The following is a 55,940-nucleotide window of genomic DNA, read 5'->3' as shown; positions in this document are numbered from 1 at the left end:
CCGAACAGTTGACGGTGGCCCAAACGCTCGGCTCGCTTTCGGTCGCGCTGCGCTCAATCGCCGACAATAACGCCGAACTCGAAGAAGCGATTGCGTCGGGCTCAGTCTCGGTTCCCGATGGCAATGATCCCAATGCCGAAAAGGCGATGATCATGAAGATCGCCTCACGTCCCACAGCAGGTGCCTCCACCTTTGCCACTGGCGCCGATGTCTCGCGCTTCCAGCGCAGCACGGTGCCCGGCAAGCCTGCTAGCGAAACAACGGGCCCGAATGGCGTTGCCTTTCCGGGCGGTGCCGCAACTGGCCCAATCGTCCGCATCGCACGCGGCAATGCTGTGACCGACGTTTCGGTCGGAGGGAAGAAATAGGATGCGTAGTTCAGCAAAACTGATCGGATGGCCAATCGTGGCTGCGGTCGCCGCCAGCGCGATCTGCAGTACCGCGCCAACCGACGCGCAGACCGTGGCCGCATCGCCGACGACGACCGTCGATGTCGCGATCGGTCGCGGCAGGCTGATCAATCTGGCCCGGCCAATGACTGATCTGTTCGTCGCCGACGACAAGATTGCCGATGTTCAGGTGCGTTCGCCCACCCAGCTCTATGTCTTCGGTAAGGGCGCCGGGGAAACCACGATTTATGCCACCAGCAAGGGCGGCGCGGTCGTCTATGCTGCCAGCGTCCGGGTTGGCGCCAATATCGATTCGGTCGGCCAAATGCTGTCCCTGGCGATGCCCGATGCCCATATCGTTGCAACGCCGATGAATGGCCTGATCCTGCTGACCGGCACGGTGCTGCAGCCAGACGATGCCGCCGAAGCCGAGCGGCTGGTGCAGGCCTATGTCGGCGATGCGACCAAGGTGCTGGTGCGCCTGAAAACCGCGACGCCACTGCAAGTGAATTTGCAGGTAAAATTTGCTGAGGTCAGCCGCTCTTTCATCAAGAATATCGGCGTCAACATCCAGAACCGCGCCAGCGGCAATCCGTTGTTCAACATTGCGCAGGGCCGCCAGGGGGGGATTTCGACCGTTCCGGGTGACACCACCCCAACGACGACGGTCGATCAAAATGGTTTGACGCCCGGCGCTACCTTGTTCCAATTCCCGAACAGCCCCGCTTTTGGCACCGCATTGGGCCTTGCCGGGCGCTATTTTGGCGCGGATCTGCTCGCCTCACTCGATCTGGGTGAACGCAAAGGGCTGGTCTCCACGCTCGCCAATCCAAACCTCACCGCGCTTTCGGGCGAAACGGGGACATTCCTGGCGGGTGGCGAAATTCCGATCCCGATCAGCCAGGGCCTGGGCGCTGTCTCAGTCGAGTATAAGCAATATGGCATCAGCCTGGTCTATACCCCAACGGTGCTATCAGACGGCCGCATCTCGCTGCGCGTCCGCCCGGAAGTATCGCAGCTGACTTCGGCTGGCGCGGTTCAGATCAATGGCACCACCATCCCCGCGCTCACAACCCGCCGGGCAGAGACGACGGTCGAGCTCGGCTCGGGCCAGAGCCTGATGATCGGTGGGCTGCTGCAGAACAACCACAACAACTCAATCTCGCAGGCGCCCGGGATTGGCGATGTGCCGGTGCTTGGTGCGCTGTTCCGCTCTAACTCGTTCCAGCGTGACGAAACCGAGCTGGTAATCGTGATCACCCCGTATCTGGTGAAGCCAGTCAACGCGAATGAGATTGTGCTGCCGACCGACGGCTATAAGTCACCCAGCGACCTTGATCGGGTGTTTATGGGCTCGCTATCGCGCGGCTCGGAGACCGAAGATCGGCCCAAGCCCAGCGTCGCGCCGGCATCGAGCCAACCCGCCATTGGCGCGGTCAGCCCATTGCCGCTCGGCCCCAGCCCCACGCAGCCCATTCGTGAGGACGCCAAGGTCATCGTCCCCAACCCGCGCAAGGCCGGCAGCAGTGCCGCCCCAGGGTTCAGCCTCAAATGACCGCGTATCGCCGCAGGGAGAAGATCATGTTCCACCGTCTCTCGATTATCGTGCTGGCTGCTCCGGCCCTGTTAATGGCCGGATGCGCTGGGTCGATGCAGGACAATCGCGGCCTGGAATCGGTTCACCAGCCGGTTGTCACCCGCACCGATTATGTTTTTGATATGACGACCGATTATGGCCGCCCATCCGCTGGCGAACTCCAGCGGCTATCGGGCTGGCTGGGCACGCTGCGGCTTGGCTATGGCGACAAGATCGCGCTTGATGATCCGGCCGGAATCAACAGCATGGCACGCGCCGATATTGCCGCAGTGATCGGGCGTTACGGCCTGTTCCTGGCCGATGCGGTGCCGATTTCAGCGACGCCGCCCGGCCCTGGCGCGATCCGCATCATCCTCACCCGGACAACGGCATCTGTGCCGAGTTGCCCGGACAATCACGATGCGGGGACGTTCAACTTCAACGCCCATACCTCCTCAAACCATGGCTGTGCGATCAATTCCAATCTGGCGTCGATGGTCGCCCAACCAGAAGACCTCGTCCGTGGTCAGCCTGGTGGCGCGACCTCTGATCCCGCGACCGGGTCGCGCGCGATCAGGGCGCTCCGGTCCGGCACCGGATCGGGCGGTACCAGTACAACCAGCGGCGCTGCTGGCGGCGCCAGCGCGGGTGGCAGCGGCGGCGCATCGTCGAGCGGCGGGGGTGAAGGCTGATGAACGCCCCCTTCAATCCGGGCCGCCTTGGCACGCGTGAACCCTTTGTTGCCTTTGTTTGCGATGAGACGACGGCTGAATCGCTGCGACCGATCGCCGTGGAACTCGGCTGGGCACCCGAAAAGGTCAATAAAGGTGGCTTGCGCAATGCCGTCCAGACCCTGTCGGTGTCGGCCAGCCCCCATATCCTGTTCGTCGATCTATCGGAAAGCGGCGATCCGCTGAACGATATCAACGCGCTGGCGGAAGTTTGCGAACCCGGCACGGTGGTTATCGCCGCCGGGCAGGTCAACGATGTCCGCCTCTATCGCGATCTCGTCGCAAGCGGCATTCAGGATTACCTGCTCAAGCCGTTCAATCCAGATATGCTGCGCGATGCCTTTGCAACCGCGCAGGCGCTGCTCAACGCGCCAAAGGTTGTCGATATGTCGGCTGAACGGCCGCATTGTTCGGCAGCAGTGATCGGCACGCGCGGCGGCGTCGGCGCGTCCTCGGTCGCGACCTCGCTTGCCTGGTTGATCAGCGAAAAAATGGGCCGGACAACGGCTTTGCTCGACCTGGACGTTCATTTCGGCACCGGCGCCCTGGCGCTAGATCTGGAACCCGGTCGCGGCCTTACCGATGCGATTGAAAATCCGAGCCGCATTGATGGCCTATTCATCGAACGCGCGATGGTGAAATCGAGCGAAAGGCTGTCGATCCTGTCCGCCGAGGCCCCGATCAATTCGCCGGTGATCAGCGATGGATCGGCCTTTTATCAGCTGCAGGAAGAAATGCGTGCAGCGTTTGAATGCACGATCACGGATTTGCCGCGCGCCATGCTCGTCAATCATCCGCATTTGATCAGCGATGTGCAGTTGGCGGTCGTCGTCACTGAATTAACGCTGGCGGCGGCGCGCGATTCGATCCGCATCCTGTCGTGGCTGAAATCCAATGCCCCGCAAACGCATGTCTTCGTTGTCGCCAACAAGGTCCATGTTGGTGGCCAGCTCGAAATTTCCCGCAAGGATTTTGAAGGGTCGATTGAACGCAAGATCGATTTCGCGATCGGCTTTGACCAGAAAACGGCGGCGCAGGCAGCCAAGCTGGGCAAGGCCATTGCTGAAACCGGCAAGGGATCAAAGGCAATCGCGCCACTGCATGAACTGGCGACCAAATTGCTGGTCGTCGCCGATGGGTCCCATGACCAGAATAGCGGCAAGCCTGGCAAGGCGGCTAAATCCGGATCTGGTCAAAGCTCGCTGATGGGCAAATTTGGCACGCTGCGCGGGCTGATCACGAAACGGGCGGCAAAGACGAAATCATGAATGATTGCCCGTGGGCAAACGGTGAATAAAAAGGCGCGTTGAATGAATTTGCTCCCCTTCATGCTGCTGTGCTTCGGCGCGCTGGTCGTGCTGGGGTTGATCGCGTTTGCATTTGCCGGGCCATCACCAGAGCGCGCCAAAGTGCGGCGGCTACGCACCCTTACCAATCGCCATAATGGCGCAAGCGGCGCGGTAGCAGAGGCGCATTTGCGCCGGATTACCCAGCATCGTTCAACCCGGATGGATGCAGCGGCAATGCGCTTCCTGCCCAATCCGGCGCTGCTCAAGAAGCGGTTGATGATGACGGGCAAGACCTGGACCGTCGGCCAATATGGCACGGCGACGATGAGCATCATCGTCGTCGTTACAGCATTGCTGGCGCTTCGCGGCGTGCCGGTCCTGTTGGCCTTGCTGGTGGGCATCATCATCGGCGCGGGCTTGCCCCATATGGTGGTGGGCTTTTTCATCAAGCGGCGCATCGCCAAGTTTACCGCCAAATTCCCCGATGCGATCGAGCTGCTGGTGCGTGGCTTGCGATCCGGGCTGCCCATCGGCGAGACCATGGCTGTTGTCGGCGCCGAAGTGGATGGCCCCGTAGGCGTGGAATTCCGGTCGATCACGGACAAGATGAAGATCGGCAGGACCATGGACGTGGCGCTGCAGGAAACCGCTGACAGGCTGGGCACGCCGGAATTTCAATTCTTTGTGATCACGATCGCGATCCAGCGCGAGACGGGTGGCAATCTTGCCGAAACGCTTGCCAATCTGGCGACCGTGCTGCGCATGCGCGGACAGATGAAGCTGAAGATCAAGGCGATGTCGTCGGAATCCAAGGCATCGGCCTATATCGTCGGGTCGCTGCCGTTCATCGTGTTCAGCATGATCTGGATGATCAACAGCAGCTATATGCAGAATTTTTTCGTCGACCCGCGGCTGATGGTCGCTGGCGGCGGTGGGCTGCTGTGGATGGGGATCGGGGCGTTCATCATGGCCAAAATGGTCAATTTCGAAATCTAGCGACGGGAAAAACTGCGCGTGCAATTCCAGGGTGCCTCTGCCGGACCGACGATCCTCGGGGTCGATGTGACCAGCGTCGCGACGCTGCTCGCTGGCGTCTGCGCCTTCATGGTGCTCGTCGCGATCTATGCGGTGATGACGGTCAACGATCCGATGACGAAGCGGGTCAAGGCGCTCAACGATCGCCGTGAGCAGTTGAAAGCGGGCATTACCGCTTCGACCGCGAAACGCCGGGCCAAGCTGGTTCGGCAGAACCGCACGACCGATCGCATGCGCAATTTTCTTCAGTCGCTGCAGGTGCTGCAAGACAGCCAGGTGAAGGCCGCCCAGATCAAGCTGATGCAGGCCGGTATCCGATCAAAAGAATATGCCGTCGCGGTCATTTTCGCGCGCATGGTGATGCCCGTCATATTGGGCGGGACGATGCTCTATTTGGTCTATGGGACAGAGATGTTTGCCGATTGGTCGCCGCTCAAGGCCTATGGCCTCGTCGCGGGCAGCTTTATCCTCTCCTACAAGGCACCCGATCTCTATCTGAACAACAAAATCACCAAACGATCGGATGCGATCCGCAAGGGATTGCCCGATGCGCTCGATTTGCTGGTGATTTGCGCTGAAGCCGGTCTGACGGTGGATGCCGCGTTCAATCGCGTAGCGCGCGAACTTGGCCGCGCTTATCCTGAACTCGGCGATGAATTCACGCTTACCGCAATCGAACTGGGCTTTCTGTCGGAACGTCGGCAGGCCTTTGAAAACCTCGCTTTGCGGGTCAAGCTCGATGCGCTGAAGGGAGTGGTGACGACCATGGTGCAGACCGAGAAATACGGCACACCGCTCGCTTCTGCGCTGCGCGTGTTGTCGGCGGAATTTCGGAATGAACGGATGATGCGTGCCGAGGAGAAAGCGGCGCGGCTGCCCGCGATCATGACGATTCCGCTGATTCTCTTCATTTTGCCGACGCTTTTCGTCGTCATTTTGGGGCCAGCGGCGTGTTCGATCTCGGATGCCTTTTCGGGCGGCATCTGATCGGCGCTGAGCGCTTGCTTGCGGAGAAGTGAAAGGGCAAACTGGGTAACGACAATCCATGTCGTGAGGCCAAGCCATGCTGCCCCAATTGCCCAATTCGCCAGCCCAGATCGCTGTCCTGGCCGCATTGCTCGTGGTGGCCTGGGCGCTGGGCTATTTCGCATCGACCTTTGAAGGCAAATGGCGGCGGCGCTTCAATGACGAGCGGCGATTTTACGCGCAGTATCGCGACGAAACCGATCGACTGAATATCGAAAAAACCCAGCGCATCGCCGAACTTGAGACGCAGAAAAACGTTCTTTCTCAAGAAATTGTTCGCTTGCGTAACGATATCACAACGTTGACCGAGCAAGCCCGCACGCCAGTGCTGCCCCCAACCCCTGTGCCTGAGCGGATCGCCGACGCGGCACCGATGGCGGCCGAACCTGCGCCCGAACATCCCGCTGAACCCGAACCAGAGGCACCGGTCCCAACCGCAACGGTCGAGCCCGAAGCTGCGCCAACACCGCAGCCGGTTGCCATGGACTCGGCTGAAGAGCCCGCCCCCATGGCGCTGCCCATCGCCGCAGCGATTGCCGCACCGTTGGCCAGCGCGATGGCAAGCGGCCATGAAAATCTGCCCCATCTCGAGACAAACCACGCAGACGATGTGACGAGCGCGCCAGCACCCGAGGCGCCTGCAGCGGTTCTGGTCGATGGTCCCGCCGATAGCCCGGCGCATGACGTCGCCGAGCAGGTGGCCGCTGATCCTGTGCCCGGGGAAGAGCATGACGAGCCCGTCGCAATCGACGCCGAAACCGCCGAGCTGACCCGGATCAAGGGGATTGACCCCGTGCTTGCTGCCGGGCTTGCCTCGCTTGGGATCCGCAGAATCGAAGACATCGAAAAGCTGAGCGCTGAGGATGAGAAATCGATCGAAATTCACCTCGCGATGAAGCCCGGCCAAATCGCCAATGATCAGTGGCGCTTGCAGGCCGCGTTAATCGGGTCAGGCGAAGATGGTGACGCTGAACCCGAGATGGCGACAGCCGAACACGCCTAATTCGAAACGCGGCACCGCGATTGGCGGCGCGCTGCATCGATTGCGTCGATGGGGGCATTGCGATCGATCAGGATACGGATCAGAGCCACCCCGCGCGTGCCGTGCGGCATCACCGCTTGATAGCCCGCCGGGACTTTCTGGCCTGCGCGAACGAGCGCGACATGCACCGGTGCATTGGCGCTTTGTGTATTGTTGCGAACAAACGCCACATTGGTGAGATCATCGAACACCGACAGCGACCAATAGGGGGCGGCGACCGGCATCACATCGATGAGCACCGGGCCGACACCAATGTCATAAGGGCAGCTAGAATAGAGCAGATCGGGGCTGGGGCGCACAATCGCGCGCGATTTGGCGGTCACGATCGGCGCGTGCGTCATCTTGTTGATGCCCCCCGCCGTCGCGACCCGGCGCACCGCTAACGCCATCAGCGCACGCGGGATCACGGCCAGCGTCGCATGCCAGGCCAATAGGCCGCAAAAAATGCCCAGCAAGAGGGGCGCTAGCCAATGCCGGATCACGCGCAAGCCTCCCGAACGATCTGCGGCAATTGGCTGCGCGTAAAATCACCCTTGCCGCCATCAGCGGGCAAATAGGCGCGCAGCGTGAGTTGAAACGCCCCTGCCCCGCCGGTCGGCAACCAGCGCCCCGGCTGCTGACCAGGGGCGACGATGATGGTCCAGCGTGATGCCTCGGCAGGCGGCAGGCTTGCGCTGCCGACCGAATAAATATTGGCGGCGTTCGGCACCAGATAACCGGCCGGATCGTAGAAGGTCAGGCTCCACCATTTCGCGGGCAGCGCGCCGCCGGTGATGCGATAGCGGCACGCGCCATCAAGCGTCCGACCGGCATCGTCGGTTGCGGCGGTGTAATAGCGCGCTTCGGTGGCCGGCAGCGCCAGCAAGCCGCGCAGCGCAACCACCGCGCGGGTATAGCCGCTGGCCGATGCCGTGCCGAAATCGCTGCCCGTCATCCAGGGGCCGATTGCATTTTGCGCGCCAAGTGACCCGGCCCGGACGGTGCCAATCGCCGCCGCCCCACCGATCAAGACACCCGCTACGCCGCCAATCAGCAGGCGTGCCCAGCTTTTCATTCAACCATCCTCATCCCAATTGGATGACTGGTTGCCGATTATCGCCGGTTTTTCAATGCGGCTTGTGCAGCGGCGAGTCTTGCGATGGGAACGCGGTAGGGCGAGGCGGAGACATAATCGAGCCCAGTGGTCTCGCAAAAGGCGATGCTGGCGGGATCACCGCCATGTTCGCCGCAGATTCCTAGCTTGATATCGGGCCGCGTTTTGCGACCCCGTTCCACGGCGATCTCGATCAGTTCACCGACTCCCTCGACATCAAGGCTGACGAACGGATCGGTCGCGTAAATCCCCTTATCGACATAGGTCGTCAGGAAGCGCCCGGCATCGTCGCGGCTGACGCCAAGCGTCGTCTGGGTGAGATCATTGGTGCCGAACGAGAAGAATTCGCCGACTTCAGCAATCTCCGCCGCCTTGAGCGCGGCGCGCGGCAGTTCGATCATCGTGCCGACCAGATAGTCAAGCGTGCGGCCCTTTTCGGCGAACACCGCCACGGCCTGCGCATCGACCACCGCCTTCATCAGTTCGAGTTCCTTGCGGGTGCCGACCAGCGGGATCATCACTTCCGGGATAGGCGCAGCGCCGGTTTTGTCAGCGACATCGATCGCCGCTTCGAAAATCGCGCGCGCCTGCATCTCGTAGATTTCGGGATAGGTCACGCCCAACCGGCAGCCGCGATGGCCGAGCATCGGGTTGAATTCATGCAATTCCCCGGCGCGACGGCGCAGCGCTTCGATGCCGATGCCGGTCGCCTTCGCCACGTCAGCGAATTCGCTTTCCTCATGCGGCAAAAATTCGTGGAGCGGCGGATCGAGCAGCCGGATCGTCACGGGCAGCCCGGCCATCACTTCAAAAATCTGGGTGAAATCGCCGCGCTGTTCGGGCAGCAATTTGTCGAGCGCGGCGCGGCGGCCCGCTTCGCTGTCGGCGAGGATCATCTGGCGGACCAGGGTGATCCGCTTGGCATCGAAGAACATATGTTCGGTGCGGCACAGGCCGATCCCTTCTGCGCCAAAATCGCGCGCGGTGCGGCAATCGAGCGGGGTTTCGGCATTGGCGCGGACGCGCAGGCGGCGGACCTTGTCGGCCCAGCCCATCAGCACGCCGAAATCGCCGGCCAGCACCGGCTGCACGGTCGGCACTTCGCCCAGCATCACTTCGCCCGATGCGCCATCAATCGTGATGATGTCGCCTTCCTTCACTTCGCGCCCGGCGACGCGCATCATCCGCGCCTTGGCATCGATTGAAACGGTGCCCGCGCCCGATACGCAGGGCCGCCCCATGCCACGCGCAACCACCGCTGCGTGGCTGGTCATGCCGCCGCGCGCGGTGAGGATGCCCTTGGCCGCGTGCATGCCGTGAATGTCTTCCGGGCTGGTTTCAGTGCGCACCAGGATCACCGATTCGCCCAGCTCTGCCCGGTTCTGCGCGGTTTCGCTGTCGAACACCGCCGCGCCTGACGCAGCGCCCGGCGATGCGGGCAGCCCGCGCGTCAGCACGTCGCGCACGGCCTTTGGATCAAGCGTGGGATGCAGCAATTGATCGAGCGCCGCCGGATCGACCCGCGCGACGGCTTCCTCCTCAGTGATCAGCCCTTCATTGGCCATATCGACCGCGATCTTCAGGGCAGCAGACGCGGTGCGCTTGCCCGATCGCGTCTGGAGCATCCACAATTTGCCGCGTTCGACGGTGAATTCAATGTCCTGCATGTCGCGGTAATGCACCTCGAGCAGGTCAAAAACCTCGGCCAGTTCGACATAGGTTTCGGGCATCGCCTCTTCCATGCTGAGCGGCTTGGCCCCGGCTGCCTCGCGCGCGGCGCGCGTCAGATATTGCGGCGTGCGGATGCCAGCGACGACGTCCTCGCCCTGCGCATTGATCAGGAATTCGCCGTAATACGCGCGGTCGCCCTTGGCGGGATCGCGGGTGAAGGCCACGCCCGTCGCCGATGTTTCGCCCATATTGCCGAACACCATCGCCTGCACATTAACGGCCGTGCCCCAGTGATGCGGGATGCTGTTGAGCCGGCGATAAACCTTGGCGCGTTCCGACTGCCATGAGCCGAATACCGCGCCAATCGCGCCCCACAGCTGGTCATGCACGTCCTGCGGGAACGGCTTGCCCCAGAGCCGCTCGACGATTTTCTTATATTCCGCGACCAGCGCCTGCCAGTCTTCGGCGGACATGTCGGTATCGAGGAAATAGCCATTATCTTCCTTGGCAACCTCCAGCGCTTCCTCAAACCCGTCATGATCGAGCTCAAGCACGACATCCGAATACATCTGGATGAAGCGGCGATAGCTGTCCCACGCAAATCGCGCATCGCCGCTGGTGGTGGCGAGCCCGGCGACGGTCGCGTCGTTCAGCCCCAGGTTGAGCACGGTATCCATCATCCCCGGCATCGACACCCGCGCGCCCGAGCGCACCGAGACGAGCAACGGGTTGGCAGGATCGCCGAAGGATTTGCCGGTAATGCCCTCAATATGGGCAAGGCCAGTGGCGACTTCGGCGCGCAGGCTGTCAGGGAAGGCCTGGCCTTCTTCATAATAGCGCGTGCACATTTCGGTGCTGATCGTGAAGCCGGGGGGCACGGGCAAGCCGATCGAGGCCATCCCATCCAGATTCGCGCCCTTACCACCGAGCAGTTCCTTGCTCAGCCCATGGCCATCAGAAACACCGCCGCCGAAGCGGTAGACATACTTTGTCACTTCTTTGCTCCTTAAAGCCCCTCCCCTTTAGGGGAGGGGTTGGGGTGGGGGCTATCCCCTTGGCGCTGCATTTGTGGACAGCCCCCACCCCCGTCCCCTCCCCTGAAGGGGAGGGGTGATAATTGTCATCCCTCGATCTTCGAAAAATCAGCAACACCGTGCACTGCACCCCGGACGCGCGCCAACAAGCCGAGCCGCGCGGTGCGTTTGGCGGGGATGGGATCATTGACGATCACGGTTTCAAAAAAAGCATCGATCGGCGCGCGGAGGCTGGCGAGCGCGGCCATGGCGCCTTCGAAATCCTCTGCCGCGACGGCGGCCGTGGCGGCGGGTTCCGCCACGTCGAGCGCCGCGATAAGCGCGGCTTCGGCGGGTTCGGGGGTGTAAGATGACGACTTAGCATCTCCACCGTCGCCCCGGCCCCCGAGCCGGGGCCCCGCTTCTTCTTCTGCCGTCGACAAGCGGGACCCCGGATCAAGTCCGGGGTGACAATCGCCTGGGGCGGGGGCTTCGTACCCCTCCTTCTTCAAAATATTCGCCGCGCGCTTATACCCCGCGAGCAGGTTCGCGCCGTCAGCGGTGCCGATAAACGCCTGCAACGCGTGGACGCGCGCGAGCAGGCGGATGAGGTCGTCCTCGCCACCAAGCGCGAACACCGCATCGATCAGGTCGTGGCGGACACCGGCTTCGCGTTGCTGGACTTTGAGGCGGTCGGCTAGGAACGACAGTAATTGGATACCGGGAGGCCAACCATCGAGTCCCTGAGCACTCGGAAGAAGTGCTTGGCTGATCGCGGACGCGAGCGACAGTCGGAGCTGATTGTCGATAATCAGCGATAAGCAACCGATCGCTGCCCTGCGTAAAGCAAATGGATCCCGAGAGCCTGTCGGCCCCTCGTTGATTCCAAAAAACTTGGCCAGCGTATCCAGCTTATCCGCCAAACTCACCGCCACCGTCACGGGATCAGTCGGCACATCATCGCCCTGCCCGACCGGCTTGTAATGATCGCGGATCGCGGCGGCGACGCGGGGGTCTTCGCCCTGCGCGGCGGCGTAATAGCCGCCCATCACGCCCTGCAGCTCGGGGAATTCGCCGACCATCAAGGTGACGAGATCGGCCTTGCACAGGCGCGCGGCGCGTTCGGCGAGGGTGGCGAGTTCCTCTAAATCCTCCCCTGCAAGGGGAGGGGGACCGCCGGCCGCAGGCTGGTGGTGGAGGGGGTTCTCCGCTGGCGAGGCCGTCGTTTGTGGCGCGCCCCCTCCACCAGCTTCGCTGGTCCCCCTCCCCGCGAGCGGGGAGGATTTGACGATGCCCTCCTCAACCAGCCACCGGGCCAGTTTGGCGACGCGATCGACCTTGTCGGCCACGCTGCCCAGTTTTTCATGAAACACGATCCGGTCGAGCTTCGTCGCCTGATCCGCCAGCTTCACCTTCAAATCAGTGTCGTAGAAGAATTTCGCGTCACTCAGCCGCGCGGCGAGCACTTTGCGGTTGCCGTCGACGATCTTCGCGCCGCCATCCGCCGCATCGATATTGGCGGTGCAGATGAAGGCGTTCGCCAAATTCCCATCCGCATCCGCGCACACGAAATATTTCTGGTTCGCGCGCGCGGTCAGCTGGATCACCTCGGGCGGGACGCTGAGAAACGCGTCGTCGAAGCGACCGAGCAGCGGCACCGGCCATTCAGTGAGCCCGGCATTTTCAATGAGCAGCCCTTCGTCCTTGATCAGCTCTAACCCCGCCTTGCGCGCGGCCATCGTCGCGCCGAGCGCGATGATCTGGGCGCGTTCGGCTTGATCGACGATGACATGCGCGTCGCGGAGCTGATCGGCATAGGTCGCGGCGCTTGCGATGCTGATCGCGCCCGAGGAATGGAAGCGATGCCCCATCGTCTCGCGCCCGCTGGTGATACCGGCGATCGCGCAGGAGACGACATCCCCGCCGAGGAGCGCGACGATGCCCTGTAACGGGCGCACCCATTTCAGGCTCTCGGTCGATGCCGACGCATCGCCCCAGCGCATCGATTTGGGCCAGGGAAAGGCGCGGATGATGTTGGGGATCGCTTCGGCCAGCACATCGGCGGTGGCGCGGCCGGGCTTGTCGATCACCGCGAAAAGGACGCCGTCGCGCTCGACGAGTTGGTCGCGGGTAAGCCCGGTTTTGCGGAGGAACCCGTCGAGCGCCTGTGGAGGGGCGGCGGTTTTGGGGCCCTTAATCTCCTCCGACACCGCTGCGGTTTCAAGCGGCAGATCGCGCGCGATAAGGGTCAGGCGGCGGGGGGTGGAGAAGGTGGTGATGGCAGGCGCGGCTAGCCCAGCGGCGGCGAGCTCGGCGGTGAACAGGCGCGCCAGATCCTCGCGTGCCTTCGCCTGCATCCGCGCGGGGATTTCTTCGGATCGCAGTTCGAGCAGGAAGTCAGTCACTCTTCAATCCTCCCCGCCAGCGGGGAGGGGGACCGCCAGCCTTCTTCAGGCTGGTGGTGGAGGGGGGCCGCCGCAAACGCAACGATCGCTTGAGCCGCCTCGTCAGCGTTCTTCAAAACGTCAGCCGCCATAATCCGCAAAACGCGGTAACCCGCCGCTTCCAACCACATTGTCCGCTGGATGTCCCGCTCCGGTCGATCGCCCATATCGTGCGCGATGCCATCGACCTCGATAACGAGCTTGGCAACGGCACAGTAAAAATCGGCTCGATAGGCTCCAATCGGGTACTGCTTGCGGAAGGCGATGCCTTGCGGCGACCCTTTGAGCCGCTGCCACAGCAATACCTCCGGCAAGCTCATTTCCCGGCGTGCGCGGCGGGCTTGGTATACTTCCGGCCGTCGGAGCGTGCGCGGCCTTCCCCCTCCGGTGCTGCGCACCACCTCCCCGTCCCGGGGAGGATTTTCGGTTGCGTTCACGCCGCCCACCCGTTTTTTGCCATCCACGCGCCGCATGCGCCCTTCGCCAGATCGCGGACGCGGCCCATATAGGCCTGGCGCTCGGCGACCGAGATGACGCCGCGCGCTTGCAACAGGTTGAAGACGTGGCTGGCCTTGATCGCCTGCTCATAAGCGGGGATCGGCAGTTTTGCTTCAAGGCAGTTCTCACACTCGGCGGTGTGCTTCTTGAACTGGTCGACCAGCGAATCGGTGTCGGCCACCTCGAAATTCCACGCACTCATCTGGCGTTCATTTTCCAGGAACACGTCGCCATAGCTCACCCCGGCATCGTTATAGGCCAGGTCGTAGATGCTGTCCTTGTTCTGGATATACATCGCGAGGCGTTCGAGCCCATAGGTCAGCTCGCCCGCGACGGGCTTGCAGTCGAAACCGCCCATCTGCTGGAAATAGGTGAACTGCGTCACCTCCATGCCGTCGCACCAGACCTCCCAGCCGAGCCCCCACGCACCCAGCGTCGGGCTTTCCCAATCATCCTCAACGAAGCGGATGTCGTGGGCGAGCATGTCGATGCCGATCGCCTTCAATGAGCCGAGATACAGCTCCTGCAGGTTCGGCGGGCTTGGCTTCAGGATCACCTGATATTGGTAATAATGCTGCAGCCGATTGGGGTTCTCGCCATAACGGCCATCGGTCGGGCGGCGGCAGGGCTGGACGAACGCCGCGTTCCAGGCATCGGGCCCGAGCGCGCGCAAAGTGGTGGCGGTGTGGAAGGTGCCCGCGCCCATTTCCATGTCGTAAGGCTGGAGAATCAGGCAGCCATGATCGCTCCAATAGCGGTGGAGAGTCAGGATCATGGCCTGAAAGCTTAACGGAGAACGGGTCGGCTGGCTGGCCAATGAACGAACCTTCGCACCTGCAATATTGAACGCGCGCACCTTTGGCGTGGGCATTGGGGCGGGTCAATGGCGCAGCGTTGCGGGTGCGCCCTGCTGATCGGCTTGCGCACGACGCGTTAACCCTTATCTATCGACGCAGATGGTCCCGATCAGGGTCGCCTTTTCGCCGCTGGGCGGCAGCTGGGCACGGCATGCGGCAATGCTGATGGCGGCGTTGCTGTTTTCAGCCCCGGTGGCAGCACGCGAGCCGCCACCGATCAGCTATCGCGCTGTAGCAGACGATGACGCGGCCTCGCGCTATGGCCAGCCACAATTGCGCTATCCGCGCCTCTCGGCCGATGACCGCGTCGCGCCCGATGATTTCGATGTGCGTTGGCTGGAGGGTGCCGATTGGCCGAACGATAGCGAACAATTGGCGCAGCTATCGCAAAACTATCGACCGCGCCCGGCGATCTGGCGGATTAGTGATCGCGATACGACGATCTATCTGTTCGGGACGATCCATGTCCTGCCACCGGGCTTTGCCTGGCGGACGGCCGCGCTTGACCGCATTATCGCGCGATCGAGCGAACTGATCCTGGAATCGGTGGAGCGCAACGGCTTGCGGGACCAAGCGCCACCCGCCACTACGCTGCCCCCGCTGTCCGCGCGGGTCGGGGCCGATCATCGCGCCAAGCTGGCCGCCTTTACCGCCAGCCTGCCCCCCGAAGCGGCGACATTGTTCGATCAGATGCCAAGCTGGATCGCCTCCGTCGCAATCTCGCTGGTGCGTGAGTTACGCAGCGGTGAAGTGCCCGGACCCGGCGCCGATGATTGGCTGGAAGCGCAGTTCACCGCCCAGAAGAAGCGGGTGCGCGCGATTGAAAATAGCGATCAGGTGATCGCCAGCGTCAACGCCGTGCCTGAGGTGGAGCAGCAACGCATGGTGCATGCCGCGCTTGATGCGCCCATCCGCAGCCGGGCTGATCTGCGCGCCGCCACCCATGCCTGGGCCAAGGGGGAGGTTGGCCCCGATTCGGCGCTGACGATCGATCTTGCCGCCGCCACCGGCTCTGCCGCGCTCGCAGCGCCGTTGCTCACCAACCGCAATGCCGCTTGGGCCGCCACCTTGATCGCCCGGATGCGCCGTCCGGGCACGTGCCTGTTCGCCGCCGGTGCCGGGCATTTCATTGGCGATGGATCGCTGATCGCGCAACTTGAGATGCGCGGCGTGCGGGTGGACCGGGTTCAGTGAAGGGGTGTTTAGATCAGGGTCGGATGACTATTTGTCAGCGACACTTGACATGATCACGAATCAGGGGCATTTAGTCAGTGTACCTTGACATCGGGTCAGGGACGATTGACTAGGGTTCACGCGGATGTGGACAGGGCTGATGAAGAACAGATTGAAGGTGCTGCGCGCCGAACGCGACTGGAGCCAAGCGGAGCTTGGTGGCCGGCTGGGCGTGTCGCGTCAGGCCGTCAACGCGATCGAAACGGGGAAATATGATCCTTCCCTGCCGCTCGCCTTCAAGATCGGCCGACTGTTCGACATGGCTATCGAGGAGGTTTTCGATGATGGCGAGGAGCGCTCCGATGGCAACGCGTGAGATGGGCCCAGGCGAATTGGCGACACTGGCGCGCAAGCGGTACCAGCGCCGACTGTACATCGGACTAATTATCTTCGGCGCAGTCATCGGGTCGTTGATCGGCGCATTCGATACGCATCCGCATGAGGGCGGACCATCACTGTGGCACATCACAGGGCTCCAACTATCGCCTGCCATCGCGATCATCGGCGCGATCGGCCTGCTGATCGGGCTGATTGGGCTGCCGCTCTACATGTTCCGCACGATCGACGAGCTGGCGGCGCGGCGCAATCTGCGCGGGCTGGCGGCAGGCTGGCTGGCGGTGCTGGGCGGTTACCCGGCGTGGTTCGTGCTTTCGGCGGGCGGCCTGGCACCCGCGCCGACTGCGCTTGGACTGTTCCTGCTCGGCTATGGGGTGACGCTGGTCACCTTCATCATCCTGAAGTGGCGCGACTAAGAAACCGGTCAAGGATTGAGCAATGAGCAAAGGCACATCCGACACTGACTGGCAGGCCAGTGCCCGCAGCCAGTTGCGCAACCAGCGTGCGGCGTGGATCGGCTCCATTGCGGCAGGCGCCATTGCCGGTGTGCTGATGGGGATCGGCGTGAACATCGATCCAGGGCTGATGCGCACGGCTTTGCTTGGCGGTGGCGTGTTGGCGATGGTCGTCTGCCTGGTCTGGGGCACGCTGATTTATATGCGTGTCATCGACGAGCAGGAACGCGATGCCAATCTGTGGAGCTGTTACGTCGGGATGGTCGTCTATCTGACGCTGTTCGTGGCGAAGGACATTGGCCAGAAGCTGGACCTAAACCTGCCGATCAGTGAATTCGGGATTTTTACAGCGACAATGGCCATCGTCCTGGCCGTGTTCGTCAAGCGACGTTTTATGTGACTTATTGGCGTTAAACCCCAAAACTACCCCTGAGAAGAGAGACATGATGTTGATCACACGCAAACGCCTGCTCGGCGCAATGAGCCCGATTGCCCTGATGCTCGCTGGCCCGGCCATTGCCCAGACGGCGGCGACGCCTCCTGCGGCTGCTCCCGTCGCCACGGTCGATGCCGACCCCGCCTTGTGGGTGGTGAAGGACGACGACACGACGATTTATCTGTTCGGCACGGTCCATGTCCTGAAGCCCGGCCTGAGCTGGTTCGACGAAGGCGTGAAAAAGGCTTTCGACGCCAGCAAGGAAGTCGTGCTCGAAATCCCGTTGCCCAGCGATGCGGAAGCCCAGAAGATATTGCTGCCGCTGGTCGTCGATCCCGACGGCCCACCGCTGACCGAAAAGCTCCACCCGGAAAAGCGCGCTGCCTATGCAGCCGTGCTCGCCAAGCTGGGCTTTCCGCCGACGGCATTCGACAAGCTTTATCCCTGGTTTGCTGCCGTAACGATGAGCAACATCTTGCTGCAGAAATCCGGCTATGATCCGAATTCGGGTGCTGAGCGCGCTATCGATGTCGCCGCGAAAGCGGCGGGGAAGCCTGTAACGGGTCTTGAAACGCTGGAACAGCAGCTCGGTTATTTCGCCACGCTGCCCGAAGCCGATCAGATTGCGTTTCTGGAACTGGGTGTCGATGATTTCGACGACGGGATTAAAACCATCGACGAGATGGTTGCCAATTGGACCAAGGGCGATCCCGAAGCGCTGGGCGCCGTCATGAACAGGGACATCGACAGGCTGCCCAAGCTTTACAAGATCCTGCTCGCCGATCGCAATGTCCGCTGGGCGAATTGGATCGATGAACGGATGAAGAAGCCCGGCACGGTGTTTATCGCGGTTGGCGCGGGCCATCTGGCCGGCAAGGACAGCGTCCAGGTGCAGCTGGGCACCCACCATCTGGCCGCCACCCGGGTCAACTATTGAAGGGTTCGGGCACATGCGATGGCGGCTGATCACGCCCCTATGGATCGCCGCCTTCATCGCCCTGCCCGGCTGCGACCGGCCGCGCCCTGCCCCGGCGCGGCCGGCGCTTTTTTTAGTCCGCGACGCCGACACCAGAATCTGGCTGTTCGGGACGATCCACGCGCTGCCCCCGTCCGTCGATTGGGAAACACCGGCGGTGACGCGCGCGATTGCTTCGTCGGACCAATTGGTGACGGAAATCGCAAAGCCCAATCCGGCGGTGATTTCCGCGTTGTTTGTCAAGCTCGCCCGGCGCGGCGGCCTGCCCCCGATCGCTGCACGGCTGCCCGCTGATCATCGCGACGCGCTTGACCACGCTATTGCCAACGCTGGTGAATCCGCCGCGACACTCGACCGGTTGGAGACATGGGCCGCCGCCGTCACCATTGACAGCGGACGCGCCCGCGCGGCCGGGGCGACCCCTGCTGACGGCGTCGAAACGGTGCTGGCGGCGCGCTTTGCCGGCAAGCCACAACGCGCGTTCGAAAGCGCAGGCAGCCAGCTGGGGTTTTTCGACACGCTGAGCGAGCGCGACCAGCGGCTGTTGCTTGCCCGAACAGTGGAAGACAGCAGCGGCTATCCGGCAATGCTGGCCGCCTGGTCGGCTGGCAATGTCGCTGCGCTGGCGCGCAGCAACGACCGACTTTTTGCGGGTGCGCCAGGGCTGGAAGCAGCCCTGCTGACCAATCGCAATGCGCGCTGGAGCCGCTGGATCGCCCTGCGGATGAAGCAGCCCGGCACGATCATGATCGCGGTGGGCGCGGGGCATCTGGTCGGGCCGAAATCGCTCGTGGCGATGCTGCGCGCACGCGGGCTTCGCGTCGCGCGCGTGCAGTAAGCTGCCCCCGTGCCCACGGCTTGCCCTTTTGCGTCCTCTCGCCTATAGCGCCGCGCTTCCGGTCAGGGTCATCCCTGGAGGCTTGGCCGGATGATGACACCAAACACACTCGGAGACTGACATGAGCGAACAATTGACGCTCGCAGCCGAGACGCGTGGACAGGTTGGCAAGGGAGCCTCCCGTTCGCTGCGTCGCGAAGGCCGCGTACCCGCCGTGATTTACGGCAACAAGCAAGACCCCGTCTCGATTCACCTCGAGGAAAAGGCGCTGATGCGCGCTTTGATGACCGGGCATTTCATGAATTCCACCGTGATCCTGGACGTTGCCGGCACGGCCGCGCTGACGCTGCCCAAGGATGTCGCGTTCGATCCGGTTACCGACCGGCCCGTGCATGTCGATTTCCTGCGCATCGGCGAACATTCGACCGTCACCGTGCAGGTACCGGTTCGCTTCATCGATGAAGAAACCTCGCCCGGCATCAAGCGTGGCGGCGTGCTCAACATTGTTCGCCACGAGCTTGAGCTGGTGTGCGACGCCTCGGTCATCCCTGATGATGTCGAGATTTCGCTCGCTGGGTTCGATGTGGGCGATTCGATCCATATTTCGAGCGTGACCCTGCCCAAGGGCAGCAAGGTGACCATCGAAGACCGCGATTTCACCATCGCGACGATCGTTGCCCCATCAGCGCTCAAGTCGAGCGAAGGCGAAGCTGCCGACGCCGCTGGCGCGTAATAGTGAGGGCCAAAGCCCCTCCCCTTCAGGGGAGGGGTTGGGGTGGGGCCTGTCATGAAGCACAGCGCTCGTTGACAGGCCCCACCCCGGCCAGTGCAGGGTGAACAGCACCCCGTGCTGTTCAGGCCATGCCGGGGGCATGGCCGACCCTCCGCTCCTGAAGGGGAGGGAGAAAGAGCAATGCAACTCTGGGCAGGCCTCGGCAATCCGGGCGCACAATATGCGTTTCACCGGCACAATGCCGGCTTCATGGCATTGGACGCCATTGCCGATTTCCATGATTTCGACGCGCCCAAAAAGCGTTTCCTGGGCTGGGCGATCGAGGCGCGGCTGGGCACTGAAAAGCTGCTGCTGCTGAAACCCGCCACCTTCATGAACGACAGCGGCCAATCGATTGGCGAGGCGATGCGTTTCTACAAGCTCGCGCCCGAAGACGTTACTGTCTTCTATGACGAGCTGGATCTCGCCCCGTTCAAGGTGAAGGTGCGGCAGGGCGGCGGCACCGCTGGCCATAACGGCATCCGATCGACCGTGGCGCATATCGGCGAGAATTTCCGCCGCGTCCGGTTGGGCATCGGCCATCCCGGCCACAAGGACAAAGTGACCGGCCATGTGCTGGGCAATTTCGCCAAGGCCGAGATGGACGATCTGGCAACGATGCTCGGCGCGGTCGCTGCCGAAGCGAAATGGCTGACCGAGGGGGACGATGTGCGTTTCATGAACGACGTCGCGCTCAGGCAGCAGCCATGAGCGTCCGCTCGCTCTTCGCCACGCGGCTGTACGAGGGCGCGTTGAAGAACCCGGCGCTAGTCGAGGATCTTGCCCGGTCGTGCCTGATGCTCGCTGAAGAAGACCGGGCGGGCGCTGCGTGGAGCAAGGACAAGGGCTATCGCGGCTATACCAGCTATGCGTCGCTCAACGACCTGCCGCGGCGCGATCCGGTGATTGGCGATCTGGTGAAGCTGCTCGACAAGCATGTCGCCGTCTTTGCCGAGGACTGCGCGTTCGATCTGGCCGGGCGCAAGCTGAAGCTCGACAGCCTGTGGGTGAATGTGATGAAGCCGGGCGCCGCGCATTCCGGGCACATCCACCCGCATTCGGTGGTGTCGGGCACGGTCTATGTCGCGGTGCCGCCGGGCGCGGGCGCGATCCGCTTCGAAGACCCCCGCCTCGCCCAAATGATGGCCGCCCCCACCCGCCGCGACGACGCGCCCGAGGATTTGCGGACGTTTATGTATGTCGAGCCGGTGCCGGGCGCAGTGCTGCTATGGGAAAGCTGGCTCAGGCATGAGGTGATGCCGCATGAGGGGACCAGCAAGTCCGGGGGCGAACGGATCAGCGTGAGTTTTAACTATCGTTGGTAGCGGCGCCCCGCGCGATCAGGCAGCGACCTCAGTGAACGACCGGATTTCGCGGTTCGCCTTGCGCAGCCGCTGCGACAGCTCTCGACCGATATTGCGGAGCAAGGCGGCGTGGACCGCCGGTGCGGTGAGCGACAGCGCATCAAGCCGATCAAGCGACAGGACATAGACCGACACATCGGTGTCGGCGATGATGTCTGCCGAGCGCGGGGCGCCATCGACCAGCGCCATCTCGCCAAAGGCAACGCCGGGATCAAGCGTCGTCAGCCGCACGCGGTGGCCATCGGCGGTGTTTAGGCTGACCGTCACGGTGCCACGCGCGAGGAAATAGAGATCGCTCGCCGGATCGCCTTCGCGCACAATATGGCTGCCGGCTGGCAGATCATGCTTTTCCAGCGCCGTCGCCAGCGCATCGAGCAGGCTATCGTCGAGCCCGCGCAACAGGTTCATCTCCGCAAGCGTCGCCTGTGGCTCGCCATCGGCTTGCGCATCCACTTTGGCGAGCACATCGTTTTCGGCCCATTCCAAAGCCTCATCGGCGTCGGCAAACACTGTCGTGAAATCCACACCCGCGCGCGCCATCGCTTCACCACAAGCCGAATCGCGCCACATCGCCAGCCGCACGATGCGACCGGCCTTGGCCTGCCCGGCCATGAGCTGGACGATCAGCAAGGCCGCCTGTGGCTCGACCATGTCCGCCCGCGACAGATCGAGGATCAGGTGGGATACGCTGTCCGGCAGTGCCGCCGACAGGCGACTAATCTGCTCGATCGCGGCAAAGTGAATCCGCCCGCGAAGCTCGACCACCTTGATGGCGGCGCCGTGGCGATCAAGCGCCCCGCGTTCGGTTTGCGACCGGGTCCGCTTCGAGCTGACCGTCGCCGCATCATAGCTGCGACGGATCGACGAGATGGCCCCTTCGGCGACATCGAACATGTTGAGCCCGAAGCGCTGCGACAGCGTTTCGCACACCTTGATGCCGCGATAGGAATTGCCGCGCTCGTCTAGCGGTGGCGAAAAGACGCCGATGCCCATCACCCCGGGCAGCACCGCGATGACGCCGCCGGCCACACCGCTCTTGGCCGGCAAACCGATGCGATATCCCCATTCGCCCGAATAATCATACATCCCGCAGAAGTTCATCACCGAGATGACGTTCTTCACATAGCCCGGATCAATCGCCTGCACGCCGGTCGCCGGGTTGAGCCCACCATTGGCGAGCGTTGCCGCCATGCGCGCCAGATCGCGCGCGGTGACGAGCATCGAACATTGCTGGAAATACAGATCGAGATGTTCGTCGATCGGCTCGACAAGCATGCCAAAATTGAGCTCAAGATGGGCAATGGCGCGATTGCGATGGCCGGTTGCCTTTTCGGAACCGAACACCGCTTCGTCCACCTCGACCGGGTGACCGATATAGCGTTCGAACATATCGCGCACCCGCTGCACGCGTGGCGCCAGCGACGGACCGGTAACGAGGCTGGAGGTGACGATGGCGCCTGCATTGACCATCGGGTTGAAGGGGCGATTGGCGCGCTGATCGAACACGATCGAGTTGAAGGCGTCGCCGCTTGGTTCGACGCCGACCCGGCGCAGCACTTCGTCCATGCCGTGATCTTCAAGCGCGAGCCCGAAGGCAAATGGCTTCGAAATCGACTGGATCGTGAAGGGCACATCCGAATCGCCGACCGCGTAGATCGATCCATCGACGGTGGCGATGACGATGCCGAACTGATCGGGATCGGCCTTGGCAAGTTCAGGGATGTAATCGGGAAGGTGGCCGCCTTTTTCCTTCTTGATCGAGGCATATAGCTCGGCGAGCACATCGTCGATCAGGCTGGCGCTGATCCCCTTTTTCGTCGGTGTGCGCCGCTTCTTGCGATCAGCCATATTCCCCTCCCCCCAAAGGATCGTACCACCGTGATAACGATGAGACGTTTCCGAAATAACGCCCTGTTGGCGCATTGCCTATGGGGCATTTCATCGGATGGCCGCCCATGGACTGGCATTTCGCCGCCCAACCGCCTATCGGGCCATCCACAGATTGGCTGACACCGGCCACCACCACCAAGGATCGTTCATGGGATTTCGTTGCGGTATCGTCGGGCTGCCTAATGTCGGCAAGTCCACCCTGTTCAACGCGCTGACCGAGACGGCGGCGGCGCAGGCGGCGAATTATCCTTTCTGCACGATCGAGCCCAATGTCGGCAATGTCGCGGTGCCCGATCCCCGGCTTGATCAGCTTGCGGCGATTGCCGGGTCGGCCAAGATCATCGAGACGCAATTGGGCTTTGTCGACATTGCCGGGCTGGTCCGCGGGGCGAGCAAGGGCGAGGGGCTGGGCAACCAATTCCTGGGCAATATCCGCGAAGTCGACGCGATCGTGCATGTCCTGCGCTGTTTCGAAAATGGCGATGTGACGCATGTCGAGGGCAAGGTTGATCCGATTGCCGACGCCGAAACGGTCGAAACCGAGCTGATGCTCTCTGACCTCGAATCCCTGGAAAAACGCGTCCCTGCCGCGCAGAAAAAGGCGATGCAGGGCGACAAGGAAGCCAAGGTTGCCGCCTCGGTGCTCGGCCAGGCGCTTGACCTGCTGCGCGAAGGCAAGCCCGCGCGGTTGACGGTGCCCAGGGACGAGGACGAGGCACGCGTGTTCGCGCAGGCGCAATTGCTGACGTCGAAGCCCGTGCTTTATGTCTGCAACGTCGATGAGGGCGATGCCGCGAACGGCAACGCGCTGTCCGCGCGCGTCTTCGAAAAGGCCAAGGCAGAGGGCGCGGAAGCCGTTGTCGTGTCAGCGGCGATTGAGGCCGAAATTGCGACGATGCCACCCGAGGATCGCGGCGAATTTCTGGCCGAGCTTGGCTTGCAGGAAACCGGCCTCGCCCGCGTCATCACCGCTGGCTACAAATTGCTCCATTTGCTGACCTTCTTCACCGTCGGCCCCAAAGAAGCCCGCGCCTGGACCGTAGAAGCGGGCGCCAAGGCCCCCAAGGCGGCAGGCGAAATCCACACCGATTTCGAAAAAGGCTTCATCCGCGCCGAGACAATCGCCTTTGCCGATTATGTCGCGCTGAAGGGCGAAAGCGGCGCGCGCGACGCGGGCAAGCTGCGGTCAGAGGGCAAGGAGTATGTGGTGCATGACGGCGACGTGATGCTGTTTCGGTTTAACGTCTGATCACGCCGCCGCCCGGGATCGTGCGCTAGGCAGCCTTGGCAGGCTCGGCCGGGAAGCGCTGGTCGAGCCAGCTTAGCCAGTCGGCCTGCAACGCCTTCAGATCGCGCGGCAGCTTGCCCTTGGGCTCCTTGTTGGCGAGCCACTCCGCCATTGTCTCGCCGCGCGCGAAAGCCTCGGCAATGCGGGCAAAGATTTGGCGGTTCCCCGTCCGATCAATCAGATATTGCGAGGCCACCGCTGATTGCAGGTAGAAACGGGCACCGCCCTCGGCGATCTTGCGTGCTTCCTCGCCCGTGAACACCATTGCCTTGAAACTGTCCTTCTTCAGGTCGCCACTAACCTGTTGCGATAGCAATTTGACCTGTTGATGCGCCGGATGCGTTTCGGAAAGGAAGTTGACAAGATCGACCGTCAATCTGGTGTTCTCATCAGCCTTTTGCGGGTCGGCGCGATAGGTGGCGTAACGCTGCCCGAACTGTTTCACCCGGTCGTTGAAGCTGACCGGTGCCTCCATCAGCACCGCTGACATCTCGTCGAGCCAGTCCGGGCTTGGTCCGCCATAATGCTTCTCTTCGCTCAGCGTCGATTTGGGCCAATAGCCCTGCCAGAACCAGTAATGGCCCAGCTCGTGTGAAACCGTTGCCAGCTCTGTCCGGGCAAGCCGCTCAGGGTTGGTTTGCTGCTCGACGGTTTTTTGCACAGCCGCATCGATTTCCTCTTGCGGGCGGCCGGTCATCCGGGCCGTCAGCCCGCGACGGATCGACTGCTCAACCTGCTCGCGGTACACTTTCGGTGAAATCCATGGCAGCACGACCGGGAACCCGGCCCTGCGCAGCGCGCCAACGCTTTCTGACGGCACGAGGGCATCGGGCCCCTCGGCAATGGCATAGCGTAGCGCCTGACGACCGAAATATTCCTTGAACCGGACGACGCCGGCGTCGGCCAGCTCGATTAGCCGCTGCGCCCGCGCGGTGTCACCCGCCAAGGCCACGCCGTTTGCGCTCTCGGCGCAGGCAAGCTGCGGCAATACCGTTTTGGCCTGCTGGCAGAGATTGGGGGATGGCGCATTGCCCCCCAGCGCCAGGGCGACGCTGCCCATCAACACGACAAACAGGCTTTTCGACATCGTCTTGCTTCTCCAAAATGCGGTGGCTTTACGCCGGATCTGACAGGGTGACGCGATGGTGCAGAGGAGATGTCCGGCGCCAGCGCGGCTCGCGACTACGGACGTAAACACGACTATGGTTGTGGTCAACATCATGGACGACGGGGGCTGGCAGCCGCCTACTATCTGGAGTATCGTCTCGTTGATGCTTCTTCGCCTAATTTTTATCCTGATTGCTCTTATACTTACGGCACCTGACTATGCGCGCGGCTGTCATTCACCCGTGGCGAAGCCCGCGGCGGTGGCGATGACTGGGCACCATTCAGCGCCGAAGCAGCACCATGACGCCCCCAACGCTGCATCGGAAATGTGCCTTGGCTGCATTCCGCCATCATCCTGGCGTGGGCCCAGCGTGGTGGCTTCGATTGCCCTACCGCAAATGCCGCGCGCGATCCTGATCCAGCCTTTCGTTGCCGGGCTGTCCGCGCCGCCCGCCTTGCCGCCGCCGCGACGGGGATGATCGACCGGGCATTTTTGCCCCGCTGCGATTACCCCTTTTTCGAAAGCGTTTCGACATGATCAGATCGAGTTTGCTCGCGGCAATCGCCGTGGGCGCGTTGCTGCCGTCGCTGGCGGCGGCGCAGACGATGCCGGCGATGCCCGGCCACGACCACAGCAACATGCATTCGCCGGCCAAGCCCGAACCGGCGAGCCCGGCTCCCGCCCGAACGGCAGAAGACCATTCTACGATGGGCCATGGTGCCATGGACCATGGCGCGATGGACCATGGCGCGATGGACCAAAGCAATATGAACCACGGGGCGATGTCTCACGACATGATGGCCCCCGACGGCTACGTCACCGGCTCCGGCACGTCGCGGTTGCCGGGGAATGAGGGAATGCACGGGTTGCATTTCAGTGCGGGCGACTGGGCGCTGATGGCGCATGGGTTTGCCTGGGGTGCCTATACCGATCAGGGCGGCCCACGTGGAGACAGTTCGGGGTTCGTGACGTCGATGGCGATGCTGACTGCAACACGGCCACTGGGCGACGGCGCACGACTTTCCTTGCGATCGATGCTCAGCCTTGAGCCGCTTTTGGGTCGGCGCGGCTACCCGAATCTGTTCGCGACCGGGGAAACCGCCGACGGCATTACCCCCTTGATCGATCGCCAGCACCCTCATGACCTGTTCATGGAACTCGCCGCGCGGATCGACGTCGATGCCGGGCCGGGCAGCGTTTTTCTTTATGCGGCGCCCGTTGGCGAACCGGCGATCGGACCGTCAGCCTTCATGATGCGCGCATCGGCACGGTACCAGTCATTGTCGCCGATCACACATCACTGGTTCGACAGTACCCACATCAGCTATGGCGTCGTCACCGCGGGCTATGCCGCACCCCGCTTCCAGATCGAGGCGTCGGCGTTTCGCGGGCGCGAGCCCGACCAGTTTCGCTGGGATTTTGAGGCCCCCCGGCTCGATTCATGGAGCGTGCGCGCAAGCTGGTCGCCGTCCCCGGCCTGGGCGATGCAAGTCAGCCACGGCTTTCTGAAAAGCCCTGAACAACTTGAGGCCGATCTGAACGAACGCCGGACCACGGCCAGCCTCCATTATGGTCGCGGCGGGCTGGCGACGACGCTCGCCTTCTCCGCCAAAGACAAGGGCCCTGGCCGGACGCTGACCGCCTGGCTGGCGGAGGCAAACTGGGACATTAGCCGCCACCATAGCATCTTTGGCCGTGTCGAAAATGTCGCCAATGACGAGCTATTCCCCGATCATAGCCATCCGCTCCATGACCAGCGATTTCGCGTGACCAAGGCGGAGGGCGGCTATGCCTATCGATTGAAGCTGACCGATGTCGTCAATCTGGCGCTGGGTGGATCGGTGGCGGGCTATGCCTATCCGGCGGCGCTGGTGGGCGACTATGGCAATGCACCGATCAGCTATACTTTGTTTGCCAAGCTGTCGCTTGGACAGTGACGGGGAAGGCGATGGGGAGAGTGTCACATGAATGACCCGGTAATGGGCCATGGCCGCATCATGCGTTTTACCACCCGCCTTTTCGCACTGTTCCTCGCCGCCGGGCTGCAGGCGTGCGTTACGCCGCCCGTGCAGGGGCCAAGGCCTGCGGCGACAGCTGCTGTCGAGGCCAAGGCGCCGGTCACCATCCTGGTATCGATCGACGGCTTCAAGCCCGATTATCTGACGCGCGGGGTGACGCCGAACCTGAATGCGCTGGCCGATGCCGGGATCAGCGCGGCGATGCGGCCGTCCTTTCCCAGCATCACCTTCCCCAATCACTATACGCTGGTTACCGGGCTGCGGCCTGATCGCAGCGGGGTGGTGGGGAACCGGATGGAGGATGGCGCCCGCCCGGGCCAGGTCTTCACCATGGCGACCGACGATCCGTTCTGGTGGACACAAGCCGAGCCGATCTGGGTGACGGCGGAGAAGGCAGGCATTCGCACCGCGACGATGTTCTGGCCCGGCTCCAATGTTGATTTTGGCGGGGTACGGCCCAGCGATTGGCAGCAATTTGCGCAGGCGGTGAGCAGTGGCCAGCGCGTGGATGGCATCATCGATTGGCTGCGGCGGCCAGCGGCGACCCGGCCCAAGTTTTTGACGCTCTATTTCGATGTGGTCGATTCGGCGGGGCATAAATATGGCCCGGACGACGCCAACACGACCAAGGTCGTGGGCGAGGTGGATCACCAAATCGGTCGGCTGCGCACTGAACTCGCCGCGCTTGGCCAGCCTGCCAATCTGGTGATTGTCGCCGATCACGGCATGGCGGCGATCAGTGCCGATCGGGTGATCCGGCTCGATCGCCTGCTGCCGGCGGGGAGCTTCACCTCGATCAGCGACGGCCCCTATGCCGGCATCACGCCCGTCGCGGGTCATGAGGACGCAGTCGCGAAACTGCTGCTCGCCCCCCGCGAGCATGTCAGCTGCTGGCGCAAAAGCGAGATCCCGGCACGGCTGCATTATGGCAGCAACCCGCGGGTGCCGCCCTTCATTTGCCTCGCCGAAACGGGCTGGCTGGCGCTGACCCGCGATCCGCCGGCGGATCATCCCCCCTCCGGCGGCGCGCATGGCTTTGATGTCGACGCGCCCGAGATGGCCGCGCTGTTCATCGCTAGCGGCCCCGCAGTCAAGCCGATGGGCAGGCTGGCGAGTTTCGACAATGTCGCCGTGGCGCCGCTGCTGCGTGACCTGATCCGCTTGCCGCCTGCGAGTGGTGGCGATGGCGACGATGCACCGTTTCGCGCGGCGCTGAAGCGCTAACCTCTTCGCTGGGCACGAACGGGCTTCGTTAAGCCGGGAAGAAAGTTGTTCGCGCGGAGACGCAGAGACGCAGAGGGGGTGGGCGCTGCCCATTGTCGCTTGGCAAAGCCAGGCCGGGATTCAGGTTGCCGCCGCGCGGGAGATCGCCAGATGATGCTCCTCCTCTGCGCCTCCGCGCCTCTGCGCGAACACCCATCTAGGACTGACCAGGCAGCTTCCCGCTGATCGCGGCGCCGCGCTTTCAAATCACTTGCCAAGCGGTTCCTGACGCAGGAAGCTGTCGCCATGATCTATTTTGAAGACATTGAGCCCGGCACCAAGACCAGCTTTGGCAGCTATCACGTCACCCATGAGGAGGTCGTCGAGTTCGCGTCCAAATATGATCCGCAGCCCTTCCACTTGTCAGACGAGGCGGCGGCGCAAACCCATTTCGGGCGATTATCGGCGAGTGGCTGGCACACTTGTGCGATGATGATGGCGATGCTGGTCGAAAATATGAAGAACACGCGACAGGCGGGGTTAGGATCGCCGGGGCAGGAGGAACTGCGCTGGCTGAAGCCCGTCTATCCCGGCGACACGCTGAGCGTGGAAACCGAGATTCTCGATAAGCGCCCCTCGCAGAGCCGACCAGAGATGGGGAGTTATCGCAGCCGGATCACCGTGCGCAATCAGCATGGCGACGCCGTCATGACGACGATTGCCATCGGGCTGATCAGAACCCGGACCGGCACCTGGGGATAAAAGCCGGTTTCAGTGCCCGCCAAAAGCGACGAGCGCGCTGACGTCAATCCCATCCGACCGCAGCGCATCGGCGCCGCCCAGATCGGGCAAATCAACAACGAATTGCGCCTGCGTCACCGATGCACCAGCCTTTTTGAGCAGCCGGATCGCCGCGCGTGCCGTGCCGCCGGTGGCGATCAGATCATCGACCAGCAACACACGCTGGCCGGGCACCAGCGCGTCTTCATGCATGGCGATCCGATCGGTGCCATATTCAAGCGCGTAATCCTCGGCAATCGTGGCACCGGGCAGCTTGCCGTCCTTGCGGATCAGCAGCACGCCAGCATTCAGCGGCACCGCCATTGCTGCGGCAAACAGGAACCCGCGCGCCTCAATGCCCGCCACCAGATCAACCGGACCATCGACCGCCGCGACCATACGCTCCACCGTCATCGCCAGGCCCTTGGGGTCAAGCAGCAGGGTGGTAATGTCGCGGAACATGATCCCCGGCTTTGGGAAGTCGGGGATCGTGCGGATCAACGCCGCCAGATCGTCGTTCACGGCAGCGGTGTCGCTCAATGCTTCACATTCCGCCAGACGGTGCGATACGACCCATAAGCCAGCAATGTCCCGATCAGCAGGAAGCCAAGCACGGCGAAGCCGGTTGAATGGCGCTGTTCGAGCTCAGGCTCTGCCGTCCAGACCAGGAATGCGGAAACATCCTTCGACATCTGGTCGAGCGTGTTCTTGGTCCCATCGGCATAGGTAACGGAACCATCGGCCAGCGGCGCCGGCATCGCGATGTTGAGGTTCGCGAAATACGGGTTGTAATACAGGCCATCGGGCGTCTTCGCGTCGGGGAAATGCTTCAGCAAGGCCGCAGGCTGCTCGCTATAGCCGGTCAGCAGCGAGTAGATATAGGCCGCGCCGCCATGACGCGCCTTGGTGATCAGCGAAAGATCGGGCGGCACACCCTGGCCAGGGTAATACACCGTCGGAAACTTATCAGCGGGCACGTTGTCGCGCTCAGTCCGGTCGCCGGTCTTGGGGTCCAGAACCTGTTGCTTTGCGCCCCAATCGGCAGCGAATTTCTTCACCTGCGCTTCGCTATAGCCCAGCTTGGTCAGATCGCGGAACGCGACCCGGCCGAGCGAGTGACAGGCCGAGCAAACTTCCTTGTAGACCTGAAGGCCGCGCTGCAGCTGGGCGCGATCAAACTTGCCCATCGGACCATCGCTGGCAAAGGCGACTTCCTTGTGCGGCCGGAGAAACTCTTCGGTCACGGTCGGCTTGGCCGGATCGGTGATCAGGCTGTTGACGCTACCGAACAGCCCCAGCAGCAAAACGCCGACAAAGCCAAGGCCAACGATGAAGGAGATGATGCGAACCATTGGTTTGGATGCCCTTTATTCGGCCGGAACTGCGGTGCCGAAGCTGCCGCCCGTAGCTTTAGCGTGCTTGCCCAACACCGATTCAGTGATCGAATTCGGCAGCGGGCGCGGACGCTCCGTCGCGGAAATGATCGGTAGGATGATCAGGAAATGCGCGAAATAATAGGCAGCCGCGACCTGGCCGATCACGATGTTGCGACCGTTCGCTTCGGCGCCGCCGATATAGCCCAGCACCAGCACGTCGATCAGCAAGATGACGAGGAAGAAGCGATAGGTCGGACGGTAATTTGCCGAGCGCACTGGCGACGAATCCAGCCAGGGCAGGAAAAACAGCAGCAGGATGGAACCGAACATCGCGAGCACGCCCCACAGCTTGGCTGGCAGGATAAGATCAACGGTGAACGATTTCAGGATCGCGTAGAAAGGCAGGAAATACCATTCCGGCACGATGTGCGCTGGCGTCGACAGCGGATTGGCCGGGATATAGTTATCCGGATGGCCAAGCGCGTTGGGCATGAAGAAAATGAACGCAGCGAAGATCGTCAGGAAAACGCCCAGCCCGAAACCATCCTTGGCGGTATAATAAGGATGGAAAGGCACGGTATCCTGCTCGCCCTTCACGTCCACACCAGTCGGGTTGTTCGAGCCCGGAATGTGCAGCGCCCAGACGTGCAGGATGATGACACCCAGCGTCACGAACGGCAGCAGATAGTGAAGCGAGAAGAAACGGTTCAGCGTGGCATCGTCCGGGGTGTATCCCCCCAACAGCCAGATGCGGATCGATTCACCCACCACCGGGATTGCCGAGAAGAAGCCAGTGATCACCTGCGCGCCCCAGAAGCTCATCTGGCCCCAGGGAAGCACATAGCCCATGAATGCGGTGGCCATCATCAACAGGAAGATCACGACACCCAGCAGCCAGATCATCTCGCGCGGCGCCTTATACGATCCGTAATATAGCCCGCGAGCGATGTGGATATAGACCACGGCCAGGAACATCGACGCGCCATTGGCGTGGGCGTAGCGGATCATCCAGCCCGAATTCACGTCACGCATGATGTGTTCGACGGAATTGAACGCAATCTCACCATTCGCGGCGAAATGCATTGCCAGCACGATGCCGGTGACGATCTGCAGCACCAGTGCGACCCCGGCGAGAACGCCGAAATTCCAAAAATAGTTGAGGTTGCGCGGCACCGGATAACCGGCGCCAACCGCGTTATAGACAAAACGCGGCAGCGGCAGGCGTTGGTCGATCCACTTGGTGAGGCCGGACTTCGGCTCGTAATGATTTGCCCAGGGGAAGCTCATGATGCTGACCTCAACCGACGGTTACAGTGGTGTCTGATGTGAACGTATAGTCCGGCACAAGCAGGTTTGTCGGTGCCGGGCCTTTGCGGATGCGCGCGGCGGTATCATAGACCGACCCATGACAGGGGCAGAAATAGCCGCCAAACTCACCCTTGATCTCGCCCTCACCCGCGCCGAGCGGCACGCACCCCAGATGGGTACACACGCCCAAGGTGATCAGCCAGTTCTTGTGGCCTTCCTTGGTGCGCTGCGCCAGCGTTTCAGGGTCGCGCAGCGTCGAAACCGAGACTTTGTCGGCCTCAGTGATCTCTTCCGGGGTCAGGTTACGCACAAACAAAGGCTGTTTGCGGAACGATGTCTTTACCGCCTGGCCGGGCAGGATCTGCGACAGATCAATATCGGTCGACGACTGGGCGAGCACGTCTGCCGACGGGTTCATCTGGTTGACCAGCGGAACCAGGACCGAAACGACGCCGACGCCGCCAAAGGAAAGCGCCGCGATGCTCAAAAAATCGCGGCGGCGCGGTTCGCCGTCGTGCGTTGCATCATGTGCGCCGCCTGCTGGGATCGCTTCGTTTGCCGTTGCCATTCGGTTAGCCCTTGCGCGTTGAAACTGATGTGGCGCGCGACCGGCAAGGCCGTGCCCCAAAAACCGGTGTTTGATGCCGATCGAATCGCGGCCTGATAGACAAAGCGTCACGGATTTGCCAACAGCATTTTATGTCTCCGGATCGACATGGTCCAAAGCACTAAGGTGCCCGAATAGCGTTGCCCCCTTCCCCCGCCTTCCCCCAGTCCAGTGATCCGCCCCCGCTAAGGCTTGCGCTTTACCAACCAGAGATCGCCGGCAATGTCGGTGCAATCCTGCGGACGGCGGCATGTTTCGATGTGCCGGTCGATCTGATTGAGCCGCTGGGTTTTGCGTTTTCGGATCGCTCGCTGGCGCGGGCCGGCATGGATTATGCCGCAACCGTCGCCATTAAGCGCCATGTCGATTGGGCGGCATTTACCGCATCCATCACCGGTCGCATCGTCCTGTTCACCACCAAAGGCGCCGCGCGATTACCCGCGACCAGCTTCTTGCCGGGCGACACCTTGCTATTTGGCGCGGAAAGCGCGGGCGTACCGGACTTTGTCCACGACTGTGCCGATGTTCGCGTGCGGATTCCCTTGCGGCCTGGGCTTCGCTCGCTCAACATCGGTGCCTCGGCAGCGATCGGGATGGCGGAGGCACTGCGCCAGCTTGAGGCCTGGCCGTCAAGCGAGGGGGGATGAAATGGACCGATTCTCGGGACAACGGATGAGCGGCGCGGCCTTCACCGATCGCTCGCTCGTGGAGGCGCAGTTCGATGACGTCAATCTGGCCGCTGCGCGATTTGTAAATGTGAATCTGTCCGGTGCGCGGCTGGAGAACGTCAACCTATCGGGCTTGACGATCGATAATGCCAACATCAAGGGGATGGGCATCTTTGGCTATGACGTCGAGGCCTGGGTCCGTGAGCAGCTCGCCAAAGACGGCTGCCACAGTGATTGAGACGCACGCTCGAACACGATTTTGCAACGAAATTAGGTGACGTAATGGCTCCGCTCGACGAACAGCAATCCACCGCCCGATCCTGGTTTGAACATCTGCGCGACCTGATCTGCGCCGAATTCGTCGCGATTGAGCGCGAAGCGGGATCGGACGCCGATTTCGAGTATCTCAGCTGGGATCGGACTGACCCTTCTGGCGAGCCCGGCGGCGGCGGTGTGCGCGGCGTGATGAAGGGCAAGGTGTTTGAGAAGGTTGGCGTCAACGTCTCCACCGTTGGCGGCACGTTTGAAGGCGAGTTCGCCAAATCAATCCACGGTGCCGCCGAAGATCCTGGCTTTTTCGCCACCGGGATCAGCCTGGTCGCGCACATGGCCAATCCGCATGTGCCTGCGGTGCATATGAACACCCGCTTCCTTGTCACGACCAAGCGCTGGTTCGGCGGTGGCGCGGATTTGAACCCGCCAATCCCTTATGACGAAGACACCGCCGATTTCCACGCGACGCTAAAGGCGCATTGCGACCCCCATGGTGCCGATTATTATGATCGGTTCAAGAAATGGGCCGATGACTATTTCTATATCCCGCATCGCCAATGCCATCGCGGCGTGGGCGGCATTTTCGCTGATCATGTTGAAGGCGATTTCGACGCCAATTTCGAATTCATCAAGGATATCGGGCGCGCCTTCCTTGACAGCTATCCCCGAATCGTCCGGCGGCGGATGCATAGCCCCTTCACTGAAGCTGATATGGCGCAGATGCTCACCTGGCGTGGGCGCTATGCCGAATTCAATCTGGTTTATGATCGCGGCACGCTGTTCGGGCTGAAGACCGGGGGCAATATCGATGCGATTTTGATGAGCCTGCCGCCGCTCGCAACCTGGGCCTGACGGCGGGCGGGCCGCCATGGCCGTGATCCCGATTGCTGCAGGTGAGATCGCCACGATCGTCACCACATTGGAACAGCGCGTGCGGCCGCGCCCGGTGCCGCTGACCGAATCGCCGCTGCGGCTGGTGCGGTGGCAGCGGCCCGATCTTGATAAATATCGGGCGCTGTTCCGGCGCGTCGGCGCGCCCTGGCTCTGGTATTCGCGGTTGGCGATGCCAGACAGCGCGCTGGCAGGATTGATCCGCCGGGACCAGACCCAGGTGCATGCCGTGATCGATCGCGCCGGCATCGAAGTAGGGCTGCTTGAATTCACCCATGTTGCGCCGGATTGGTGCGCGCTCGACTTTTTTGGGCTGGTGCCAGAGCTTACCGGCAAAGGCCATGGCCGCTGGCTGATGACGATTGGCCTGATGATGATGTGGCGCCCGACCGTGACGTTCGTACGGGTGAACACCTGCACGCTTGATCATCCTCGCGCGCTTGGTTTCTACCGTGCCGCCGGATTTGTTCCGGTCAGCCAGACGATCGAAACCTTCCCCGACCCGCGCATGCTGGGCCTGATCGATCGCTCAGCCGCGCCTCATGTGCCGCTATTGGCCGCGAGCTGACGATAGATCGCGATCCGCATCAGGATCGTGGCGAGCGCGACGATGGAGGCGAGGACCGCCGCGAGCGAATCGACGATCGTGACCATGACAGGATTGGCCGCGCCCACCGCCCGCATCGCGATATCGATTGACTGAAACGGCGCTGGCAAAATCTGCCCAGCCAACAGCCCCAGTCCAGTCAGGCCAGCGAGCATCAAGCCATTGCGCCGGGTGAGCGCGATGCTGCGCATGATTGCCGACGTCGCCGTCAAAGATTTTTCGCGCACCAAAGCGGGCGCGATCAATGATGTTCGACCGAGGATATAGAGCCCCGGGAGGACGAAAACGAATATACCCAACGAGGCCGGCAGCAGGATGAGCAGCGCGGCGAGCACATAGCGCGGCAACAGCCGCACCGCCCGTTGCAAGGCTGCACGCAGATCGACGCAGGCCGAATCAAGCAAGAATGTGCATATCGCCAACGACCCGTAAAGCGAGGCAAGCGACGCGACCAGAAACCAGCGCGCATTATCGACGATCCAATTGGCGAAAATCGCGGCATCGGCCTGGATCTGGGCATCGCTTGCCGCCGAATCGGGCCAAGGCGGTGCCGCCGGGACGAGCAGCAACAGAGCCAGCGTTGGCAGGAAGATGAAGAGGCCAGCAACCGCCACCAATGCCTCGGTGTGGCGACGGAACAAGCTCCAGGCGTCGGCAAAGGCGCCCGGTACATTGATTTTCATGAGTGGCCAGTTGCTTCCTGCGTCCGGTCGCGTGCCGCGATGAACAGCTTGCCGATAAACGCCGCCTGCAGCACTGAAAATGCGGTACCAACGGCGCCGACCGCGACCGACGTGACGATCGCGGCAAAGCTGCCCGCTGCATTGCCACCGGCGACCAGCCCCAGCACCCCGCCAAACACCGTCTTGGCCGCGAGCGCCGCGACCGCGCTGACGATAAAATACAGCACCAGGACGCCGACGATCTTGAGCGCCAGACCGCGCGTCAACTGCCAGGACCGCGCGAGCGCACCAAAGCCGCGCCGTTCATCAACCAGGGCCGGCAACGCAAGCACGAAGCGGGCACTGATCCAAATCGTGCCAATAATCCAGAGCAGCGAATAGCCAGCAATTGCCCAACCAATGCCGCCTGGCATGCCCGACAATGCCTGCCCGATCGCTGCTTGATCATTGGTTGCAAACACTTTCATGTCGATGCCAGCAGCCGCGACCAGCCCGATCAGCGGCAAGAGCCCCAGCAACACCAAAGCCAGCACGGCAAGCGACGTTAGCAGCGCCAACAGCAACTGCGCGGCGGCACTGCGCACGCCATCGCCAGCGGTCCGGGCGGCATCCACCGCCATTGCGATGATGGCCAGTTCTCCGAAAATCGAAACAATCGCCAGCACAAGGCTGGCCACACTGATGCCAAGCTGCATGCCGGGATTATTTGCCCCCAACGGCGCAATCGCATCGTTGATCGACGCCGGCAGGAAGAGCGCAGCGATCGCGATCGGCGTCACGGCGGCAATATTGTCCCCCAGAAACTCGGTCGCGCGATCCCAGACCGTTCCCATATTGACCGAATTCAAGCTACCTACTCCCGCCTAGCGCCAATGATGGCCGTTGTTAGACGATTGCGCACGCGCTTGCCAATCTTGGCAGACACGCGCGGTGTTTAAATGGGGCAATCATCGATCGGGGAGCGCGCCAGCGATCAGGGTCGGGCTTGCACGCTGAAGCCTGCTGGCGCAGGGATTGGCAATGATCGATGGCGTGGAATGGCGGATCGAAAGTGAACCGGTCGACTATGAAGTCGCCGCCACAGCCATGGCGGCCCGTGCTGCGGCGATTGCTGAAGGATCAGCGCCCGAACTGGTTTGGCTGCTGGAACACCCCCCCGTCTATACCGCAGGCACCAGTGCCAATCCGGCCGAATTGATCGACCCGCGCTTTCCCGTCCACGCGACTGGACGCGGTGGGCGCTACACCTATCACGGCCCCGGCCAGCGGATCGGCTATGTCATGCTTGATCTGGGAAAACGCGGCCGTGACGTCCGCTGCTTTGTTCATGCGATGGAACAATGGGTGGTCGCGGCGCTGGCGCATCTTGATGTCGCCGCCTTTACGGCGCCGGGTCGGGTGGGCATCTGGACGATGGATCATGGGGCCGAGGCCAAGATTGGCGCCATCGGCGTGCGCGTGAAGCGATGGGTCACCCTCCACGGATTCGCGGTGAACATGCACCCCGAATTGGGGCACTTTGAAGGCATCATCCCGTGTGGCTTGCCGGATTTTGCGGTCACCAGTGCCAAAAAACTTGGAAAAACAGTTGATTTTTCCGCTCTTGATGCGGCATTAGCACTTGAATTCGCTCACTTTGTGCAAAGACTTTCTTTGCAATCGCAAAACGAGGCTTGAGGGCGGAGCGATATCAGACTAATGTCCAACACGGTGAGCTTCAAATGCGTGCACTCATTTCCAAAGTCGTTGCCGGTTCGATGATCGCCGGTGCGGCACTGATGATTTCGGCCTGCTCGCCGAAGACCGAGACGGCCACCGACAACGCCATGGTCAGCGAAATGACCGCCAACGAAGGCGATGCGATGGCGACTGACAACATGACCGCAACGGACGGCGCAATGGCGTCGAACGACGCGATGATGTCGAACGACGCGATGATGTCGTCGAACGACGCAATGGCGACCAACGCTCAGTAATTTGAGCGTCGCCTTGGTTGCCCCTGGCAACCATGCGATATCGAGGGGGTCGTCCGGTTAGCCGGGCGACCCTTTTCGATTCGGGACCCAGCGGGCTCGCAACCAGCACAGTGCCGGGCCTACCCCCGGGCACGGATAGGATTTTGGCGCGGACACGCAAAAATATCCAAACAGACTGCCGCGCATTTGGCGCAGTTTAACCAATCAGTGCCAAATTGACGGGGATGCCCCGGCAAAGGGGGTTGGACGCCTGCGAAAATCCGTTAGAGGCGCAGGGAATATTTTGCGAGGTAATGCATTCATGTGGCGTTCGATTTTTCTGCTCGTCATGGCGATAGGCGTCATCGCGCCAAGCCCGGCGACCGCGCAGTTTTTTATGAAGAATCCGGATTTTTCCGGCGAACCCGTTCGTGGTGACGAACCAGGGCTGTTCGTGCCGCTGCCAAATGCAACACCGGATGAATTGCGGGCCGGCATGGTCTGGTCGTTGCGCGCAGCGCTCAACGTTTCGGCGCTTGGGTGCGATTTTGCGCCAATCCTGCTGACCGCGCCAACCTATAACGCTGTACTGGCCGATCACCGTGCAGAATTGGCCAGCTCTTTCGACCGACTTGGCAAATATTTTGCCCGGATGAACAAAGCCAAAGCCAAGGCGACCACTGAGTTCGATAAATATCAGACGCGAGTCTATTCGAGCTTCACGACCGTCTATGCGCAATATAATTTCTGCCAGACCGCTGCGATGGTGGCCCGGGATGCGATTTTCACGCCGCGCGGTGAACTCAACAAGCTCGCAGAGAACCGGTTGCGCGAAATACGCAACAGCTTGGTGGCGCGTGGCGAACAACGATTCGCAGGGCGCAATTCGATGGAGACCATTGCCGTCCTGCGGATGGACCCGATCTGCTGGAAAAATGACAGATTCGATTATCGGAAGTGCCCGAACGCCTATTAGGCTAGCGCTTCTGGCCGATCAGCGGAGCCCCAGCTGCTTGTGCGTCTGGAGCGATAGCCGCCAATTGGGCCGTGCCAGGACGAAATCGATCGCGGCGGCCTGATTGGCCGCCGCAGTTTCGCTGTCGAGCGGCTGGACCAGGAAATGATCAAAGGCCCAGCTGGCAATCGCATCAACATCGCTGCCGGGCTGGGGCCAGATCAATTTGAGTTCATTGCCCGATTGCTGAACGACAACGCTGCCCGCCTTCGGACTGACGCATACCCAATCGATGCCAGGGTGGACCGGCAGCGTCCCATTGGTTTCGATCGCGATCGTGAAACCCGCAGCGTGGAGCGAATCGACGATCGCGTCATCGACCTGGAGCATCGGTTCCCCGCCGGTCAACACGACAAACCGCCCCGCGAGCGGCCCGTTCCAGTGACGGATTGCCGCATCAGCGAGCGCGGCGGCATCGGCAAAGCGACCGCCCCCTGCCCCGTCTGTCCCGACAAAATCGGTATCGCAAAAGCGGCAGACGGCGGTGGCGCGATCTTCTTCGCGACCCGACCATAGGTTGCAGCCGGCAAAGCGGATGAACACCGCGCGCCTGCCGCTATGAACGCCCTCACCCTGCAGGGTCAGGAACATCTCCTTGACGGCATAGCTCATGGCCGGACGGCATAGACGGTCGGGTCTGCAATCCCGCCTTCGTCAAACCCGCGTTGGCGCAGCCGACAGCTGTCACACAGCCCGCAGTGAATGCCGCCGGGGGCCGGATCATAGCAGGACCAGCTCATGGCGGCATCGAGCCCCAGCCGATCGGCTTCCCGCACGATATCCGCCTTGCTCATATGCTGAAGCGGCGCATGGACGGTAAAGCCATGCCCCTCAACGCCATCGCGGGTTGCGAGCGCCGCCATCGCTTCAAAACTGGCGATGAATTCAGGCCGGCAATCAGGATAGCCCGAATAATCAAGCGCATTGACCCCGATGAACAGATCATGCGCCCCGGTCGCCTCTGCCCAACCAAGGGCCAGGCTGAGAAAGATTGTATTGCGCGCCGGCACATAGGTCACCGGGATGCCTGGCCCGACGCCCTGCTTGGGCACGGCGATATCGGCGGTCAGTGCCGACCCGCCAAAGGCCGCAAGATCAAGCGGCAACACGATATGGCGTTCGGCCCCCAGTGCCTGCGCAATCGTCCGCGCCGCGGCAAGCTCGACACGGTGGCGCTGATTATAATCCACCGACAGCGCCAACAGCCGGAACCCGGCTTCGCGCGCGCGCGCGGCTGCGACCATCGAATCAAGCCCGCCCGACAGCAGCACCACGGCAAATTTGTTGAATGAAGTCATGATCGGCGGGTCGCTAGTCACAATCGGCCGGTGCTGCAAGGCGTAAGCCGCCGCTCCCCCATCTGGGCAGGCCCAAAAGAAGGGCCGCCAAACACGGCGGCCCAAGGGGACTTTTTGCCTAGGGGGCTAAGCGTGCTGTCACCAACACAGCCTGTGATAGCATGCCCAGCTAAACGCCAGCTTAACGGCGGGCGGTGGTGCATTCCCCGATCCGGCGCGCTTCAAAGTCCGTATCGAAGGGCGCGCCACCCGCTATCCCTTGGATATCAAGGTGAAATCCCTTTTTTGATTCGATCCGGATCGTCGTTCGGCCATGGCCGACGCCAGTGCAGCTGTAATTAATTGTGGCGACGCGCGGCAGATCCTCGACCACGAATTGCGAACATTGCCCACCCGGATGGTCGAACTGAACGAGATTGGCGGGATCAGTGATGCAGATCAGCCGCGGCGGCGCCGTGGACTCTGATTCCCGTAATTGCCACTGGCCGGGTTCAATTTGCGCAAAAACCGCCACTGTGGGCGCCGTCGCCGGCGCTGCGGCGACCGTCATGCTCGCGCAAAAGACCATGCCCAGCATCGCCGGGGCAGCCCAAAGACCAGATCGCATCGAATATCCCTCCAACCCAATCGAATCGTTCATGCCCGATTCGATTCAGGCCCCGCAGAGACATTTGCTGACAGATCAGCAAGGATGCAAGGATGGTTAAGAAACAATCGCGTCGAGCGGCAGCGGGAAGGTGCGCGAGCAAAAGGCGCAATCGACGGTGATCACGCCATCTTCATCGGCCATTTCGCGCCGCTCCTCGATGGGGAATTTCGCGATCACCTGCGCAATATAGTCCCGCGTGCAGCGACACCCCTTGGCCAACGACAATTCGGCCAGGATCCGGACTTCCTCTTCCTCATTAAACAGACGCCAGACCAATGTTTCCAGCGTGAGCGCGGGATCGATCAGCTCATCGCGGCTCATCGTGCTGCCCAGCACCGCGACATGCTCCCATTCCGGATGATCAAGCCGCGTATGGATCCGATCACGCCCCTCCTCGCCCTCGGGCAAATGTTGCAGGAACAGGCCACCGGCCAGATGATGCCCGGCTGCATCGCGCCCAAAGCCCACCCGGATCAGCGTGGGGATTTGTTCGGATTGGACAAAATAATTCTGCGCCGCCTCGGCCAGCGTCTCGCCGTCGAGCGGAACGATCCCCTGATATCGCTCGCCGGTCGTCGCGTGATCGAAGGTGATTGTCAGATAACCCGTTCCAAACAGCGCAAATAGCGTGGGATCAGCGGGCGCATCGGCGAGCTTGTCAGCATCATATTGGATATAGCCGCGCAATTCGCCGCCACGATAATCGCAGACGAGCAGATTGATCACGCCGTTCTGCGTTTGCGTTTGCATGGTGAGCTGGCCACCGGCATCCTTCAGCGTTGACCCGATCAGCGCCGTCAGCGTCAGCGCTTCCGCCAGCAACGCTTCGATCGCGGGCGGATAGGCGTGCGCTTCAAGAATCGTATCGAGCACCGGGCCAAGCCGCACCATCCGGCCGCGCGCATGGCGCGAAGGAATGGTAAAGCCGATGGCGCGGTCCAAATCACTCTCCGGGGCGATCGTCATCGTAAACTCCGTCACCCCAGCATGGGCTGGGGCCTCGTGCGGCAGGCGCGCGGTGGGGGGGGGTGGGAACGCCAGCCTGCGCTGGCACGACGAAGATGGGGAGCAACCCCGGCAAGATCAACCAATTTGCCCGAAGCACCACCGCAGCACTGATTTCTGCGCGTGCAGCCGGTTTTCCGCCTCCGCCCAGATCAGCGACTGCGGGCCATCAATGACCTCCGCCGTGACTTCCTCACCGCGATGCGCGGGCAGGCAGTGGAGGAAGACCGCGTCGTTCTTCGCCGACGCCATCAGCGCTTCTGTGACCTGATAGGGCATCATCGCATCAAGCTTGGTTTCGGCATGCGCCTGCCCCATCGATATCCAGGTATCAGTGACGATGACATCGGCGCCTTCAACCGCCTCATGCGGGGAGGCAACGCAGCGCGCGCGCCCCTTGCCCTTTGCGAGCACGGATTCGTCAGGCTGGAACCCTTGCGGGCAGGCCGCAACGACCTCAAAGTGCATTAGCCCGGCCGCCTCGACGATTGAATAGAGCACGTTGTTGCCATCCCCCAGCCAGGCGACCTTAAGGCCGGGTAGCGCCTTGCCAGCGTCGATGACCGTCAGCAGATCGGCCATGATCTGGCAGGGGTGCGACAAATCGGTCAGCCCGTTGATGACGGGCACCGACGCAAAATGCGCCATCTCCTCGACCTTGGCGTGATCGTCGGTGCGGATCATGATCGCATCGACATAGCCCGACAGGACGCGAGCGGTATCGGCGATGCTCTCACCGCGCCCCAGCTGCATCAGCCCGGCATCCATGACGATGCTGGAGCCGCCCAGTTGCCGGATCGCCATGTCGAACGACACGCGGGTGCGGGTGGAGTTTTTCTCGAAAACCATCGCCAGCACGTGCCCGCTGAGCGGCGCGTCAGCGTCAGGCTTGCCCTTTGGCCAGCCGTTGCGCGCGGTTTTGCGATCAAGTGCATCGGCCAGCATTGCGGCGATGGCGTCGGGCCCCGCATCAGCGAGGTTGAGGAAGTGGCGCATCAGGCGGCGACGGCGGGCGCAAACATTCGCGCGCCCGCGCTCATCTTCTGGACGAACTCGTCGATATGCGCCTGCTCGATTACCAAAGGCGGCAGGATGCGGACGACATTCTCGCCGGCCGCCACCGTCAGCAACCCGTGATGATCGCGCAGATGCGCCACGAATTCACGGCTGACCGCGCTATCCTTCAGCTTGATCCCCGCCATCAGCCCGCGCCCGCGTACACTGTCAAAAATATGGTCGTGGTTGGGGATCATCTGTTCGAGCGCCTGGCGCAGCCGATCGCCCATCATGGTGACATGATCGAGGAAACCGGGTTCTAGGATCACGTCGAGGATCGCCTCGCCCGCCGCCATCGCCAGCGGGTTGCCGCCATAAGTGGAGCCATGCGTCCCGATCACCATGCCCTTGGCCGCTTCTTCAGTCGCCAGACAAGCACCGAGCGGGAAGCCGCCGCCAATGCCCTTGGCGACCGACATGATGTCGGGGGTGATGCCGTAATGCTCATAGGCCCACATCTTGCCGGTGCGGCCATAACCGCACTGAACCTCGTCGAGGATCAGCAGCAGGCCGTGTTCATCGCACGCCTTGCGCAGGCCCTGGATGAACTCCTCGGTGCCCGCCGACACGCCGCCCTCGCCCTGGATCGTTTCGACCATGAAACCAGCGGTCGTGTCATTGACCAGCGCCAGCGCGGCGGTGAGGTCGTTGAAGGGCGCATAGGCGAAGCCCGGCAGCAGCGGCTCAAACCCGTCGCGCATCTTGGCCTGGTTGGTCGCCGAAATTGCGCCCATCGTGCGGCCATGAAACGCATTGTTGAAGGTGATGAGCGTGTTCCGCTCCGGGTTGCCGTTGACATAGTGATAGCGGCGCGCGGCCTTTATCGCGCATTCGACCGCCTCTGTGCCCGAATTGGTGAAGAACACCGTGTCGGCAAACGAATTGTCGACGATCCGCTGCGCGAGTTTCTCGCCCTGCGGCGAGCCGTAAAGGTTCGACACGTGCATCAGCGTCGCGGCCTGTTCCGCAATCGCCTTCACCAGATGCGGGTGGCCATGGCCCAGCGCATTGACCGCGATGCCGCTCGCAAAATCCAGATAGCGCTCACCGCGCTCGCCGATCAGATAGCAGCCCTCGCCACGCACCGGACGCACATCACACCGTGGGTAAACAGGCATGAGCGGGGTAATCGGCATGGCAGGGCTCCCTTAACGCAAAAAGGCGACCCAAGCCGGTCGCCTGAAGCGGACTTTTACGGTGTGTGCCGGGCGAGCGCAACACCTGTGCATGCCGTGGTTGCGGCGATGGGCCCGCAGCGGATAAACTGTCCGCTTAAGGTCAGGAGATCTCCTTTGTGAACAACGTAATGAAGATTGGCCTGATCGTTATCGCGACGCTGCTGGCGGCGCTGCTGCTGTTCGAAGGCTATGCCGTCTGGCGCGCCAGTGCACGGACCCCAGCCATCATCGCCGCCCATCGGAACCGACCCGTCAACCTGGCCCAGGTCGGCTCGCGACGGCTGCAGATGCTGCTCCAGGTCGAGGATCCGGGCTTTTATCGCCACCACGGCGTCGATTTCTCCACCCCCGGCCAAGGCAAGACGACCTTGACCCAGGCCATGGTCAAGCGGCTCTATTTCGACGGTGGGTTCAAGCCTGGTTTTGCCAAGATCGAACAGAGCCTGATTGCCCGCTTCGTCTTCGATCCTGCCTTAGCCAAACGCGACCAATTGGAGATCGCCCTAAACATCGCCAGCTTCGGAACGATCAAGGGAAAGCCGGTGATCGGATTCGAACAAGCCGCGCAGACCTTTTTCGGTGCACCGCTAACCCGTCTCAGCGATCATCATTTCTTGATGCTGGTTGCGATGCTGAAGGCACCAAATGCGCTTGATCCCATCCGCCACCCGACCGAAAACGCTGATCGCGTGGCGCGGATCGAGGCGCTGCTTGGCGGCAAGTGCAAGCCCCGCGATCTTGATGACGTCGATTATATTGCCTGCGCGGGGATCAAGTAACGGATCTGCCTGACGCGGCCAGAAACGACAACGGGCGGCCACGATGGACCGCCCGTTGCGAAGTCGAAATCAAGGTTCGACCTGGGTATTCATGTGCAATCAGCGACGACCGCCGAGACCACGGCCATTGTCGCCATAACGCAGGTCGCCAAAGTCATTGCTGCGATACTGTTGCAGGCGGCGTTCGAGCACGGCGGTGCGACGGTCGAGCGCTACGCTCTCCCAGCGGCTGGCACGGCCATAGCTGAGCTTGCGGTCGAGCTGGACCAGATACGCATGTTCACGACGTAGCGCGTCGGCTTCACGACGCGTCAGCGTGCCGGCACGAACATTGCGTTCGATACGTACACCGATCTGGCGCAGCTGGGCCGTGCTGTCATTGCCACGGCGGTCATCACCATAGCCGCGACGCTGGTCATAATCGCGCCCTTCGCCAGGGTTATAGTCCCGTCCCTGCTGATAACCCTGCTGGCCACGATAGTCCTGTGCCAGTGCAGGCGTGGCAGCGACAGCCGAGCCCAGCATTGCGATCGTCAAAATAAGCTTACGCATTGATCTTTCCTTCGGGTGACAACCACCCTGCGAAAGTCTCTACGCCATCGCTACTGCCGCGATACTGAACGTCATTGGCAGCATGTGTTCACATCGCGGCGGCGGCCACAGCCCGTTCTTCATCGCCGCGCACTGCGAGCAGGTACATCACCGGGGTGATGATCCGGCTCAAGAAGGTGGAGCTGATCAAGCCGCCAATAATCACCCAGGCAAGCGGCGAATAAAGCGCAGAGCCGCCCAGCGCGAGCGGCATCAGTCCGCCAATCGCCGTCACCGAGGTGAGCAGCACGGGCAGGAAGCGAATTTCGCCCGCCTTTTCGATCGCCTCACGCAAAGCCATGCCGCGATCGCGCAACTGCGTCGTGAAATCGACCAGCAGGATCGAATTTTTAATCTCGATACCGATCAACGCAACAAAGCCGATGATCGCCAGGAACGACAGCGAGTTACCCGTCACCAGCAAGGCGACAAGCCCGCCAAAGGTGCCCAGCGGGACGACGCCCGCCACCACCGCTGTTTCCTTGAACCGGCCAAATTCAAGCACCAGCACCCCGATAATCCCAAAGGTCGCCAGCAGGATGATCGGCCCGAGCCCGGAGAAATTGCGCGCCGCCGCCTCTGCCTCGCCACCCAGGCTGAGGCTATACCCCTCCGGCAAGGCGATGTTCTTGAGCCGCTTTTGCACCTGTGTCGTCAGTTTTGATGTCAACTGGCCCGGCTGGTTATAGGCGGTGATCGTGACCGTCCGCTGCAATTTGTAGCGGGTAATCTGTGGGGGAACGCTTTTGAGCTTGGGGGTCGCGATTTCGAGCAAGGGGATGCTGCCGCCGGCCAAGGTCGGCACATAGACCTGGCCGAGCGCCGAGACAGGCTGGTTGCCTGGCAGCGGTAGCCGGACGGTGACCGGCCAGCTATCGCCCTCTGCATCGCGCAACCGGCTGACCTGTTCACCGCTGATCGCAAGCCTGACCGCGCGGCGCGCCTCCCCCGGCGCAACGCCCAGCAAGCCGGCCTTTGCGTCATCAAGGCCGAGATCCATATCGACCCGGTCATAGGCGACCGGGCTGTCGATATCGCGCAGGCCCGGCACCTGTTCCATTTCGTGGATCACCTGATCCGACAGTTTTTTGAGCGTCGCTAGCTGCGGTCCGCGCACGCGCACCGCGACCGGTGCCTCGACCGGCGGGCCGTTTTCGAAATTGACCACCGTGACGCGGGCATCCGGGAAATTGGCCAGACCTTCGCGGAGCGTCCGGAGCATTGTGGGGCTCTGGCGGACATCCCATTCTTTCATCGTCACGAAGATATCGCCGTACCGCGCGCGTTCTTCGCGCGGGAAGATGTTGTAGAAAATCTGCGGATTACCGCGCCCGGCATTTTCCATGCGATTCACCACCGCACCTTGTTTGGCGATGATGGCAGAGACGGCCCGCACCGCCTTGTCGGTCGCGGCAATACTGCTGCCTTCGGGCGTTTCGACACGCACCAGGAAATACGGAGTCTCGGCCGAAGGAAACAGGCTGAAGCCGAGCACCGGCACCAGCCCAAAAGCGCCAATGCACAGCGCCAGCGCGCCCCAGAACCAGATGCGTGGGCGGTCAAGCGCCGCATGCAGAATCGGCGTATAGAAACGGTGGATCCCGCCCATGATCGTGCGGAGCATGGCGTTACCTTCCGGCGCATGCGGTTTCAGCAAGCGGCTGGCGATGAACGGAATGATCGTCAGCGACACGACAAGCGAGCTCGCCACCGTCAGAATCACCGCCATCGGCAGCCCGCGCACGAAATCGCCGGCGCCTTCAGGCAGAAACGTCAGCGGCAGGAAGGCGAACAACAGCACCCCCGTCGCCCCCATCACCGCCGCACCGATTTCGCGCGTGCCATTGACGGCAGCGGTAATCGGCGGATCACCATCGCGAATATGGCGTTCGATGTTTTCGGTGACCACGATCGAATCATCGACCAATAGCCCGAGCGAAATGATGAAGCCCGATATGCTGATCTGGTTGAGCGAATAGCCGAACAGATACAGCAGCAATATCCCCATCGCGAGGCTGAGCGGAATCGATACCATCACGATCAGCGATGGCCGGAACCCCAGCGGGAAAATGGTGATCAGCACCAGCCCAAGCGCAATGGCGAAATCGCGCGCGAGCTGCGCCAGCTTCAGGCTGATATCCTTGCTTTGATCAAAGGCGATCTCCAGCCTGATATCGGGCGGCAAATTGGCCCGAAACTGATCGAGCGCCTGGACCAGCGCATCGCGCAGCGTGCCCGCGTCAACCTCATCCTTTTGTCTGACGGTGACCCACAAAGCCGCTTTGCCATTGAAGCGCGCGATTTGAAGCTGTTCAGCCTCGGCCCACTCGACCTTGGCGATGTCGCCAACCCGCACCAGTCGGCCGTCGCCCGCGCGGACGGTGACCGCGCGCACCGCCTCCACATTACGATAAGCGCCGCCGGCGTCGATATTGAACCGACGGCCCGATCCGCTCACCGCACCTGCGGGCAGATCGATTCCGCCCTGCGTGATCGCATTGGCGACCGCCGACGCCGGCAGGCGCGCCTCGGCCAGCCGCCCGGCATCAATGGCAACGCGCACCTCTGGCCGGGCAAGCGCATCGACTGTTGTCGATCGGACGCCGGGCACGACGTTCAACTTGTCACGCAAGTCATCCGCATATTTGGCCATGCGCAGCCAGGTCGCCCCATCGCTGACCAGCGCGAGCTGCAGCACCCCGGCCTCAGTCGTGCGCGGACGGCGAAAGGCGATCCGCTGGATACCCTGGGGCAATTGATCGCGCACCGCATTCACTTCGCGCACCACGCGGTCGAGCGACTGTTCGGCATCGGTGCCATGTTCGAAATTTACCGTGACAACGGCGGCACCATCCGTGCTGGTCGAATTGATATCGCGGACATGGTCGAGCCCTTGCAGCACGTCCTCAAGCGGCTTGGCGACCGTCTCCTCCATGTCGGCGGCATCCGCGCCGGGCAGGATCACCGTCACCACCGTTGCCGAAATCGGGAAATGCGGATCGACCGATCGCGGGATCGACAGAAATGCCGACAAGCCCAGCGTGATCAGCAGCAGAAAGACCAGCAGGGTTATCTGCCAGCGTTTTACCGCGAATTCAGTGATGTTCATCGCGCGGGACCGATCGGGTTGATGGCCATGCCGTCCTTCAATCGATCGATCCGTGACGTGGCAATCAGCTCGCCGCGATCAAGGCCGCCGGTCACTTCGATGCCGCCATCGGTCGCCTCGCCAATCGATACGCGGCGGAGCCGAACCTTGCGGCTGGCGCGATCAACCAGATAGACGAAACCCTCGCCCGCCCGCGCTGCAAACACCGCGGTTGCCGGCACGATCAGCGCCGTGACGCTTGCACCGCTCGACGTAATCGCCGCCGAACCGATCTGACCGGACCGGAGCCGCGAATCGGCGGGCAAGGCGATCTCGACCGTGAACGTGCCCGTGGCCCTGTCGCCGCGCCCGGCGATTTCGATCACTTTGCCGACGATCGGCTCATTCCCCATCGCCGCCAGCGTGACAGTGGCGGGTACGCCCGGCACCAGCCGCGCGGCGTCACGGTCCGACAGCGGCACGCGAAGCACATAGCCGCTTTTCGCCTCACCAACCACCAGCACAGGCGTGCCGGCGGCAACGACCTGACCTGGCTCGGCCAGTCGGGCGAGGACAATCCCGCCGCCGGGCGCGACGATGGTGGCGTTGGTCGCCTGGAAACGCGCTGCACTGACGCTGGCATCGGCGGCGCGCAACGACGCTTCGGCATTTTCGAATCGGGGCCGCGTGATCCACCCCTGCGCCAGCAAATTGCCGCTGCGGCGAAATTCAGCGGCCGCGCGCTCCCGCTCAGCACGGGCACGGTTAAGGTCAGCAACAACGGTAGTCGAATCGAGTGCGGCCAGCACCTGGCCGGGGCGCACGACATCGCCCTCATTCACCGTCAGTCGGGCGATCCGGCCGGCGCTGGTAAAACCAAGCGACGATTCACGCCGCAGCGCAACGGTGCCAACACCGCTAATGATTGTCGCTTGCTGTTTTGCGCCAACCACAGCGACCCGCACTTGCGGCACTTTAGCGCCAACGGTGTTGCCGGTTTCGCCCTTGGTACAACCGGATAGCAACGCCAGCACCGCAACTGCACCCACAATCACACGCTGCCGCATCGCTCTCTCCCCGCCAATGGCGAAAACATAGCGACATAAGTATTGTTTTGAAACCTATTTTTTCAGAACTGTATGACCAGCCTAATTTTTTAGCTTCCAGCCGGATCGCAGCAGGCGATAGCAGACGATACCCAACACGATATCAATCCCCAACACGACAAGGCCGCCGACCATCACATTGGAATCCGCGTTGAGCAGAAAACCGTAACGAAAGCCCGAAATGATGTAGAAAAATGGGTTGATATGGCTGAAGGCCTGGAAAGCGGGAGCAAGCTTGTCCACCGAATAAAATGTGCCCGACAGCAAGGTGAGCGGGGCGATCAGGAAATTCTGCACCGCAGCCGCATGATCGAATTTTTCGGCCCACATTGACGTCAGCAAGCCGACAAAGGCCAGAAAAACTGACCCGAGCAGCCCGAACCATATAATCGCCATGGGATGCTGCGGCACCAGGTGGACACCAGGCCAGAACTGCATCGCCAGGAAAACCGCGCCACCCACGCACCAGGCACGCGTCACCGCGCCACCGACCATCGCCGCGAGCAATTCGCCAGTCGACAAGGGCGGCATCAGATAATCAACAATGGTCCCCTGGATCTTCCCCACCAGCAGCGAGAAGCTGGAATTGGCAAAACTATTCTGCAGCATCGCCATGGCGATGAGGCCCGGCGCCAGAAAATCAGCAAAGGGCACATCGACGCCCGCCACGCTGACCGGGCGTTTCCCGCCCGTCGCGACTGTAAAAATCACCAGAAACAACAGGGTTGTAATCGCCGGTGCCCAAACCGTTTGCAGCTGGACCTTGAAGAAGCGCCGCACCTCCTTGATATAGAGGGTGCGAAGCCCGCCCCAATTGACGTTCCGGATGGTCGGTACGCCGGGGGCGTTCGCAACCGCTGACGGCATATCGCCGGAGGGGGGCTGGATGCTCATGGTAAAGGCGCGTAATCGCTGCCGCTCCTGCCCGCAACCGGCATCTGAGTTTAAGGCCGGAAACTAAGTTTAGGGCCGAATTTTGCACTAATGGCCAGAATTTGAATTTAAGGATCGTGAATGAGCTGGACTGACGAGCGCATCGATACGCTGAGGACGATGTGGGAAAAGGGCATGACTGCCAGCCAGATTGCCGAATCGCTGGGCGGTGTCAGCCGCAATGCGGTGATCGGCAAGGCGCACCGTTTGGGGCTGCAGGCCCGACCATCGCCGGTTAAGGCGCACGAGCCCGAAGCCAAGGCAGCGCCCGCCGCCAAGCCCGCCCCCGCTGTGGTCGCCGCGCCGCCCCCGGCGCCCGTTGCAGAGCGCAAGCCCGTTGCCGCGCCACGCCCCGCGCCTGTTGTTGCGGCGCCGGTGGAAGCGGTAGAACCTGCTGATGTGCCCGATATCGCCGATGTGGCTGATGAGCCACTGGTTGAGAAGGCGCCAACCGTCATCATGCGGTCGGTCGGCCCCGGTGGCTTTTTGCGACAGGCACCCGGCGAACAACAGGCACCGATTACCCCGGCCCCGCCGCGCCGGCTGGTGCCCGCCAAACCATCGGCCGACATGGCCGGCAAGACGACCTTGCTCGATTTGAACGATCGCATCTGCAAATGGCCGCTTGGCCATCCCGGTGAACCCGACTTCCACTTTTGTGGGGAGAAAGTGAACCCGGGCTTCCCCTATTGCATCGCGCATTGCGGCCATGCCTATCAGGCTCAACTGCCGCGCCGCGATCGCCGCCCGCCGCCGCCTTTGCCCTTTGGCGGCCCGCGCGTTCGCTAACCTGCCAGCAGTCCGGAATCGAGAAGGGGGGCGCTCATCACGCGCCCCTTTTTTGTGGAGTCAGTAAATTGGGCCCAACGAAAAGGGCGCCGGCAACATCCCCATCACCGGCGCCCTCGTTAAACGCGTCAGGGCCTGAGCCCCGGAACGATCAGAAGCGATACGCAATGGTTGCGCGAAGGCTATGGAAATCGAAATTGCTGTCAGTGCGCTGAAAATCTGTGCCCATGGCATTGCCTAGGACGAACGGGTGGTTAACGGCTGCCGTGCCGCGTGATGCCCGAACCAGATAATCATCTTCTGTGAATCTAGTGTACAAATATTCCACGCCAATCGAAAATTTCTTCCCGATTTTCTGTTCGATACCGCCACCGACCTGGAAACCCCAGCTGTAATCTCTACCACGATCATTAAAAGCGTTAACCGTATTGGTCGTAAAGAAGCTGCTGTCGATCTTGCCGTATGTCGCGCCCGCAGTACCATAAAACAAGGTTTTTTTGACAGCATAGCCCAATCGACCGCGCAATGAAGCGTTCCAGTCAAGTTTGCGAGTGAACTGATAGGCTGCTGGTGTCGTAGTATAGGCAGTGACACTGTCGCTCACATTACTTTTACCAAATTCAAAAAGCGCACCCACAACCAAATGGCTAAACTGTTTATCATAGCCCACACGGCCATAATATTCGACATCATCTCTGTCATTCGAACAGCCAGCGGCAAGATTGTTGCCGTTGGCCACACCATTGCAAAATCCGCCATCGAATGCGCCAGTGGTCCGCAATCCAAACACATTGGCACCACCGGCATTGACAACTGTATCGCCAAATGTGCCATTCAAATCGCGGTCAAACTGCACGCCCTCGCCAACGTCATTGCGCTGAACGCTGTAGCCAATCGACCCCCCGACATAAACGCCGTCAAAAGGCTTTTCTGCGGCATCCTGTGCAAACGCCGGCTGGGCCGCCAGCAGGACCGCAGCCCCCGCGCTACAACTTAAAACTTTGAAATGATGCATAACAATTCTCCCCAAGAAGATTATCATAACGATTTACGTTTACGCGCGATCAAAGGATGCAGTGCGCTTTATCGTCTTTACTCTCGTCTAGGCAATGGTCTTGCCCGTAGGACTCCCCCGCCCCTATAGCAGGCCATGCCTGATGATCTCTTCGCCGCCACCCAGGGCAACGCCGCCACCGATTATGACGCCTCCTCAATCGAAGTGCTGGAAGGGCTTGAACCCGTCCGCCGCCGTCCCGGCATGTATGTTGGCGGCACCGATGAGCGCGCGCTCCACCACCTCGCCGCCGAAGTGCTCGACAATGCCATGGATGAGGCGGTGGCGGGGCACGCCACCCGGATCGAGGTAACGCTGGAACCCGGCAACCGGCTGACCATCGTCGACAATGGCCGCGGTATCCCGGTCGATCCGCATCCGAAATTTCCCGACAAGTCGGCGCTCGAGGTGATCCTCTCGACGCTCCATTCGGGCGGCAAGTTTGATGGCAAGGCCTATGCGACCAGCGGCGGGCTGCACGGCGTGGGCGTCAGCGTCGTCAACGCGCTGTCGTCTGACACCATGGTTGAGGTCGCGCGGAACAAGGAGCTGTATCGCCAGCGATTCTCGCGCGGGATCACAATGGGCCCGCTCGAACATGTCGGCCCCACCCCCAACCGGCGCGGCACATCGGTCAGCTTCGTCCCCGACGAGCAGATTTTCGGCCCCGAGCTGCATTTCAAACCGGCCCGGCTCTACAAGCTCGCGCGGTCGAAGGCCTATTTGTTCGCGGGTGTCGAGATCCGCTGGAAATGCAGCCCTGAGCTGATCGGCGACGACACCCCGGCTGAAGCGGTGTTCCAGTTCCCCGGTGGCCTCGCCGATCATCTGCGCGAACAGATCGCCACCCGCGAATGCGCGACCGCTGACTTCTTCTCTGGCTCGCAGGATTTCCCCGACGGCCCCGGCGGCATCAAGATGGGCCGCGTCGAATGGGCAGTCTCCTGGCCGTTATGGAGCGACGGCAGCTATAGCTGGTATTGCAACACCATCCCCACCCCCGATGGCGGCACCCACGAAGCGGGCTTACGCGCGGCGCTGGTGAAGGGCATTCGCGGCTATGGCGAGATGGTCAGCCAGAAAAAGGCCAAGGACATCACCGCCGAGGACATCATGACCGGCAGCGAGCTGATGCTGTCCGTGTTCATCCGCGACCCGCAATTCCAGAGCCAGACCAAGGACCGGCTGACCTCGCCCGATGCCGCGATTTTGGTCGAAAAGGCGGTGCGCGACCATTTCGACCATTTCCTGAGCAACAATACCGAACGCGGCAAGGCGCTGCTCGCTTATGTGCTCGAACGGATGGACGAGCGGCTCGCGCGCAAGGCCGAACGCGAAGTGAAGCGCAAAACCGCCACTTCAGCCCGTAAGCTCAGACTCCCTGGCAAGTTGACCGATTGCTCATCGGACGATCCCAAGGGCACCGAGATCTTCATCGTCGAAGGTGACAGCGCGGGCGGCTCGGCCAAGCAGGCGCGCGACCGCAAGACACAGGCGATCCTGCCGATCCGCGGCAAGATATTGAACGTGGCGTCGGCTACAGCCGCCAAGATCGGGGCCAATTCCGAAATCGCCGATCTCATCCAGGCGCTCGGCTGCGGCACGCGCAAGGACTGCATCCCCGATAATCTGCGCTACGAACGCATCGTCATCATGACCGACGCCGATGTCGACGGCGCGCATATCGCGACGCTGCTGATGACGTTCTTTTTCCAGGAAATGCCAGACCTTGTCCGGCGTGGGCACCTCTACCTCGCCCAGCCGCCACTCTACCGGCTGACCGTCGGCGCGAAATCGCTCTACGCGATGGACGACGCCCACCGCGCTAAAATCGAGGCGGGGCCGTTCAAGGGCAAGAGTGTCGACGTTTCGCGCTTCAAAGGGCTCGGCGAGATGAACCCGATGCAGCTGCGCGAAACGACGATGGACCCCAAGACCCGCCAGATGATCCGCATCACCCTGCCCCAGGAATATGAGGAGCGCGCGGGTGTGAAAGACCTGGTCGATCGGCTGATGGGCAACAATCCTGCCCACCGCTTCGCCTTCATTCAGGAAAATGCTGCGCGGGTGGATGAGGACGCGATCGACGCTTAGGCGTTTAGTCGCGCGCGAAACCCGCCTTGCGCGCTGACGTGACCGCAATCGCGAAGCAACCCGCCAGCAACCCCGCGTCCTTCAGCAAAAACTGCGCGATTCCGCCGATAAACGGCGCACCATAGCCCGGCTCCCAAAGGGGCGCGCCAAGAAGGAAGCTCAGCGTGATCAGGAAGGTGCACATGCCCATCAGTCCGCCGAGCAGGCTGACGCGTGCAGACCATGCCCCGATCGCCAGCGCTGCGCCGGTGGAGAGTTCGATCGTACCGATGACGTTGCTGGCACCCTGCGCACCCCAAATGGGGTACATCCAGGCGAACAGCGGATATTGGCTGGCGATTTTGGCGACGCCTTCAGCTTCATAGGTCGCGAACTTCGCAATCCCGAAGAAGAAAAAGATGATCACTAGCGACCAGCGCAGCGCGGCGATGGCGGCGGCGTCGCTTGGAACGGGATAACGGTTGGTCATGGAAAAGGCCCCTTTGGAACGAATGGATTGACCAGCCATTCGTCCGCGCGGGGCGATTGGTTACGCGGGGGTTGACCATTCCTCGCGCAGTAGCCCCCAGATCAGGCTATCGCGCACGCCGATATGCGTCTCCCACTCGCCGCGTAGCCGGCCTTCCTGCGTAAAGCCAAGCCGCTGCAGCAGGCTATTCGAGGCGGCATTATCCGGATCGGTATCGGCGAAGACACGGCGATGACCCTCCACCTCGAACAGAAAATCGATCATCATGGCAACTGCTTCACGCGCGATGCCGCGTCCCCAATGAGCGCGGGCAAGCGAATAGCCGATCTCCACCACCCCGCCCTGCCGCTTTTCGTGTGCGCCCAGGGTTCCGATCGCGCGATCATCGCCGGTCAGCGTGATTGCCCAACGATACCAATCATCGGACGCAACCGTCTTCTGCACGCGGTCCAGTGTCTGCTCCAGCGTCTCGTGCGGCGCATGCGACCACCAGGCCATCAGTTCGACATCGCTGAAGATTGCGTGGAGCGCATCCGCATCCTCGATCACCAGCGGGCGGAGACGCACCCGTTCGCCGTCGATGACCGGCGTATCGATCACCCCGCCAGCGCTTCGACCAGCGCCTTCACCTTTTTCTGGCGCCATTGCGGCAGCGGCGCGACCAGCCAATAGCCCAGCGCATAGGGTTTGGGATCGCCAATCAGCTCGACCCGGCCCGATGCAATATCAGCGCGTGCAACCAGTTCGGGCACGGTCGCCCGCCCCAGCCCCTGTGCGGCGGCATCGATCGCGAGGCCCGCATCGCCAACGCGCACCAGCGAGACTTCGGGATCGTTGAGGCAGCCCGGCCAGGAAATCCGCGTGTCCGCGCCGCCGCCGGGGCGCTGGATCGTCACCATCCCGTCGGATTCGAGCGCCTCGCCCTCATGCTCGCCCGGCCCCTCGCCCCAGCGGATTGCCAGATCGAGATTGGCTTCGGTAAAATCGATCAGTTCATCGGCATTGACCAGCACGAAGCGCAACTCACCATCGCCGCGCGCGATTTCGGCAAGGCGGGGAAGCAGCCATTTTTCCGACAGGTCGCGGGGGGCGGCGATCGTCAGCGAC

At 62.1% G+C, this 55,940-nt stretch carries 58 protein-coding genes (2 of these 58 cut by a window edge); 29 read left to right on the top strand and 29 right to left on the bottom strand.

Annotation, left to right across the window (positions count from 1 at the left end; genetic code table 11):
• The 7 genes from cpaB to B7Y43_RS08495 all read left to right on the top strand — a co-directional run.
• Positions 1-368, top strand: the 3' end of a protein-coding gene (cpaB, locus tag B7Y43_RS08525) for a Flp pilus assembly protein CpaB (RefSeq protein WP_374131211.1). It extends 649 nt beyond the left edge of the window; the window shows 368 of its 1,017 coding nt (coding positions 650-1,017); its start codon lies beyond the left edge, outside the window; its stop codon occupies positions 366-368.
• Between the two features lies 1 nt (position 369).
• The gene (locus tag B7Y43_RS08520; RefSeq protein ID WP_374131210.1) at positions 370-1,944 is read left to right on the top strand and encodes a type II and III secretion system protein family protein; all 1,575 of its coding nucleotides are present in this window, start codon (positions 370-372) and stop codon (positions 1,942-1,944) included.
• A gap of 26 nt (positions 1,945-1,970) precedes the next feature.
• A complete protein-coding gene (locus B7Y43_RS08515) occupies positions 1,971-2,657 on the top strand; it encodes a CpaD family pilus assembly protein (protein ID WP_374131209.1) in 687 nt (228 codons plus the stop codon).
• A complete protein-coding gene (locus B7Y43_RS08510) occupies positions 2,657-3,964 on the top strand; it encodes a pilus assembly protein CpaE (RefSeq protein ID WP_374131208.1) in 1,308 nt (435 codons plus the stop codon). The genes B7Y43_RS08515 and B7Y43_RS08510 overlap by 1 nt, the downstream gene beginning before the upstream one ends.
• 42 nt (positions 3,965-4,006) lie before the next feature.
• Positions 4,007-4,981 (top strand): type II secretion system F family protein, encoded by a 975-nt coding sequence (locus B7Y43_RS08505; RefSeq protein WP_374131207.1) that lies wholly within the window; start codon positions 4,007-4,009, stop codon positions 4,979-4,981.
• A gap of 18 nt (positions 4,982-4,999) precedes the next feature.
• On the top strand, positions 5,000-6,007 hold the full coding sequence (locus B7Y43_RS08500) for a type II secretion system F family protein (RefSeq protein ID WP_374131206.1): 1,008 nt from the start codon (positions 5,000-5,002) through the stop codon (positions 6,005-6,007).
• Positions 6,008-6,083: 76 nt separating this feature from the next.
• Positions 6,084-7,049 carry a hypothetical protein gene (locus B7Y43_RS08495; protein WP_374131205.1) on the top strand — a complete coding sequence of 322 codons (966 nt, stop codon included), beginning with the start codon at positions 6,084-6,086 and terminating at the stop codon, positions 7,047-7,049.
• Here the strand turns inward: B7Y43_RS08495 and B7Y43_RS08490 are convergent.
• The 6 genes from B7Y43_RS08490 to B7Y43_RS08465 all read right to left on the bottom strand — a co-directional run bounded on the left by B7Y43_RS08490 (position 7,046) and on the right by B7Y43_RS08465 (position 14,582).
• Positions 7,046-7,570 carry a DUF1254 domain-containing protein gene (locus tag B7Y43_RS08490; protein ID WP_374131204.1) on the bottom strand — a complete coding sequence of 175 codons (525 nt, stop codon included), beginning with the start codon at positions 7,568-7,570 and terminating at the stop codon, positions 7,046-7,048. The two genes, B7Y43_RS08495 and B7Y43_RS08490, sit on opposite strands and share 4 nt — an antisense overlap.
• On the bottom strand, positions 7,567-8,142 hold the full coding sequence (locus B7Y43_RS08485; RefSeq protein WP_374131203.1) for a DUF1214 domain-containing protein: 576 nt from the start codon (positions 8,140-8,142) through the stop codon (positions 7,567-7,569). The genes B7Y43_RS08490 and B7Y43_RS08485 overlap by 4 nt, the downstream gene beginning before the upstream one ends.
• Before the next feature lie 38 nt (positions 8,143-8,180).
• Positions 8,181-10,847 carry a pyruvate, phosphate dikinase gene (ppdK, locus tag B7Y43_RS08480; RefSeq protein ID WP_374131202.1) on the bottom strand — a complete coding sequence of 889 codons (2,667 nt, stop codon included), beginning with the start codon at positions 10,845-10,847 and terminating at the stop codon, positions 8,181-8,183.
• 125 nt (positions 10,848-10,972) lie between these two features.
• Positions 10,973-13,270, bottom strand: coding sequence for a glycine--tRNA ligase subunit beta (glyS, locus tag B7Y43_RS08475; protein WP_374131201.1), 2,298 nt, complete (start codon positions 13,268-13,270; stop codon positions 10,973-10,975).
• Positions 13,267-13,782 carry an endonuclease domain-containing protein gene (locus B7Y43_RS08470; RefSeq protein WP_374131200.1) on the bottom strand — a complete coding sequence of 172 codons (516 nt, stop codon included), beginning with the start codon at positions 13,780-13,782 and terminating at the stop codon, positions 13,267-13,269. Before B7Y43_RS08470 ends, glyS begins: the two co-directional genes overlap by 4 nt.
• Entirely contained in the window at positions 13,743-14,582 is an 840-nt protein-coding gene (locus B7Y43_RS08465) for a glycine--tRNA ligase subunit alpha (protein ID WP_374131199.1), read from the bottom strand. The genes B7Y43_RS08470 and B7Y43_RS08465 overlap by 40 nt, the downstream gene beginning before the upstream one ends.
• Before the next feature lie 181 nt (positions 14,583-14,763).
• On the opposite strand from B7Y43_RS08465, the gene B7Y43_RS08460 reads away from it, so the two are divergent.
• The 9 genes from B7Y43_RS08460 (at position 14,764) to B7Y43_RS08420 (ending at position 21,035) form a co-directional block, all read left to right on the top strand.
• Positions 14,764-15,858: a TraB/GumN family protein gene (locus tag B7Y43_RS08460; protein WP_374131198.1), complete on the top strand. Its 1,095-nt coding sequence runs from the start codon at positions 14,764-14,766 to the stop codon at positions 15,856-15,858.
• Between the two features lie 139 nt (positions 15,859-15,997).
• Positions 15,998-16,213 carry a helix-turn-helix transcriptional regulator gene (locus tag B7Y43_RS08455; protein WP_374131197.1) on the top strand — a complete coding sequence of 72 codons (216 nt, stop codon included), beginning with the start codon at positions 15,998-16,000 and terminating at the stop codon, positions 16,211-16,213.
• Positions 16,200-16,649, top strand: a complete 450-nt coding sequence (locus tag B7Y43_RS08450) for a hypothetical protein (protein ID WP_374131196.1) — start codon at positions 16,200-16,202, stop codon at positions 16,647-16,649. Before B7Y43_RS08455 ends, B7Y43_RS08450 begins: the two co-directional genes overlap by 14 nt.
• A gap of 22 nt (positions 16,650-16,671) precedes the next feature.
• On the top strand, positions 16,672-17,088 hold the full coding sequence (locus tag B7Y43_RS08445) for a hypothetical protein (RefSeq protein ID WP_374131195.1): 417 nt from the start codon (positions 16,672-16,674) through the stop codon (positions 17,086-17,088).
• 43 nt (positions 17,089-17,131) lie between these two features.
• Positions 17,132-18,061, top strand: a complete 930-nt coding sequence (locus B7Y43_RS08440; protein WP_374131194.1) for a TraB/GumN family protein — start codon at positions 17,132-17,134, stop codon at positions 18,059-18,061.
• A 13-nt stretch (positions 18,062-18,074) separates the two neighbouring features.
• The gene (locus B7Y43_RS08435; protein WP_374131193.1) at positions 18,075-18,938 is read left to right on the top strand and encodes a TraB/GumN family protein; all 864 of its coding nucleotides are present in this window, start codon (positions 18,075-18,077) and stop codon (positions 18,936-18,938) included.
• A 121-nt stretch (positions 18,939-19,059) separates the two neighbouring features.
• On the top strand, positions 19,060-19,671 hold the full coding sequence (locus tag B7Y43_RS08430) for a 50S ribosomal protein L25/general stress protein Ctc (RefSeq protein ID WP_374131192.1): 612 nt from the start codon (positions 19,060-19,062) through the stop codon (positions 19,669-19,671).
• A 180-nt stretch (positions 19,672-19,851) separates the two neighbouring features.
• Positions 19,852-20,421, top strand: coding sequence for an aminoacyl-tRNA hydrolase (gene pth / locus B7Y43_RS08425; protein ID WP_374131191.1), 570 nt, complete (start codon positions 19,852-19,854; stop codon positions 20,419-20,421).
• Positions 20,418-21,035 carry a TIGR02466 family protein gene (locus B7Y43_RS08420; RefSeq protein ID WP_374131190.1) on the top strand — a complete coding sequence of 206 codons (618 nt, stop codon included), beginning with the start codon at positions 20,418-20,420 and terminating at the stop codon, positions 21,033-21,035. The genes pth and B7Y43_RS08420 overlap by 4 nt, the downstream gene beginning before the upstream one ends.
• 15 nt (positions 21,036-21,050) lie before the next feature.
• Here the strand turns inward: B7Y43_RS08420 and glsA are convergent, their stop codons facing one another.
• Positions 21,051-22,922, bottom strand: a complete 1,872-nt coding sequence (glsA, locus tag B7Y43_RS08415) for a glutaminase A (RefSeq protein ID WP_374131189.1) — start codon at positions 22,920-22,922, stop codon at positions 21,051-21,053.
• A 190-nt stretch (positions 22,923-23,112) separates the two neighbouring features.
• On the opposite strand from glsA, the gene ychF reads away from it, so the two are divergent.
• Positions 23,113-24,213, top strand: coding sequence for a redox-regulated ATPase YchF (gene ychF / locus B7Y43_RS08410; RefSeq protein ID WP_374131188.1), 1,101 nt, complete (start codon positions 23,113-23,115; stop codon positions 24,211-24,213).
• 25 nt (positions 24,214-24,238) lie between these two features.
• Here ychF and B7Y43_RS08405 read toward each other — a convergent pair whose 3' ends face one another.
• A complete protein-coding gene (locus tag B7Y43_RS08405; protein WP_374131187.1) occupies positions 24,239-25,339 on the bottom strand; it encodes a hypothetical protein in 1,101 nt (366 codons plus the stop codon).
• 554 nt (positions 25,340-25,893) lie between these two features.
• Between B7Y43_RS08405 and B7Y43_RS08400 the strand changes: the two genes are divergently transcribed.
• From B7Y43_RS08400 to B7Y43_RS08390, 3 genes are all read left to right on the top strand, one after another.
• Positions 25,894-27,297, top strand: coding sequence for a hypothetical protein (locus B7Y43_RS08400; RefSeq protein WP_374131186.1), 1,404 nt, complete (start codon positions 25,894-25,896; stop codon positions 27,295-27,297).
• A 60-nt stretch (positions 27,298-27,357) separates the two neighbouring features.
• A complete protein-coding gene (locus B7Y43_RS08395) occupies positions 27,358-28,602 on the top strand; it encodes a nucleotide pyrophosphatase/phosphodiesterase family protein (RefSeq protein WP_374131296.1) in 1,245 nt (414 codons plus the stop codon).
• Between the two features lie 285 nt (positions 28,603-28,887).
• Positions 28,888-29,343, top strand: a complete 456-nt coding sequence (locus B7Y43_RS08390; RefSeq protein WP_374131185.1) for a MaoC family dehydratase — start codon at positions 28,888-28,890, stop codon at positions 29,341-29,343.
• 9 nt (positions 29,344-29,352) lie between these two features.
• Here B7Y43_RS08390 and B7Y43_RS08385 read toward each other — a convergent pair whose 3' ends face one another.
• The 4 genes from B7Y43_RS08385 to petA are packed head-to-tail and all read right to left on the bottom strand — an operon-like array spanning position 29,353 to position 32,613.
• Positions 29,353-29,883, bottom strand: coding sequence for a purine phosphoribosyltransferase family protein (locus B7Y43_RS08385; protein WP_374131295.1), 531 nt, complete (start codon positions 29,881-29,883; stop codon positions 29,353-29,355).
• A 14-nt stretch (positions 29,884-29,897) separates the two neighbouring features.
• The gene (locus tag B7Y43_RS08380; RefSeq protein WP_374131184.1) at positions 29,898-30,713 is read right to left on the bottom strand and encodes a cytochrome c1; all 816 of its coding nucleotides are present in this window, start codon (positions 30,711-30,713) and stop codon (positions 29,898-29,900) included.
• Positions 30,714-30,728: 15 nt separating this feature from the next.
• Complete coding sequence (locus B7Y43_RS08375) at positions 30,729-32,024, bottom strand: cytochrome bc complex cytochrome b subunit (protein ID WP_374131183.1); 1,296 nt, start codon at positions 32,022-32,024, stop codon at positions 30,729-30,731.
• 10 nt (positions 32,025-32,034) lie between these two features.
• Positions 32,035-32,613 carry a ubiquinol-cytochrome c reductase iron-sulfur subunit gene (gene petA / locus B7Y43_RS08370; protein ID WP_374131182.1) on the bottom strand — a complete coding sequence of 193 codons (579 nt, stop codon included), beginning with the start codon at positions 32,611-32,613 and terminating at the stop codon, positions 32,035-32,037.
• Between the two features lie 179 nt (positions 32,614-32,792).
• On the opposite strand from petA, the gene B7Y43_RS08365 reads away from it, so the two are divergent.
• The 4 genes from B7Y43_RS08365 to B7Y43_RS08350 are packed head-to-tail and all read left to right on the top strand — an operon-like array spanning position 32,793 to position 35,052.
• Entirely contained in the window at positions 32,793-33,299 is a 507-nt protein-coding gene (locus tag B7Y43_RS08365; protein WP_374131181.1) for a tRNA (cytidine(34)-2'-O)-methyltransferase, read from the top strand.
• A 1-nt stretch (position 33,300) separates the two neighbouring features.
• Entirely contained in the window at positions 33,301-33,558 is a 258-nt protein-coding gene (locus tag B7Y43_RS08360) for a pentapeptide repeat-containing protein (RefSeq protein WP_374131180.1), read from the top strand.
• 44 nt (positions 33,559-33,602) lie between these two features.
• Positions 33,603-34,445, top strand: coding sequence for an oxygen-dependent coproporphyrinogen-III oxidase (hemF, locus tag B7Y43_RS08355; protein WP_374131179.1), 843 nt, complete (start codon positions 33,603-33,605; stop codon positions 34,443-34,445).
• A gap of 16 nt (positions 34,446-34,461) precedes the next feature.
• Positions 34,462-35,052, top strand: a complete 591-nt coding sequence (locus tag B7Y43_RS08350; protein ID WP_374131178.1) for an N-acetyltransferase — start codon at positions 34,462-34,464, stop codon at positions 35,050-35,052.
• Here B7Y43_RS08350 and B7Y43_RS08345 read toward each other — a convergent pair.
• Together B7Y43_RS08345 and B7Y43_RS08340 are read right to left on the bottom strand one after the other, a co-directional pair.
• On the bottom strand, positions 35,025-35,774 hold the full coding sequence (locus B7Y43_RS08345; RefSeq protein ID WP_374131177.1) for a hypothetical protein: 750 nt from the start codon (positions 35,772-35,774) through the stop codon (positions 35,025-35,027). The two genes, B7Y43_RS08350 and B7Y43_RS08345, sit on opposite strands and share 28 nt — an antisense overlap.
• Positions 35,771-36,622: a hypothetical protein gene (locus B7Y43_RS08340; RefSeq protein WP_374131176.1), complete on the bottom strand. Its 852-nt coding sequence runs from the start codon at positions 36,620-36,622 to the stop codon at positions 35,771-35,773. The genes B7Y43_RS08345 and B7Y43_RS08340 overlap by 4 nt, the downstream gene beginning before the upstream one ends.
• A 172-nt stretch (positions 36,623-36,794) precedes the next feature.
• Here B7Y43_RS08340 and lipB point away from each other — a divergent pair, with 172 nt between their 5' ends.
• A complete protein-coding gene (gene lipB / locus B7Y43_RS08335; RefSeq protein WP_374131175.1) occupies positions 36,795-37,451 on the top strand; it encodes a lipoyl(octanoyl) transferase LipB in 657 nt (218 codons plus the stop codon).
• Between the two features lie 40 nt (positions 37,452-37,491).
• Here the strand turns inward: lipB and B7Y43_RS08330 are convergent, their stop codons facing one another.
• Complete coding sequence (locus B7Y43_RS08330; RefSeq protein ID WP_374131174.1) at positions 37,492-37,740, bottom strand: hypothetical protein; 249 nt, start codon at positions 37,738-37,740, stop codon at positions 37,492-37,494.
• A gap of 311 nt (positions 37,741-38,051) precedes the next feature.
• Between B7Y43_RS08330 and B7Y43_RS08325 the strand changes: the two genes are divergently transcribed.
• Positions 38,052-38,705: a hypothetical protein gene (locus B7Y43_RS08325; RefSeq protein ID WP_374131173.1), complete on the top strand. Its 654-nt coding sequence runs from the start codon at positions 38,052-38,054 to the stop codon at positions 38,703-38,705.
• 18 nt (positions 38,706-38,723) lie between these two features.
• On the opposite strand, the gene queE is transcribed toward B7Y43_RS08325, so the two are convergent.
• The 6 genes from queE to B7Y43_RS08295 all read right to left on the bottom strand — a co-directional run bounded on the left by queE (position 38,724) and on the right by B7Y43_RS08295 (position 43,888).
• The gene (gene queE / locus B7Y43_RS08320; protein WP_374131172.1) at positions 38,724-39,356 is read right to left on the bottom strand and encodes a 7-carboxy-7-deazaguanine synthase; all 633 of its coding nucleotides are present in this window, start codon (positions 39,354-39,356) and stop codon (positions 38,724-38,726) included.
• Entirely contained in the window at positions 39,353-40,042 is a 690-nt protein-coding gene (queC, locus tag B7Y43_RS08315; RefSeq protein ID WP_374131171.1) for a 7-cyano-7-deazaguanine synthase, read from the bottom strand. The genes queE and queC overlap by 4 nt, the downstream gene beginning before the upstream one ends.
• A gap of 181 nt (positions 40,043-40,223) precedes the next feature.
• Entirely contained in the window at positions 40,224-40,682 is a 459-nt protein-coding gene (locus B7Y43_RS08310) for a DUF3617 domain-containing protein (RefSeq protein ID WP_374131170.1), read from the bottom strand.
• A gap of 63 nt (positions 40,683-40,745) precedes the next feature.
• Positions 40,746-41,657 (bottom strand): Hsp33 family molecular chaperone HslO, encoded by a 912-nt coding sequence (locus tag B7Y43_RS08305; RefSeq protein ID WP_374131169.1) that lies wholly within the window; start codon positions 41,655-41,657, stop codon positions 40,746-40,748.
• Positions 41,658-41,774: 117 nt separating this feature from the next.
• The gene (gene argF, locus B7Y43_RS08300; protein ID WP_374131168.1) at positions 41,775-42,692 is read right to left on the bottom strand and encodes an ornithine carbamoyltransferase; all 918 of its coding nucleotides are present in this window, start codon (positions 42,690-42,692) and stop codon (positions 41,775-41,777) included.
• Positions 42,692-43,888, bottom strand: a complete 1,197-nt coding sequence (locus tag B7Y43_RS08295) for an aspartate aminotransferase family protein (protein ID WP_374131167.1) — start codon at positions 43,886-43,888, stop codon at positions 42,692-42,694. The genes argF and B7Y43_RS08295 overlap by 1 nt, the downstream gene beginning before the upstream one ends.
• A gap of 158 nt (positions 43,889-44,046) precedes the next feature.
• On the opposite strand from B7Y43_RS08295, the gene B7Y43_RS08290 reads away from it, so the two are divergent.
• Complete coding sequence (locus tag B7Y43_RS08290) at positions 44,047-44,709, top strand: transglycosylase domain-containing protein (protein ID WP_374131166.1); 663 nt, start codon at positions 44,047-44,049, stop codon at positions 44,707-44,709.
• Between the two features lie 99 nt (positions 44,710-44,808).
• On the opposite strand, the gene B7Y43_RS08285 is transcribed toward B7Y43_RS08290, so the two are convergent.
• From B7Y43_RS08285 to B7Y43_RS08270, 4 genes are all read right to left on the bottom strand, one after another.
• Entirely contained in the window at positions 44,809-45,261 is a 453-nt protein-coding gene (locus B7Y43_RS08285; protein WP_374131165.1) for a hypothetical protein, read from the bottom strand.
• A gap of 88 nt (positions 45,262-45,349) precedes the next feature.
• On the bottom strand, positions 45,350-48,409 hold the full coding sequence (locus B7Y43_RS08280; RefSeq protein WP_374131164.1) for an efflux RND transporter permease subunit: 3,060 nt from the start codon (positions 48,407-48,409) through the stop codon (positions 45,350-45,352).
• Positions 48,406-49,455: an efflux RND transporter periplasmic adaptor subunit gene (locus tag B7Y43_RS08275; protein WP_374131163.1), complete on the bottom strand. Its 1,050-nt coding sequence runs from the start codon at positions 49,453-49,455 to the stop codon at positions 48,406-48,408. Before B7Y43_RS08275 ends, B7Y43_RS08280 begins: the two co-directional genes overlap by 4 nt.
• Positions 49,456-49,536: 81 nt before the next feature.
• Positions 49,537-50,388: an ABC transporter permease gene (locus B7Y43_RS08270; RefSeq protein WP_374131162.1), complete on the bottom strand. Its 852-nt coding sequence runs from the start codon at positions 50,386-50,388 to the stop codon at positions 49,537-49,539.
• A 120-nt stretch (positions 50,389-50,508) separates the two neighbouring features.
• Here B7Y43_RS08270 and B7Y43_RS08265 point away from each other — a divergent pair, with 120 nt between their 5' ends.
• Complete coding sequence (locus tag B7Y43_RS08265) at positions 50,509-51,216, top strand: GcrA family cell cycle regulator (RefSeq protein WP_374131161.1); 708 nt, start codon at positions 50,509-50,511, stop codon at positions 51,214-51,216.
• 151 nt (positions 51,217-51,367) lie between these two features.
• Here B7Y43_RS08265 and B7Y43_RS08260 read toward each other — a convergent pair whose 3' ends face one another.
• Positions 51,368-52,231, bottom strand: a complete 864-nt coding sequence (locus tag B7Y43_RS08260) for an outer membrane protein (RefSeq protein ID WP_374131160.1) — start codon at positions 52,229-52,231, stop codon at positions 51,368-51,370.
• A gap of 135 nt (positions 52,232-52,366) precedes the next feature.
• On the opposite strand from B7Y43_RS08260, the gene parE reads away from it, so the two are divergent.
• Positions 52,367-54,364, top strand: coding sequence for a DNA topoisomerase IV subunit B (gene parE, locus B7Y43_RS08255; RefSeq protein ID WP_374131159.1), 1,998 nt, complete (start codon positions 52,367-52,369; stop codon positions 54,362-54,364).
• Positions 54,365-54,368: 4 nt separating this feature from the next.
• Here the strand turns inward: parE and B7Y43_RS08250 are convergent, their stop codons facing one another.
• The 3 genes in view from B7Y43_RS08250 to B7Y43_RS08240 are tightly spaced (at most 60 nt apart) and all read right to left on the bottom strand, a layout consistent with a single transcriptional unit that may run on beyond the window.
• A complete protein-coding gene (locus tag B7Y43_RS08250) occupies positions 54,369-54,833 on the bottom strand; it encodes a YkgB family protein (protein ID WP_374131158.1) in 465 nt (154 codons plus the stop codon).
• 60 nt (positions 54,834-54,893) lie between these two features.
• The gene (locus tag B7Y43_RS08245) at positions 54,894-55,433 is read right to left on the bottom strand and encodes a GNAT family N-acetyltransferase (protein WP_374131157.1); all 540 of its coding nucleotides are present in this window, start codon (positions 55,431-55,433) and stop codon (positions 54,894-54,896) included.
• Positions 55,430-55,940 carry the 3' portion of a LysR family transcriptional regulator gene (locus B7Y43_RS08240; RefSeq protein ID WP_374131156.1) on the bottom strand. It continues 281 nt past the right edge of the window, so the window shows 511 of its 792 coding nt (coding positions 282-792); its start codon lies off the right edge, out of view; it ends in the stop codon at positions 55,430-55,432. Before B7Y43_RS08240 ends, B7Y43_RS08245 begins: the two co-directional genes overlap by 4 nt.

The sequence above is a fragment of the Sphingomonas sp. 28-62-20 genome (assembly GCF_002281505.1).
Note: the sequence above shows the minus strand (reverse complement) of the source record. Positions and strands in the feature narration are given on the sequence as shown.

What these genes read in the sequence shown, in the direction of transcription:
- B7Y43_RS08520 (WP_374131210.1), top strand. Translation starts at nt 370, where the DNA reads ATGCGTAGTTCAGCAAAACTGATCGGATGGCCAATCGTGGCTGCGGTC.
- B7Y43_RS08515 (WP_374131209.1), top strand. Translation starts at nt 1,971, where the DNA reads ATGTTCCACCGTCTCTCGATTATCGTGCTGGCTGCTCCGGCCCTGTTA.
- B7Y43_RS08510 (WP_374131208.1), top strand. Translation starts at nt 2,657, where the DNA reads ATGAACGCCCCCTTCAATCCGGGCCGCCTTGGCACGCGTGAACCCTTT.
- B7Y43_RS08505 (WP_374131207.1), top strand. Translation starts at nt 4,007, where the DNA reads ATGAATTTGCTCCCCTTCATGCTGCTGTGCTTCGGCGCGCTGGTCGTG.
- B7Y43_RS08495 (WP_374131205.1), top strand. Translation starts at nt 6,084, where the DNA reads ATGCTGCCCCAATTGCCCAATTCGCCAGCCCAGATCGCTGTCCTGGCC.
- B7Y43_RS08485 (WP_374131203.1), bottom strand. Translation starts at nt 8,142, where the DNA reads ATGAAAAGCTGGGCACGCCTGCTGATTGGCGGCGTAGCGGGTGTCTTG.
- B7Y43_RS08470 (WP_374131200.1), bottom strand. Translation starts at nt 13,782, where the DNA reads ATGCGGCGCGTGGATGGCAAAAAACGGGTGGGCGGCGTGAACGCAACC.
- B7Y43_RS08465 (WP_374131199.1), bottom strand. Translation starts at nt 14,582, where the DNA reads ATGATCCTGACTCTCCACCGCTATTGGAGCGATCATGGCTGCCTGATT.
- B7Y43_RS08460 (WP_374131198.1), top strand. Translation starts at nt 14,764, where the DNA reads ATGGTCCCGATCAGGGTCGCCTTTTCGCCGCTGGGCGGCAGCTGGGCA.
- B7Y43_RS08455 (WP_374131197.1), top strand. Translation starts at nt 15,998, where the DNA reads ATGAAGAACAGATTGAAGGTGCTGCGCGCCGAACGCGACTGGAGCCAA.
- B7Y43_RS08450 (WP_374131196.1), top strand. Translation starts at nt 16,200, where the DNA reads ATGGCAACGCGTGAGATGGGCCCAGGCGAATTGGCGACACTGGCGCGC.
- B7Y43_RS08445 (WP_374131195.1), top strand. Translation starts at nt 16,672, where the DNA reads ATGAGCAAAGGCACATCCGACACTGACTGGCAGGCCAGTGCCCGCAGC.
- B7Y43_RS08440 (WP_374131194.1), top strand. Translation starts at nt 17,132, where the DNA reads ATGATGTTGATCACACGCAAACGCCTGCTCGGCGCAATGAGCCCGATT.
- B7Y43_RS08435 (WP_374131193.1), top strand. Translation starts at nt 18,075, where the DNA reads ATGCGATGGCGGCTGATCACGCCCCTATGGATCGCCGCCTTCATCGCC.
- B7Y43_RS08430 (WP_374131192.1), top strand. Translation starts at nt 19,060, where the DNA reads ATGAGCGAACAATTGACGCTCGCAGCCGAGACGCGTGGACAGGTTGGC.
- pth (WP_374131191.1), top strand. Translation starts at nt 19,852, where the DNA reads ATGCAACTCTGGGCAGGCCTCGGCAATCCGGGCGCACAATATGCGTTT.
- B7Y43_RS08420 (WP_374131190.1), top strand. Translation starts at nt 20,418, where the DNA reads ATGAGCGTCCGCTCGCTCTTCGCCACGCGGCTGTACGAGGGCGCGTTG.
- glsA (WP_374131189.1), bottom strand. Translation starts at nt 22,922, where the DNA reads ATGGCTGATCGCAAGAAGCGGCGCACACCGACGAAAAAGGGGATCAGC.
- ychF (WP_374131188.1), top strand. Translation starts at nt 23,113, where the DNA reads ATGGGATTTCGTTGCGGTATCGTCGGGCTGCCTAATGTCGGCAAGTCC.
- B7Y43_RS08405 (WP_374131187.1), bottom strand. Translation starts at nt 25,339, where the DNA reads ATGTCGAAAAGCCTGTTTGTCGTGTTGATGGGCAGCGTCGCCCTGGCG.
- B7Y43_RS08400 (WP_374131186.1), top strand. Translation starts at nt 25,894, where the DNA reads ATGATCAGATCGAGTTTGCTCGCGGCAATCGCCGTGGGCGCGTTGCTG.
- B7Y43_RS08395 (WP_374131296.1), top strand. Translation starts at nt 27,358, where the DNA reads ATGCGTTTTACCACCCGCCTTTTCGCACTGTTCCTCGCCGCCGGGCTG.
- B7Y43_RS08390 (WP_374131185.1), top strand. Translation starts at nt 28,888, where the DNA reads ATGATCTATTTTGAAGACATTGAGCCCGGCACCAAGACCAGCTTTGGC.
- B7Y43_RS08380 (WP_374131184.1), bottom strand. Translation starts at nt 30,713, where the DNA reads ATGGTTCGCATCATCTCCTTCATCGTTGGCCTTGGCTTTGTCGGCGTT.
- B7Y43_RS08375 (WP_374131183.1), bottom strand. Translation starts at nt 32,024, where the DNA reads ATGAGCTTCCCCTGGGCAAATCATTACGAGCCGAAGTCCGGCCTCACC.
- petA (WP_374131182.1), bottom strand. Translation starts at nt 32,613, where the DNA reads ATGGCAACGGCAAACGAAGCGATCCCAGCAGGCGGCGCACATGATGCA.
- B7Y43_RS08360 (WP_374131180.1), top strand. Translation starts at nt 33,301, where the DNA reads ATGGACCGATTCTCGGGACAACGGATGAGCGGCGCGGCCTTCACCGAT.
- hemF (WP_374131179.1), top strand. Translation starts at nt 33,603, where the DNA reads ATGGCTCCGCTCGACGAACAGCAATCCACCGCCCGATCCTGGTTTGAA.
- B7Y43_RS08350 (WP_374131178.1), top strand. Translation starts at nt 34,462, where the DNA reads ATGGCCGTGATCCCGATTGCTGCAGGTGAGATCGCCACGATCGTCACC.
- B7Y43_RS08345 (WP_374131177.1), bottom strand. Translation starts at nt 35,774, where the DNA reads ATGAAAATCAATGTACCGGGCGCCTTTGCCGACGCCTGGAGCTTGTTC.
- lipB (WP_374131175.1), top strand. Translation starts at nt 36,795, where the DNA reads ATGATCGATGGCGTGGAATGGCGGATCGAAAGTGAACCGGTCGACTAT.
- B7Y43_RS08325 (WP_374131173.1), top strand. Translation starts at nt 38,052, where the DNA reads ATGTGGCGTTCGATTTTTCTGCTCGTCATGGCGATAGGCGTCATCGCG.
- queE (WP_374131172.1), bottom strand. Translation starts at nt 39,356, where the DNA reads ATGAGCTATGCCGTCAAGGAGATGTTCCTGACCCTGCAGGGTGAGGGC.
- queC (WP_374131171.1), bottom strand. Translation starts at nt 40,042, where the DNA reads ATGACTTCATTCAACAAATTTGCCGTGGTGCTGCTGTCGGGCGGGCTT.
- B7Y43_RS08310 (WP_374131170.1), bottom strand. Translation starts at nt 40,682, where the DNA reads ATGAACGATTCGATTGGGTTGGAGGGATATTCGATGCGATCTGGTCTT.
- B7Y43_RS08305 (WP_374131169.1), bottom strand. Translation starts at nt 41,657, where the DNA reads ATGACGATCGCCCCGGAGAGTGATTTGGACCGCGCCATCGGCTTTACC.
- argF (WP_374131168.1), bottom strand. Translation starts at nt 42,692, where the DNA reads ATGCGCCACTTCCTCAACCTCGCTGATGCGGGGCCCGACGCCATCGCC.
- B7Y43_RS08295 (WP_374131167.1), bottom strand. Translation starts at nt 43,888, where the DNA reads ATGCCGATTACCCCGCTCATGCCTGTTTACCCACGGTGTGATGTGCGT.
- B7Y43_RS08285 (WP_374131165.1), bottom strand. Translation starts at nt 45,261, where the DNA reads ATGCGTAAGCTTATTTTGACGATCGCAATGCTGGGCTCGGCTGTCGCT.
- B7Y43_RS08280 (WP_374131164.1), bottom strand. Translation starts at nt 48,409, where the DNA reads ATGAACATCACTGAATTCGCGGTAAAACGCTGGCAGATAACCCTGCTG.
- B7Y43_RS08275 (WP_374131163.1), bottom strand. Translation starts at nt 49,455, where the DNA reads ATGCGGCAGCGTGTGATTGTGGGTGCAGTTGCGGTGCTGGCGTTGCTA.
- B7Y43_RS08270 (WP_374131162.1), bottom strand. Translation starts at nt 50,388, where the DNA reads ATGAGCATCCAGCCCCCCTCCGGCGATATGCCGTCAGCGGTTGCGAAC.
- B7Y43_RS08265 (WP_374131161.1), top strand. Translation starts at nt 50,509, where the DNA reads ATGAGCTGGACTGACGAGCGCATCGATACGCTGAGGACGATGTGGGAA.
- B7Y43_RS08260 (WP_374131160.1), bottom strand. Translation starts at nt 52,231, where the DNA reads ATGCATCATTTCAAAGTTTTAAGTTGTAGCGCGGGGGCTGCGGTCCTG.
- parE (WP_374131159.1), top strand. Translation starts at nt 52,367, where the DNA reads ATGCCTGATGATCTCTTCGCCGCCACCCAGGGCAACGCCGCCACCGAT.
- B7Y43_RS08250 (WP_374131158.1), bottom strand. Translation starts at nt 54,833, where the DNA reads ATGACCAACCGTTATCCCGTTCCAAGCGACGCCGCCGCCATCGCCGCG.